The organism is Paenibacillus sp. PastM-3 (assembly GCF_029893965.1).
Taxonomy (GTDB): domain Bacteria; phylum Bacillota; class Bacilli; order Paenibacillales; family Paenibacillaceae; genus Paenibacillus_AQ.
In genome coordinates, this window is sequence record NZ_JARXXP010000005.1 from 1 (window position 1) to 57671 (window position 57671).

At 50.1% G+C, this 57671-nt stretch carries 58 protein-coding genes (1 of these 58 running past the window's edge); 16 read left to right on the forward strand and 42 right to left on the reverse strand.

Translation table 11 applies throughout. The features are described 5' to 3' along the window. Positions 1–217: 217 nt before the first annotated feature. The 5 genes from csaA to M2108_RS10295 all read right to left on the reverse strand — a co-directional run bounded on the left by csaA (position 218) and on the right by M2108_RS10295 (position 3781). On the reverse strand, positions 218–550 hold the full coding sequence (gene csaA / locus M2108_RS10275; RefSeq protein WP_277469272.1) for a chaperone CsaA: 333 nt from the start codon (positions 548–550) through the stop codon (positions 218–220). A gap of 138 nt (positions 551–688) precedes the next feature. Then, positions 689–970: a putative quinol monooxygenase gene (locus M2108_RS10280; RefSeq protein ID WP_277469273.1), complete on the reverse strand. Its 282-nt coding sequence runs from the start codon at positions 968–970 to the stop codon at positions 689–691. A 63-nt stretch (positions 971–1033) separates the two neighbouring features. Next, a complete protein-coding gene (locus tag M2108_RS10285) occupies positions 1034–2125 on the reverse strand; it encodes an FAD-dependent monooxygenase (RefSeq protein WP_277469274.1) in 1092 nt (363 codons plus the stop codon). Between the two features lie 53 nt (positions 2126–2178). Further along, positions 2179–3030: an SDR family NAD(P)-dependent oxidoreductase gene (locus tag M2108_RS10290; protein ID WP_277469275.1), complete on the reverse strand. Its 852-nt coding sequence runs from the start codon at positions 3028–3030 to the stop codon at positions 2179–2181. 175 nt (positions 3031–3205) lie between these two features. Continuing rightward, the gene (locus M2108_RS10295; RefSeq protein ID WP_277469277.1) at positions 3206–3781 is read right to left on the reverse strand and encodes a TetR/AcrR family transcriptional regulator; all 576 of its coding nucleotides are present in this window, start codon (positions 3779–3781) and stop codon (positions 3206–3208) included. A 174-nt stretch (positions 3782–3955) separates the two neighbouring features. Here M2108_RS10295 and M2108_RS10300 point away from each other — a divergent pair, with 174 nt between their 5' ends. Together M2108_RS10300 and M2108_RS10305 are read left to right on the forward strand one after the other, a co-directional pair. Beyond that, complete coding sequence (locus M2108_RS10300) at positions 3956–4300, forward strand: hypothetical protein (protein WP_277469278.1); 345 nt, start codon at positions 3956–3958, stop codon at positions 4298–4300. Continuing rightward, on the forward strand, positions 4297–5244 hold the full coding sequence (locus tag M2108_RS10305) for an LLM class flavin-dependent oxidoreductase (protein ID WP_277469279.1): 948 nt from the start codon (positions 4297–4299) through the stop codon (positions 5242–5244). The genes M2108_RS10300 and M2108_RS10305 overlap by 4 nt, the downstream gene beginning before the upstream one ends. Positions 5245–5361: 117 nt before the next feature. On the opposite strand, the gene M2108_RS10310 is transcribed toward M2108_RS10305, so the two are convergent. Further along, positions 5362–5880: a DJ-1/PfpI family protein gene (locus M2108_RS10310; RefSeq protein WP_277469280.1), complete on the reverse strand. Its 519-nt coding sequence runs from the start codon at positions 5878–5880 to the stop codon at positions 5362–5364. A gap of 147 nt (positions 5881–6027) precedes the next feature. Here M2108_RS10310 and M2108_RS10315 point away from each other — a divergent pair, with 147 nt between their 5' ends. After that, positions 6028–6417, forward strand: a complete 390-nt coding sequence (locus tag M2108_RS10315; RefSeq protein ID WP_277469281.1) for a winged helix-turn-helix transcriptional regulator — start codon at positions 6028–6030, stop codon at positions 6415–6417. Between the two features lie 285 nt (positions 6418–6702). On the opposite strand, the gene M2108_RS10320 is transcribed toward M2108_RS10315, so the two are convergent. Continuing rightward, positions 6703–8775: a beta-galactosidase gene (locus M2108_RS10320; RefSeq protein WP_277469282.1), complete on the reverse strand. Its 2073-nt coding sequence runs from the start codon at positions 8773–8775 to the stop codon at positions 6703–6705. Between the two features lie 189 nt (positions 8776–8964). On the opposite strand from M2108_RS10320, the gene M2108_RS10325 reads away from it, so the two are divergent. Then, positions 8965–9834, forward strand: coding sequence for an AraC family transcriptional regulator (locus tag M2108_RS10325; RefSeq protein ID WP_277469283.1), 870 nt, complete (start codon positions 8965–8967; stop codon positions 9832–9834). Positions 9835–9894: 60 nt separating this feature from the next. After that, entirely contained in the window at positions 9895–10701 is an 807-nt protein-coding gene (locus M2108_RS10330) for an aminoglycoside phosphotransferase family protein (protein WP_277469284.1), read from the forward strand. Positions 10702–10916: 215 nt separating this feature from the next. On the opposite strand, the gene M2108_RS10335 is transcribed toward M2108_RS10330, so the two are convergent. The 5 genes from M2108_RS10335 to M2108_RS10355 all read right to left on the reverse strand — a co-directional run bounded on the left by M2108_RS10335 (position 10917) and on the right by M2108_RS10355 (position 14426). Beyond that, positions 10917–11270 (reverse strand): hypothetical protein, encoded by a 354-nt coding sequence (locus M2108_RS10335; protein ID WP_277469285.1) that lies wholly within the window; start codon positions 11268–11270, stop codon positions 10917–10919. Between the two features lie 331 nt (positions 11271–11601). After that, complete coding sequence (locus M2108_RS10340) at positions 11602–12057, reverse strand: NUDIX hydrolase (protein ID WP_277469286.1); 456 nt, start codon at positions 12055–12057, stop codon at positions 11602–11604. 126 nt (positions 12058–12183) lie between these two features. Next, on the reverse strand, positions 12184–12471 hold the full coding sequence (locus M2108_RS10345; RefSeq protein WP_277469287.1) for a Dabb family protein: 288 nt from the start codon (positions 12469–12471) through the stop codon (positions 12184–12186). Positions 12472–12648: 177 nt separating this feature from the next. Beyond that, a complete protein-coding gene (locus tag M2108_RS10350; RefSeq protein WP_277469288.1) occupies positions 12649–13422 on the reverse strand; it encodes an SDR family oxidoreductase in 774 nt (257 codons plus the stop codon). A gap of 71 nt (positions 13423–13493) precedes the next feature. Continuing rightward, positions 13494–14426 (reverse strand): helix-turn-helix transcriptional regulator, encoded by a 933-nt coding sequence (locus M2108_RS10355; protein ID WP_277469289.1) that lies wholly within the window; start codon positions 14424–14426, stop codon positions 13494–13496. Positions 14427–14565: 139 nt separating this feature from the next. Here M2108_RS10355 and M2108_RS10360 point away from each other — a divergent pair, with 139 nt between their 5' ends. The 6 genes from M2108_RS10360 to M2108_RS10390 all read left to right on the forward strand — a co-directional run bounded on the left by M2108_RS10360 (position 14566) and on the right by M2108_RS10390 (position 21230). Beyond that, the gene (locus tag M2108_RS10360; RefSeq protein WP_277469290.1) at positions 14566–15036 is read left to right on the forward strand and encodes a pyridoxamine 5'-phosphate oxidase family protein; all 471 of its coding nucleotides are present in this window, start codon (positions 14566–14568) and stop codon (positions 15034–15036) included. A 207-nt stretch (positions 15037–15243) separates the two neighbouring features. Then, positions 15244–15951: a DUF421 domain-containing protein gene (locus M2108_RS10365; protein WP_277469291.1), complete on the forward strand. Its 708-nt coding sequence runs from the start codon at positions 15244–15246 to the stop codon at positions 15949–15951. A gap of 102 nt (positions 15952–16053) precedes the next feature. Next, positions 16054–17760, forward strand: a complete 1707-nt coding sequence (locus tag M2108_RS10370) for an ABC1 kinase family protein (protein WP_277469292.1) — start codon at positions 16054–16056, stop codon at positions 17758–17760. Positions 17761–18332: 572 nt separating this feature from the next. Further along, positions 18333–19658 (forward strand): MFS transporter, encoded by a 1326-nt coding sequence (locus tag M2108_RS10380; RefSeq protein WP_277469293.1) that lies wholly within the window; start codon positions 18333–18335, stop codon positions 19656–19658. 34 nt (positions 19659–19692) lie between these two features. Continuing rightward, positions 19693–20682, forward strand: coding sequence for a D-cysteine desulfhydrase family protein (locus tag M2108_RS10385; RefSeq protein ID WP_277469502.1), 990 nt, complete (start codon positions 19693–19695; stop codon positions 20680–20682). Positions 20683–20699: 17 nt separating this feature from the next. Further along, a complete protein-coding gene (locus M2108_RS10390; protein ID WP_277469294.1) occupies positions 20700–21230 on the forward strand; it encodes a DinB family protein in 531 nt (176 codons plus the stop codon). A 63-nt stretch (positions 21231–21293) separates the two neighbouring features. Here M2108_RS10390 and M2108_RS10395 read toward each other — a convergent pair whose 3' ends face one another. Together M2108_RS10395 and M2108_RS10400 are read right to left on the reverse strand one after the other, a co-directional pair. After that, positions 21294–21890: a CGNR zinc finger domain-containing protein gene (locus M2108_RS10395; RefSeq protein ID WP_277469295.1), complete on the reverse strand. Its 597-nt coding sequence runs from the start codon at positions 21888–21890 to the stop codon at positions 21294–21296. A 349-nt stretch (positions 21891–22239) separates the two neighbouring features. Next, positions 22240–22890 (reverse strand): hypothetical protein, encoded by a 651-nt coding sequence (locus tag M2108_RS10400; protein WP_277469296.1) that lies wholly within the window; start codon positions 22888–22890, stop codon positions 22240–22242. Between the two features lie 197 nt (positions 22891–23087). Here M2108_RS10400 and M2108_RS10405 point away from each other — a divergent pair, with 197 nt between their 5' ends. Next, positions 23088–24470 (forward strand): WD40 repeat domain-containing protein, encoded by a 1383-nt coding sequence (locus tag M2108_RS10405; RefSeq protein ID WP_277469297.1) that lies wholly within the window; start codon positions 23088–23090, stop codon positions 24468–24470. A gap of 472 nt (positions 24471–24942) precedes the next feature. Beyond that, on the forward strand, positions 24943–25959 hold the full coding sequence (locus tag M2108_RS10410) for a phosphotransferase (RefSeq protein ID WP_277469503.1): 1017 nt from the start codon (positions 24943–24945) through the stop codon (positions 25957–25959). Between the two features lie 102 nt (positions 25960–26061). On the opposite strand, the gene M2108_RS10415 is transcribed toward M2108_RS10410, so the two are convergent. From M2108_RS10415 to M2108_RS10425, 3 genes are read right to left on the reverse strand one after another with little or no spacing between them, the layout of a single operon-like run. After that, positions 26062–26409, reverse strand: coding sequence for a DMT family transporter (locus tag M2108_RS10415; RefSeq protein ID WP_277469298.1), 348 nt, complete (start codon positions 26407–26409; stop codon positions 26062–26064). 37 nt (positions 26410–26446) lie between these two features. Next, the gene (locus M2108_RS10420) at positions 26447–26776 is read right to left on the reverse strand and encodes a DMT family transporter (RefSeq protein WP_277469299.1); all 330 of its coding nucleotides are present in this window, start codon (positions 26774–26776) and stop codon (positions 26447–26449) included. A 13-nt stretch (positions 26777–26789) separates the two neighbouring features. Next, entirely contained in the window at positions 26790–27332 is a 543-nt protein-coding gene (locus M2108_RS10425; protein WP_277469300.1) for a TetR/AcrR family transcriptional regulator, read from the reverse strand. A gap of 135 nt (positions 27333–27467) precedes the next feature. Between M2108_RS10425 and M2108_RS10430 the strand changes: the two genes are divergently transcribed. Then, positions 27468–27992, forward strand: coding sequence for a GNAT family N-acetyltransferase (locus M2108_RS10430; protein ID WP_277469301.1), 525 nt, complete (start codon positions 27468–27470; stop codon positions 27990–27992). Positions 27993–28104: 112 nt separating this feature from the next. Here M2108_RS10430 and M2108_RS10435 read toward each other — a convergent pair whose 3' ends face one another. Together M2108_RS10435 and M2108_RS10440 are read right to left on the reverse strand one after the other, a co-directional pair. Beyond that, on the reverse strand, positions 28105–29844 hold the full coding sequence (locus tag M2108_RS10435; RefSeq protein WP_277469302.1) for an ABC transporter ATP-binding protein: 1740 nt from the start codon (positions 29842–29844) through the stop codon (positions 28105–28107). After that, a complete protein-coding gene (locus M2108_RS10440) occupies positions 29841–31580 on the reverse strand; it encodes an ABC transporter ATP-binding protein (RefSeq protein ID WP_277469303.1) in 1740 nt (579 codons plus the stop codon). Before M2108_RS10440 ends, M2108_RS10435 begins: the two co-directional genes overlap by 4 nt. A gap of 154 nt (positions 31581–31734) precedes the next feature. Here M2108_RS10440 and M2108_RS10445 point away from each other — a divergent pair, with 154 nt between their 5' ends. Beyond that, positions 31735–32604, forward strand: a complete 870-nt coding sequence (locus tag M2108_RS10445) for a LysR family transcriptional regulator (RefSeq protein ID WP_277469304.1) — start codon at positions 31735–31737, stop codon at positions 32602–32604. 145 nt (positions 32605–32749) lie between these two features. On the opposite strand, the gene htpG is transcribed toward M2108_RS10445, so the two are convergent. The 3 genes from htpG to M2108_RS10460 all read right to left on the reverse strand — a co-directional run bounded on the left by htpG (position 32750) and on the right by M2108_RS10460 (position 35915). Next, positions 32750–34630, reverse strand: coding sequence for a molecular chaperone HtpG (gene htpG, locus M2108_RS10450; protein ID WP_277469305.1), 1881 nt, complete (start codon positions 34628–34630; stop codon positions 32750–32752). A 149-nt stretch (positions 34631–34779) separates the two neighbouring features. Next, entirely contained in the window at positions 34780–35022 is a 243-nt protein-coding gene (locus M2108_RS10455) for a hypothetical protein (RefSeq protein ID WP_277469306.1), read from the reverse strand. After that, positions 35019–35915 carry a LysR family transcriptional regulator gene (locus M2108_RS10460; protein WP_277469307.1) on the reverse strand — a complete coding sequence of 299 codons (897 nt, stop codon included), beginning with the start codon at positions 35913–35915 and terminating at the stop codon, positions 35019–35021. The genes M2108_RS10455 and M2108_RS10460 overlap by 4 nt, the downstream gene beginning before the upstream one ends. A gap of 183 nt (positions 35916–36098) precedes the next feature. On the opposite strand from M2108_RS10460, the gene dapA reads away from it, so the two are divergent. Further along, positions 36099–36974: a 4-hydroxy-tetrahydrodipicolinate synthase gene (gene dapA, locus M2108_RS10465; protein WP_277469308.1), complete on the forward strand. Its 876-nt coding sequence runs from the start codon at positions 36099–36101 to the stop codon at positions 36972–36974. Between the two features lie 313 nt (positions 36975–37287). On the opposite strand, the gene M2108_RS10470 is transcribed toward dapA, so the two are convergent. The 20 genes from M2108_RS10470 to M2108_RS10565 form a co-directional block, all read right to left on the reverse strand. Further along, the gene (locus M2108_RS10470) at positions 37288–38877 is read right to left on the reverse strand and encodes a DEAD/DEAH box helicase (RefSeq protein ID WP_277469309.1); all 1590 of its coding nucleotides are present in this window, start codon (positions 38875–38877) and stop codon (positions 37288–37290) included. A gap of 218 nt (positions 38878–39095) precedes the next feature. After that, entirely contained in the window at positions 39096–39668 is a 573-nt protein-coding gene (gene pduL, locus M2108_RS10475) for a phosphate propanoyltransferase (protein ID WP_090713538.1), read from the reverse strand. A 168-nt stretch (positions 39669–39836) separates the two neighbouring features. Further along, positions 39837–40799, reverse strand: coding sequence for a dipeptidase (locus M2108_RS10480; protein ID WP_277469504.1), 963 nt, complete (start codon positions 40797–40799; stop codon positions 39837–39839). 186 nt (positions 40800–40985) lie between these two features. Beyond that, complete coding sequence (locus M2108_RS10485; RefSeq protein WP_068723905.1) at positions 40986–41246, reverse strand: stage V sporulation protein S; 261 nt, start codon at positions 41244–41246, stop codon at positions 40986–40988. Between the two features lie 200 nt (positions 41247–41446). Then, positions 41447–42241 carry a TIGR00282 family metallophosphoesterase gene (locus M2108_RS10490; RefSeq protein ID WP_277469505.1) on the reverse strand — a complete coding sequence of 265 codons (795 nt, stop codon included), beginning with the start codon at positions 42239–42241 and terminating at the stop codon, positions 41447–41449. A 97-nt stretch (positions 42242–42338) separates the two neighbouring features. Beyond that, on the reverse strand, positions 42339–43880 hold the full coding sequence (gene rny, locus M2108_RS10495) for a ribonuclease Y (RefSeq protein ID WP_277469310.1): 1542 nt from the start codon (positions 43878–43880) through the stop codon (positions 42339–42341). 319 nt (positions 43881–44199) lie between these two features. After that, positions 44200–44934: a regulatory protein RecX gene (locus tag M2108_RS10500; RefSeq protein WP_277469311.1), complete on the reverse strand. Its 735-nt coding sequence runs from the start codon at positions 44932–44934 to the stop codon at positions 44200–44202. A gap of 162 nt (positions 44935–45096) precedes the next feature. After that, positions 45097–46161, reverse strand: coding sequence for a recombinase RecA (gene recA / locus M2108_RS10505; RefSeq protein ID WP_277469312.1), 1065 nt, complete (start codon positions 46159–46161; stop codon positions 45097–45099). A 285-nt stretch (positions 46162–46446) separates the two neighbouring features. Beyond that, positions 46447–47736, reverse strand: a complete 1290-nt coding sequence (locus M2108_RS10510; RefSeq protein WP_277469313.1) for a competence/damage-inducible protein A — start codon at positions 47734–47736, stop codon at positions 46447–46449. Between the two features lie 51 nt (positions 47737–47787). Continuing rightward, the gene (gene pgsA / locus M2108_RS10515; protein ID WP_068723915.1) at positions 47788–48375 is read right to left on the reverse strand and encodes a CDP-diacylglycerol--glycerol-3-phosphate 3-phosphatidyltransferase; all 588 of its coding nucleotides are present in this window, start codon (positions 48373–48375) and stop codon (positions 47788–47790) included. Between the two features lie 92 nt (positions 48376–48467). Then, positions 48468–48959 carry a YajQ family cyclic di-GMP-binding protein gene (locus M2108_RS10520; RefSeq protein ID WP_068723917.1) on the reverse strand — a complete coding sequence of 164 codons (492 nt, stop codon included), beginning with the start codon at positions 48957–48959 and terminating at the stop codon, positions 48468–48470. A gap of 199 nt (positions 48960–49158) precedes the next feature. Beyond that, positions 49159–49320 (reverse strand): hypothetical protein, encoded by a 162-nt coding sequence (locus M2108_RS10525; protein ID WP_167347618.1) that lies wholly within the window; start codon positions 49318–49320, stop codon positions 49159–49161. A 119-nt stretch (positions 49321–49439) separates the two neighbouring features. Further along, positions 49440–50366, reverse strand: a complete 927-nt coding sequence (locus M2108_RS10530; protein WP_277469314.1) for a helix-turn-helix domain-containing protein — start codon at positions 50364–50366, stop codon at positions 49440–49442. Between the two features lie 148 nt (positions 50367–50514). Next, positions 50515–51297: a DUF3388 domain-containing protein gene (locus M2108_RS10535; RefSeq protein WP_068723918.1), complete on the reverse strand. Its 783-nt coding sequence runs from the start codon at positions 51295–51297 to the stop codon at positions 50515–50517. Positions 51298–51462: 165 nt separating this feature from the next. Continuing rightward, complete coding sequence (locus M2108_RS10540) at positions 51463–51723, reverse strand: DUF3243 domain-containing protein (RefSeq protein ID WP_042177468.1); 261 nt, start codon at positions 51721–51723, stop codon at positions 51463–51465. A 149-nt stretch (positions 51724–51872) separates the two neighbouring features. Then, on the reverse strand, positions 51873–52640 hold the full coding sequence (gene ymfI, locus M2108_RS10545) for an elongation factor P 5-aminopentanone reductase (RefSeq protein ID WP_277469315.1): 768 nt from the start codon (positions 52638–52640) through the stop codon (positions 51873–51875). After that, a complete protein-coding gene (gene yfmH / locus M2108_RS10550) occupies positions 52640–53920 on the reverse strand; it encodes an EF-P 5-aminopentanol modification-associated protein YfmH (RefSeq protein ID WP_277469316.1) in 1281 nt (426 codons plus the stop codon). Before yfmH ends, ymfI begins: the two co-directional genes overlap by 1 nt. A gap of 3 nt (positions 53921–53923) precedes the next feature. Beyond that, entirely contained in the window at positions 53924–55201 is a 1278-nt protein-coding gene (yfmF, locus tag M2108_RS10555; RefSeq protein WP_481856890.1) for an EF-P 5-aminopentanol modification-associated protein YfmF, read from the reverse strand. Between the two features lie 134 nt (positions 55202–55335). Further along, positions 55336–56205 carry a spore cortex-lytic enzyme gene (gene sleB, locus M2108_RS10560; RefSeq protein WP_277469317.1) on the reverse strand — a complete coding sequence of 290 codons (870 nt, stop codon included), beginning with the start codon at positions 56203–56205 and terminating at the stop codon, positions 55336–55338. Positions 56206–56383: 178 nt separating this feature from the next. After that, on the reverse strand, positions 56384–57671 hold the 3' end of the coding sequence (locus tag M2108_RS10565) for an FtsK/SpoIIIE family DNA translocase (RefSeq protein WP_277469319.1). Its footprint extends 1367 nt past the window's final position; 1288 of the gene's 2655 nt are visible here — the last part of the coding sequence; its start codon lies beyond the right edge, outside the window; its stop codon occupies positions 56384–56386.

A 57671-nucleotide genomic window follows, 5' to 3' on the forward strand; every position in this document is an offset into this window, starting at 1 on the left:
GTTCGCGGAGCGTCCACCCAAGTGAATACGTACATCCTACTCCAAACCAAGGGCCGTCCCAAGTAGCCATTTCATGGCTTTTGGGACAGCCCCTTTTTAATGGCCCTGCCGATGAATGGATCATCTTGCGGAGCCAATTGATGTGGAAGATGATACGTTTTGATGATGTCTGCAACGATTTGATAGGAATGCAGACGCGCCTAATAGCGTCTTATTTTTACGCAACAGGAGTACCATTAGGTATTTCAGTATCCGGCTTTAATAGAATTACATCTCCTTTTTCCGGGACTCCTCCCAAAACTAATACTTCCGATTTGAATCCCGCAATGCGCCGAGGAGGGAAATTGACGATTCCTATAATTTGCTTTCCTACCATTTCATCAACCTTGTAACGCTTAGTTATTTGTGCACTTGAGGATTTCATTCCGATCTCCGGTCCAAAATCAATCTTAAGCTTTATCGCAGGGATCTTTGCTTCTTCAAAAAGCTCCGCTTCCTTAATTGTTCCGACACGAATATCTAGTGCTGCAAAATCATCGATCGTTGCCAACGTTTTGCCTCCTCCACTATAGTCTTTAACCGCTCACGGAAATATCTCTCACGCTTTCCAGACAGAAATTAATGAGTTCCGCTCAGTGTTGCATTTTACTTCGCTGGCCGGAACGGCTGCAGGAGTCGAATCCCTTCCTCAATGGATCCCTCCATCAGTTCTAAAAGCTGGGGCACCAGTTCCTGCATCCGGGGGGGCGCTCAGGTGCTGATCGAGGGCATCCCTGTTTTCCCAGCGTTCGTAGATGATGAATGTGCCAGGCTGGCCTTCTACCTCGTGAGCCTCGTAGTCAATGTTGCCCAGGTCGTTGCGCGACGGGGTGACAGCAGCAGTCATGAATGCCTTCATCTCGGCTTCTCTCCCTGCCTTAGTTCTCGCCTCCCAGAGTACAGTAACGTAACGGTTGTTTGTATCGTTCATGCTAATTCCACCTAATTATTATGCTTGAAATTCCAATCTATTAATAGCTTAAGTTTAATGCTGTTATAATCGTCCAAAAGAACGATTAAAGCCTTGGCCCCCAAGAACATCTTGACGAACCACATCTAAACGACGTGTTTGGTATTCACCCAAAGCTTTTGTTATCGAATTCGGATACTGTTTAATGGAGTCTATAATGGCAACCGTATCATCAAGGGAGTCATTAAAGCCTGCGCCAGTCATTGGTGACATGGTATGAGCTGCATCGCCAATCATGGCTATTCTTCCTTTTGACAATATATTAGGGATGTATTCATTAACGGGTGCCCCGATTAAACTGCGGTCCTTAATCGCGATTTGCAAAATTGCATTATCTTCTTTATTCCAATTTGCTTGGCTGGTATGTGATAGTTCTTCTAGTAGCGAATCGGGAATAGCTTCACCGTATAAGGAATGCTGGGCAATCCCGTCCTTTAATACACCTAATTCAGACAGCACATGATTATGCGAATGATCAAACCAGCAAAAACCAATCCATCGCTGGCCAGGGTTGGTTCCCCCTTCTATACCCGGCATCACCGCAGTTGTCAATGTACCGGCAGCGCTATTGTTGAAATAAGCACTCGAAAGCTGCCGTTTTTTCCAGTCTTTCTTTGGCAGCAGTTCTTCGTCCACCTTCCCTACCCAAACCAGATAGCCAGCATAATCTGCAAATGGTCTGTCAGGGTTTAAATAGCGGCGGACAATACTGCGATATCCATCTGCGCCAATCAAAAAGTCACCTTTAAACGTCTGCTCCTCATCACTGGTAGCCCAAGCAGATGATTCATTTTGCCCAACACTAACAATTCGTGTATTGTGCTGAAGGGTAATACCTGGTTCTTTTGCAACTGCATTGCGCAAACGTCCTTGAATGGCTGACCAGGCTTCAACATTGTTGTTACCACTCGATGCCAAGTGTCTTAATTCTCGTTCAATTTCACTATTACTATAAGGCTTTGTTTGTAAACGAATAAAAGCACCATTTCTTAATGATGAATCTGCACGTTCAAGAATGGTAACTGTATAACCAGAACGCGATAACGCAAGCCCCATCATTAGACCACCTAAAGATCCACCTACAATAATGGCATGTTCAAACTTATTTTGCGGCATTTGTCATTCCCCCATTCTAGCCTTCTGTCGAAGAGGATTTGTTAAAATGCCCATTACTGCAGTTTCATCTGGCTGCGGAGCATCCGGTCGAGCAGTTTGTCTGGGAGAATACGGACCAGCCGGGTCAGCAGTGCCGAATCGCGGCCGGCCGTATAGCGGGTGCGCGGCTTACTTGCGTGGATTGCACGTGAAACCACTGCCGCCACTTTCTCAGGGCGGATACCGTCCGTTGCCCACGATTCAGCCTGAGCCTTCACGGCGTCAAAAAGACGATCATGACGCCTGTGCTGATCGGGCGTCATCAACTTGGACAGCCGATCGGCTGTCGTAACCCCTTTCTCCGACAGGCTGGTGCTGACACCGCCCGGAGTAATCATGATGACCTTGAGTCCGAACGAGGACATCTCCCTGCGGAGACTGTCATTGATCGCTTCCATCGCGTACTTTGCAGCCGAATAAATTCCGAAACCGGGCATTGAAATTTTGCCGCCAACGGATCCGATATTGACCACGCGTCCGCCGCAGCTCAGCAAGGCCGGAGTAAGCGCCTGAATAACCGCAACCTGACCGATTACACTGACTTCAATCTGGCGGCGTAATTCATCGAGCGGAACCATCTCGAGAGGCGCATTAACGGCGATGCCTGCATTGTTAACTACTGCCCGCAAAGGGCGACCAAGCGGATCTTTCTCCACCCGTTCGGCCAGCGCCTTTAGTGTGTCGATATTGGTAATATCGACGATCACCGGCTCGATATTGTGGCGTTTGATTTTGTCGGCGTCTTCCTGACGACGCACCCCCGCCAATACGTAAAATCCGTCAGCGGCGAGCTTCTCCGCGGTAGCCCTGCCGATGCCGCTGGACGTACCTGTCACGACAACCAGTTCTTGAGTTTGGATTGACATAGTAACCCTCCTAAGTTGGATATGATATGGATCATGGTATAGCACTGCTATACGAACATTATAGCGCTGCTATACAAAATTGTCTATAGCGGTGCTATATCTTTTCTCCAAACATAAAAAAGATCGCCATCCTCCTGGTGGTCCAGGTTGGATAGGCGATCGATCTTTCTTATCCTCATTTTGATTCGGCGTCCGGCCTTTGGATCAAAATGATCTGCATTACACTTTCCCGAATGAGATCAACGACGTCAGGTTGGGGTGGGGGTGCCTTACGAATCTGGGCCGTCACATACAGCCAAGAGGCCGTATTGGCGGAAGCCCAGACCAGATCTGCCGCAACCTGGGCTGACACGGCCAGGTTGCCTTCGTCGGCGACTTTCTGAATATTTTGCACTAGTGCTTGGTACGAATGATCTGCCGCCTCGATATGGGCGCCCTCGAGCAACCGCCCCATCATCGCCGCATAAATCCGAGGACGGGTTGCCGCGAAGCGGACATAGTCATCCCATCCTTGACGAAGAGCCATCTCTGGAATGGTGGACTCCACTGCGGCAATCTTGCTTTCAAATAACTGTTTGAACGCTTCCACTATAGCTGCACTCAGGAGTCCATCGGCATTGCCGAAATGGTGGTAGAGCGTAGGGGCCGTAACCTGCGCGATTGCAGTTACGGCTCGCGTCGAAAATTGGGCTCCGCCCTCCTCTTCGAGTACCTTAAGAGCTGCTGCCAATATTTTGTCATATGTGTTCATATGTCCATTATAGCAGTGCTATATGCGTATGTCCACGACGAAGGTTGGATGATCTCAATGCTTACCGATTATTTTTATGTAGGAACGGAATTATACGTATATGTATCAATTGAACTGGAATAATAAACAAGATATAGTGTTATTGCATAGGAGTTATGAAGGGAGTCAATTACTTTGAATGTTGAATTGTTGAAGGATCTTATTAAGGATGATCGGGGCAATTATTACGCAGCAGTCCACAAGGAAGGTAATGAGCTGACTTTGGTTAATGCGATGCTTGAGCGGTCTTACGAAGATTTATTAGAGTTTAATGAGGAATTCAAACACAAGTATGCAGAGTACGAGCACCAGTTCATTGGCAAAATTATCATGGATAAGGTGCGGCACGACGTCGTATTCGCTTCCAAAGAGGACGGTCATGGCCGAATGCATGATTTGGGTAAGGTAATGAGCGAATACAGAGTTACGTTTATCGATATGATTGAATTTTACCGAAATCCTCGGACAGGACGCCTATGACAGCGAAACCGATTAAACTTAGTGTTTTGGATTTGGTCCCCGTTTTTGATGAGGTCGATGCAACCTTCGCACTGGGACAAGCTGTAGAGCTGGCTCAAGCAGCCGAAAGACTGGGATATTTCCGTTATTGGGTGGCGGAACATCATGATATGCCAGGGCTGGCATGCACCTCGACGGATGTGCTACTATCGCATATCGGCGCAAAAACACATAACATCCGTATCGGATCCGGGGCATTGCTGTTGCCGCATTATAAGCCTCTTAAAGTTGCAGAATCCTTTCATTTACTCGCTAGCTTGTACCCGGGACGCGTTGATCTTGGGTTAGGAAGGGCGCCCGGTGGTTCCGCCGAAGTCAGTCTTGCTCTCAGTGACAACTTTCTTGAAAATGTCTGGAAAATGCCAGAATTGCTCCGGGGAGTTTCCGATTTTTTGCAGGGGAGCTATGAATATGAAGGACGTCGGATTACCGCCCGCCCAACTCCACCCGTATCGCCAGAACTGTGGCTGCTAGGGACAAATAAGAAAAGCGCAGCTTATGCAGCCGAGTTTGGAACAGGTTATGTTTTTGGTCAGTTTATGAGCGAAGTAACCGGGGAGGAAGTATTAAGAGCTTACCGCGAAGCGTTTACTCCGTCAGCTCTTTCCCCTGTACCGCGAGCGATCGTTGCCGTTGGTGTCGTTTGCGCGGAAACAGAGGAGGAGGCAGAGAGGCTGGCATCCTCGGGTACAGCTTTGTTTCAACAAGAAGCTTCCGCAGGGGAAAGGGCTCCCCTTTCGGAGCGTAAGCTGCTGATAGGCACGCCTGAGAGCTTAAAGAAAAAGCTCGAACAGTTATCTCACTTGTATGGCGTTGATGAATTCATTGTCGTTACAATGATTCCCGACTATCGGAAACGGTTGCGTTCTTTTGAGCTGCTTGCACGTACATGCTTAATGGCTTAATTCGTTTAATTATTACAGCAGGGAGAATGTAAAACGGGGCTGCCCTGAAGTCATCTTAATGACTTTTGGGACAGCCTCGTTCATTTATATGAAAATTCAGTGTAGAGATTGTAGAATTTAGCTTAATGCTTTTACTAAAGCTTCCCCAAATTCTTTGGCACCATCTGGACCATCACCAGTGATAATATCATCATGAGCAACAACATGTTTTTCAACATATATTACTTCATTCGCTTTTAATTGGTCTTTTTGTACATCCACTGGATAGCAAGTTGCTTCTCTTCCAGTAAGTAAGCCCGTTTTAGCTACAGTAACCGCACCTGCACAAATTCCTGTTACAAGAACTTTATTCGTGTATGCTTGTTTCAAGTAGTCTTGTAATTCTTGATTTCCCCATAGATAATCGTTCGTACCAGATCCACCAATAACAGATACAACATCATAGTCAGAAGCAACAACGTCTGAGAAAATGACCTCAGCAGTTGCTTTACCTTCATAATCCCCTATGATTTCACCTGTTTTTGTACTTGCAATTGTCACATCAATTCCGTTGCTTTCCAATTCCGCTTTGGGTTGAAATAATTCGTCTTCATTGAAACGTTCTGGTGGTATAATCAAAAGTGCTTTTTTACTCATTTGTAGTTCCTCCTCATTAATAAAAAGATTCGCCCGTAAGACGACCATTTCATTCTACTGCTTGTTTTCTTCACTGTGAAGAATGCACTTTTTTGTAAGGAGGTTACCGCCAGGTTACAATGGATACAAATAAGGAGGTAAGAATTTATGCCAGATACCTTTAGAGATGAAATTAAAGAAAAGATTATAAATGGTGATTATAATTGCGAAAAAGAACTGACCTTATCAATTATAAGTGGTAAATGGAAAATCGTTATTTTATGGCATTTGGGGGTAGAAGGACCACATCGATTCAGTGATCTCCAAAGGCTTTTTCCAAAAATATCTCATAAAATATTAACGAATCAATTAAGAGAACTGATGGAAGATGGAATCGTTCATCGCGAGGTTTATCCAGAAGTTCCACCGAAAGTGGAATATTCCATGACTGAATTGGGGATGACTTTACTTCCTATCGTTGAAATGATGTATGAATGGGGAAAAAATCGGATGGCAGAAATCATAAAAGAAATGGACATCTCGGAATTAAACAATTAAGCATAAGCTTACATTTACAATGTTGCTTTACAAAACCTTTTACGAATAAATGAACAAAGTCCACCTCACTAAATACATAACGCCCATATAGTTATAATGTGGAATATAGGCATATTACAGTTGAACAGCGAAGTTATCCTCTTCTGGCGCGTATGTAGCAGGCACTCTAAACATTTATTTATCTACAGGAAAAAGTTTACTGAATGTGTTATCTAAAATAATAGTAAAAACAAAATAAAAGAACCCGCACAGCCATCCACCGGCTGTGCGGGCCCCCCTCCTATATTAATTCGCTTTACGCTTCAGCATTGCCAATCCGTTCACCGGCAGCGCAAGCTCTGCAGGAGCTTCAGCGCCTGTTTCCAGATCGGTATAACCGCGTCCGTCCAGCTTCACGGTCTGCGCTTCGCCGCTGAAGTTCTGCACGAATACATACTCGTTATCGCCGTCCGTACGCAGCTGTGCAGTCACGCCTACCGGTAGATCCGACTCCAGCGTGCGGGTGATTCCTGCCTTGGCAGTAATCGCAGCATACAGCTCCACGTAGAACGCCAGGTCTTTAACGCGGGTTGCCAGATGGTAAGCTTCACCTGCTCCAAGCTTGTTGACGGTCAGTGCCGGGCGTCCGGCATAGAAGTCGCTGCGGTAGTGGCCGAGCGCTTCTGCGCCTTCCAGATGGATCAGCTCAGCGATTTCATGAGCATCGTAGTCGCCAGACAAGCCCAGAGCGTTGCCGCTCTCCAGCACCAGCCCGTTCAGATCACGGCTATGCAATCCTTCCGTTTCTTCCGCCCAGATGCCCAGCGTCTTGCGCAGCGGGCCAGGGAAGCCTCCCAGATGGCAAAGATCCGTCTCGCCTACAACCCCTGACCAGTAAGTTGCCAGGAAAGTACCGCCCTGCTCTACATACTGCTCAATGTTCTTCCCGTTCTCTTCGCTGATCAGGTACAGCATTGGCGCGATTACCAGCTTATAGCGGGACAGGTCGTCGCTGGAGCCGACGATATCTACCGGAATGCCCTGCTCCCACAGCGCACGGTAGTGCTGCAGTACAGTCTCTTCGAACTTCAGACCGGAATTGCGGATACCTTGAGCATCTTTGATCGCCCAGCGGTTGTCCCAGTCATACAGAATCGCTGTTTCAGCCGGAGTCGAGGTACCAACCACATCCGTCAGACCAGCCAGAATCTGGCCCACTTCAGCTACATCCTTGAATACACGGGTCTCGCCATGTCCGCTGTGGTCCAGCACGGCACCGTGGAACTTCTCACTGGAGCCGCGGCTCTTGCGCCACTGGAAGTACTGCACAGAATCTGATCCGTGCGCTACAGCCTGCAGAGAAGACAGCTTGTGCATGCCCGGACGCTTCAGCTTGCTGACCGACTGCCAGTTCGTGAGCGAAGGCGTGCTCTCCATCAGCAGGAACGGCTTGTGCTTGAAGGTGCGGAACATATCATGGTGCATCGCCGTCCAGGCGGCCAGACGGGCATCATCGTTATCTTCGGTGTAGCCCCAGTCCGGATATGCATCCCAGGAAACAACATCGAGAATTTTGGCCATCTCGCGATAGTCGATACCGTCGATATTATGCATATTGGTCGTAATCGGCAATTCCGGATTATAGTCACGCACCGCAGACATTTCATGGCTGCAGAAATTAATGGTCTGCTCACTGACAAACCGGCGCCAGTCCAGATTCAGGCCGTGAACCTGGGTCTCACCGTGCGGAGCCGGGGATTCAATCTGCTCCCATGCCGTATACGTATGACTCCAGAAGGTGGCCCACCAGGCATGGTTAACCTCTTCCAGGCTGCCGTTATATTTCACTTTCAGCCAATCTCTAAAAGCATTCTGGCAGTAATCACAGTGGCATTCGCCGCCGAACTCATTGGAGATGTGCCAGCCGATGACTGCCGGATGGTGAGCGTAACGCTCGGCCAGCTTGGAGTTGATCAGCGCTGTTTTTTCCCGGTAGACCGGAGAAGTGAAGCAGTGATTGTGGCGGACGCCGTGCAGATTACGTACGCGGTTGCGCTCTACACGCAGGACCTCCGGATATTTAGCGGACATCCAAGCCGGACGTGCGCCGCTCGGGGTCGCCAGAAACGCGTAAATCCCGTTCTCGGCAAAGGTATCCAATACATGGTCCAGCCATTCAAACGTAAAGACGCCCTCTTCCGGCTCCAGGGACACCCAGGAGAAAATGCCGACAGACATCACGTTACAGCCTGCCAGCTTCATCAGGCGGATATCCTCTTTAAAAATTTCAGGGTATTTCAGCCATTGCTCGGGATTATAATCGGCTCCATGCAGCATAACCGGGGCTTTGCTGCTGATTGCAGGGGATTTAAGACTCATAGCAGTAGATTCATCCTCTCATTATCTTTCCCGTGTCAGGATGGGACTTTTCTCTGATTACATTCACTCAGTATCCTTGTCCAAATCACGGATAATCATTTATACTGTTTATAATATAGGATAAACGCTATCAGACAGTAGGAATAAACTCGCGACTGAATAGTACAAAATGAATATGAGGTGTACACTTTGCTTCCATTTTCTTTGGTCGAGCTGCCCCGCCAGCCTGATGAATTTCCGCTCTATCCCTACTCTGTAGGCCATCATATCCAGTACCATCATGTCCGCCCCTCCGGCTTCCCTGTGCATCAGGTGTTCCTGATCCGCAGCGGCAGCGGGCTGTTCCGCGATCTTGAGGACGGCACAGAAACAGTGCTAAGTCCGGGTATGGTTTTTGCCTTCCCTCCTGACCGGGGGCATGAATATTATCCGCTGTCCCATGAGCCGTGGCATCTGGCTTTTATCGGCTTTGACGGCAGCCAGTCTGCTCCGGTACTGGAAGGGCTGCGCCTGCTGCCTTCAGTGCCTGTAATGGCCGAACGGTTCGAGGAGTGCTGGGACGCCATCGCCGGAATCTGGCATACTGTGGACCGGCATAATGCTGCCCGGCTGGATGAACAGACAATGCAGGAGCTGTCCGTTACCCTGTACAGGCTGCTGCTGATGCTGCGCCGGGGCGATTCCTCCCTTAGCCAGACTGAACGCCTGGAGACCGAAACCGTCCGCAACGAGGCGCTGCAAAAAGCGGTCAGCCTGATTAACGAGCACTTTACCGAACCTCTGCTGATCGCCAATCTGGCTTCTGCGGTCGGCTATTCGGTGCAGCATTTCCAGCGCCTGTTCCTGCAGGAGTATGGTGTCACGCCGCATAAATACCTGCAGAACCTGCGGCTGCAGCGCGCACTGCAGATGATTACTGAAAACCCCGAGCGGCCGGTGCAGGATCTGGCGCTGAATGTTGGAATGGAGACGAATTATTTTATCCGGGTATTCCGCAAGACTTACGGGTGTACGCCGGGTGTCATGCGCAGCCGTCTTGCGGGGGAGCGGGATCATTGAGCGTAATCGTTCTGGTTGAGCCTTTAAAACAAATTAACAAAATAAGAGGGGTAAGGCATAATGACTCAGGACGAAGTATTACAGGGCGGTAATGTTAATCTCATTGTCCGTAAAGAGAATACTGTTCTCCGCCCCACGGGTTATTGGAGTCCGTCTGTTCACCAGCTACTTAAACATTTAGACAAGCAAGGCTTCGAGGGAGCACCAAGATTTCTGGGAATGGATGAATCTAATCGGGAAATATTAACCTACATTTCAGGGGAAGTTCCAGGAAACGATTATCCCGACCTTGAACCTTACATGTGGTCGGATGAAACACTTGTAGGTTTAGCACGCCTTTTATGCCGTTTCCATGATGCGACGGAAGGCTCTTCTCTCATGACGCAGGGAAAATGGCAGCTTAGTTATAGTGATGATCATGATTACGATGTAATATGTCATAATGACGCTGCGTTGTACAATGTGGTCTTTCAAAAGGGGACTCCTGTGGCGTTGATTGATTTTGACATGGCTGGACCAGGTCCACGTATGTGGGACATTGCGTACTCCCTTTATACATCGGTTCCGCTTGCAAGCTTCTCACCTGACTATTCCTCGGGAAAAACGGTAGTGTACCAAGCGGATCTGCACGCTTTGGAGCGCAGCCGGCGAATTCAATTATTTTTTGAATCATATGGAACTACCGTCCCTAATGACCTGCTTGGGTGGATTATTAAGCGATTGACAACAATGTGTGATACATTAAGAAATGGTGCCGCTGAAGGAAATCTTGCTTTTCAAAAAATGGTTGATGAGGGACACTTGGCTCACTATGAGAGCGAGATTCGATTTTTAACAGCTCAATTCAAGGACTGGATAGAGAATTAAGTGCATCGCTAACGCGAAATGTGATTACAGCAGGTTTCTTAATAGTTATCCTGTTTTCCGTCGTGCAACTAAAGTTGAAACTAAAGAAATTCTTTAGTTAAAAGGAGATAAGTGGAGGTTTTAAGACGCATTTGATGCATACTGCGCACTAAGGGAGGAGAGGTAGTACAGCTTATCTCGTCAGCTTGTTCAAAGAACAGTTCATCAACAAATTATCACGTTATTCTTTCGGAAATATTTTTACTTATTTCTTCAGGATTTTTAATACCAATGATCAACTTTGATATTTTGAACTTACCAACTTTAAAGCTATTCAAATCTAAATGAAGAGTTTCAAGCTCATTTTCAAAAAAGTGTAATTGATAACCACCATTTGCTCTAAATAACCCATTTCTCATCCCTCTGAATAAAGCACCATATAGTTTAAAAGCATCTGGTATCGGTCTACCTGTTGTTATTCCCTTGATTGAAGAGTATGGAATTTGCAACCCGTTATCTAATTTTAAAAAGGGTGAGTTTCCAAGGTCGATATTTACGTAAGTTTCCATTAGTTGAATTTTACGTTCCATATTTTGATTCCCCCATTTTCCAATAATCGATTTATTTCACAACCCATAATTACATATTATACCACAAATACCTCTTATACTGCCGTTTAGCTTAATGAAGCTTTATTATCGAGAGCCACAGTGAGTGTTGCACAGTAAAGACGAAATTTCGCAACAAAATAAAGCGTACATGTCCAACTAACGGGAGACGTTAATTTAACAACAATAGTGCTGAGGGAGACAAAGACTTTATTTATCAAGTCTTTGTCTTTCTCTCAACAGCGAAATATGGTTTACCGGTTCTTCTTGCAGATTCTCAGGTAGCTTAGGCTTAGCCAAAAGGAAAAGCGCATCAGGCCCGCCCTCTCCCCTTCAGCTCATTTACAACAGGCATTACAGGAGGGCTGATCTCAACAGGAATATCGTCAATATCAAAATAACGGTATTCTCTGCTTTCATTATCTACAGAGATTTCTCCGTAAACATTATTGCTCGAGTACACTACATCAACGATGTATACTTCATCTCCGTTCGGATAGACATAATGCAGATCTTTACCTGAGAACACACCAAAAAGACTAACCTCACCAATACTTAAGCCGGTCTCCTCAAGCAGTTCTCTGCGTGCTGTTTCTTCAGTATCTTCACCGAGATCAACGGCTCCACCCGGAAAACACCAGCATCCGTTATCGTTTCTTTTTAGCATTAGAACCTGATCAAGCTCATTAAATATAATAATACTGGCACCGCAAAGCAGTAATGGTTTATTACCGATTAATCTTCTCATGGTCTTAACGTATTCCGTCATAAGCAGTAATCCCTCCCGGATCATTCACTTCAAACTTCTTGTATAATATACAAAAATAGCACCATACTCTTCAATTACGAAGAACATGGTGCAGTTCATATTTTGCAATTAGGCAGTTACCTTCTATCAGATGGTACAGCAGACAGAAGCCTGCGTCTCCAGAGCCTGACCAATCAGCCGGGCGACCTCCAGATGGGCCGGGTGTATAAGGTATTCCTCCATGTCTGCTAAAGAAGCAAACCTGGTGATCAGGATCAAATCATATGCTGAAGGGCCGGGGCGGATGTTAGCATCAGCCTGAATATCGAGAAGAACCTCTATTTTTCCTCTCATGCCCAGCAGAACGGTCCGAATGTACTCAATATGCTCAGGGCTCCGGTCCTTCAGCTTTAAAAGCAGATGATTCACTATCATTGTTGCTCCCTCCTCGTGTCTTATCTGATTAGCGTTTATGCTTGTTCCAAGCCATCGAATACAAGGGCATCTTCTGAAAAACAACCGGCATATGCCTTTGGATCAGGTTTATTGGCAGCAGTTATAAAATCCTGTATGCAGATTAGGCTTCATAAGATCAGCTCCTATATAATTTCGTTACACGGTGCGGATCGTTCCGCCGTCTATGACATACTCACAGCCGGTAATATAAGCGGCTCTATCTGACGCAAGGAAAGCTGCAAGCTCGGCAACCTCTTCAGGCTTGGCCGGCCTTCCGAGAGGAATGCCGCCAAGCTCGTCCATTAGCTGCTGGCGGGCAGCGGTATAGTCTGTGCCGGCTTGTTCAGCCATTCTCCCGATTAAGCGTTCCGCCGCTTCCGTTTCGGTAAATCCCGGAGCAAGTGCGTTGATTCTTATCCCTTTGGGGCCGAACTGGGTCGCCAGGTTCTTACTATAATTTACGAGTGCAGCTTTGGCAGCCGAATAAGGCATGGTCATAATACCGGGAAGCTTACGTTGAATCGAAGAGATATGGACAATCACTCCGCTTTGCTGTTCGGCCATGTACGGTAGAAACCCGCGGTCGAGCCGGACCGAAGAAAACAGGTTGGCATTGAATGTCGTTTGCCAATCTTCATCCGTTAAAGCTAACGCTCCTGCTGTACTTGTAGAGGAACCGCCCACATTGTTAATTAAAATATCCAGACCCCCGAGCTGCTCTATCGTCTGCTGAACGATATGATCCACGCCTTCCGGAAGGCTCACATCCGTCTGAACGAATCCTACGCCCTCCGGTAATGCCTCTGGTATGGATCTTGCCGTAGCTATAACTTCAGCTCCCGCTGCATGCAGACGCTTTAAGATTGCGAGACCGATTCCCCGGGTGCCGCCGGTCACCAGTGCTCTTTTACCTGCAAATTCTTTACTCATTTGAAGCCTCCTTGGTATGTTTTAAATACAAGGCTAGTGTAAACAACAGAACCTGACAGGTGCGTGTCCAGTTATCCTGAATATTTTTGGGCCATTTTGGCTGTGCGGGTTTTCATCTCCAGCCTGAGAGATTCCGGCTCCATAACCTCCAGTAAATCTCCATAGGAAAGAAGATATTGAACAAGCCATTCTCCGGAGGGCATGTCTGAAATGAGCTGGAAAGACCCGTCTTCCTGTTTCAAAATCTCCTCTTCCTTAAACTCATCCACGATGCGATAGGCTCCTGCCGGTTCTATTTTTAATGCTAAACGGATTCTCGGGCTTTCATTAACCTTAATCTCTTCATCGGAAGTCCCTGCAGAAGCTGTCCGCACCTGTTTGAACTCTAAGAGCCCGGTCCCCTCCCCTTCTAAAAGCTGTACATTCGACATCCTGGTAATCTTGAAGGTTCTTGGAGCACCTCTTTCAAAGCTGTAGGCTTCAACGTACCAGGCTCTATCCTTGAACAGTAGCTTCACTGGAACAGCTCTCCGGCTGTTGTGTTCACCGACCGCGCTCAAGTAGGTAAACGAAATGACCCTCTGCTCCAAAATAGCCTGCTTCAGCAAGGTGTACAGCTCTTTTTGCTTATTCCCGCTTCCCCATGGCGAGAAATCGACTTCAATCCAGCTGGTGCTATTTTTCCTGAACAGGCTGCTCAGCTTTGAGAATACCTCGCCCAAATCCGGCAACCGGGCTGCGGACAAGCTCTGCAGGGCAAACAGGATCTCATCCTGCTCCTTATCGCTAAGCAAAGATTTGTTCAGGACAAATCTGTCCGAAAGGGAAATGCCTCCGCCTTTTCCTTGGCTCGTATAGACCGGAATTCCCGCCTGGCTCAAGGCTTCAACATCTCGGTAGACCGTTCTGACTGACACCTCGAACCGCTCAGCCAGCTCCGGTGCCGTAACCGTCCCCTTTTCCAGTAAAATATATGTCATTTGAAGCAGTCTGCTGATCTGCATACGCTCACCTCTTGGTTGTTAGTATAAATAAAAAAACTTGACAGGATTATGTCAAGTTATATTATTTTTCACATGCACCAGAATTTTACAATGATAAGCTTATTAATGTATGCCTAACGACACTTGAGGAGGTAGTATAATGAGCAAGTACAACGAAGCCATGAAGCTGCTGGAAAAACAGGTAGGTAACAAGGACGGCCTTATCACTCTGTCTACTATCGCACTGGAACCGGGGCCCAATGGCAAAAGCCGTCCCGCCTCCCGCATTGTAGACGCCTATTATGAGGACGGCGCGTTCTACACCGTCACATACGCGACATCAAACAAGATGCTGCAGATCGCCCAAAATCCCGAAGTCGCCGTTTGTGTCATCGTCGAGAACTTTACGGCCGACGGGGTGGGTGAAAACCTGGGCTGGGTATGTGATGAGAAAAACGCGGAGATGATGACGAAGCTGCGTACAATATTTGCCGGGTGGTATAACGAAGCCAATAATGATGAAGACCCTAATACCTGCCTGCTGCGCATTCGCCTGACAAAGGGGCTGTGGAATGACGCCCATAAAGGGATCCGGAATGAGATTGATTTTGTGAATAAGACGGCAAATTAAGCCGTCTGCGCCGATTCCATATTTTACATATAGAAATATCTGACAACATACAATTTTAGCTCAAAGGGAGTGTTCGCTAACTCCCTTTTTTTCGGCGTTACTTGTGGTACGTTTCACGGTGCTGTCTACAAAGGCACGTTTAAGGCCATTCTTATATTAGGATTTTTTCTTTGCCCCCTCCAGAAATCAGAACAAGGAGTCCGCCCAATGCAAACATACGTAGAAGTTATTTTACGAACGATCGCCGCATTCGTCCTTCTCATGATCACGTCGAGAATGCTCGGCAAGCAGACGATATCCAATATGACCTTCCATGACTTCGTGAGCGGCATTACGATGGGTTCAATTGCAGCGAATTTGGCTTTTAACGATAAACTCAGCCATTGGCTCATCGCCGTATCGCTGCTCATTTTCTTCGGCATCTCATTCCTCGTATCCAAGGCTGCGCTCGAAAATCGGGCATGGAACCGGCTGGTATCCGGTACTCCGACCATTGTCATAGAGAATGGCAAAATTCTCGATGACAACATGCGAAAAATCCGGTACACGTTAGACTCTCTCGCCCAGTCTTTGCGTGAAAAAGATATTTTCAACCTGGAAGAGGTTGAGTATGCTTGTCTTGAGGATCATGGAAAGCTGTCTGTCAAGAAGAAAAGCGAGTATGAGTGGGTGACGCGCAAAGATCTGAAGTTACACACTGCCGCTGTTCAGACGTTCCCTGTGGAACTAATTATGGACGGCCAAATCATGGAACACAATCTCGCCCATAACGGGCTGACCACCCAGTGGCTGGAGCAGGTGCTGCGGCAAAGGGGCAAGTCCGTTTCAGATGTATTCTATGCCGTAAAAGGTACGCAGAATCAGCTGTATTTCGACTACTATCAGGACCACATTGACAATCCCATCGATAAATAACCGCTTGCAGACATTATTTATTACTGTCATTGAAAATTTGATTAGTATAAAATATCATACATGTGCAGGTTGTCTATCAAGGGGAGAGGCAGATGAAAAGGAATGAGCGAATTCTTTAGATTGATGAAGGATCTACGGTTCAGAAGAACCATGCAAATGCTTTTCAAATTCGTTTGGGCTTTCTGGTGGCTTGGTAAACAAAAATATTTTATACCGAGACGGCGCTGGGAAGCCAAAACCAAAGCCCTATATCGAAAGCAGGCATCCTATTTTACAGAGACCGCAATGGACATGGGCGGATTAATTATCAAGCTTGGGCAGCATGTTAGTGCGCAAGTTGATTTTTTGCCGAAGGAAATTCTTGATGAATTGTCCAAGCTGCAGGACTCCGTAGCTCCGGTGGATTTTTCCGAGATCAAACGTAAGGTTGAGAGCGAACTCCACGCGCCCGTTAACGAGCTTTTTGCCGATTTCAATACAACTCCTATTGCAGCGGCTTCTTTAGGCCAGGTACATCGGGCGACATTACGGACAGGTGAACAAGTCGCAGTGAAGGTTATGCGTCCAGGGGTCGAGGATATTATTGAAATTGATTCGAAATCTATACAAGTTGCTGTCGGGTTATTAAAACGCCAGTCCCGGATTGCAGCCCTGATGGATCTTGATGCGGTGTATGAGGAATTTTACGATACCGTTATGGACGAGCTGGATTATCAAAAAGAGGGACGAAACGCCGAAGAATTTCAGCAGCAGCTTAAGCATCGGAAGGATATCGTTGTTCCAGGCATTTACTGGTCCTATACAACCTCAAAGGTGCTGACCATGGCGTTTATGGAAGGTGTAAAAATCAACAATTTTGCCCAGCTTGATGCCTGGGGTGTAGACCGGATGAAATTAGCGAAGGCTTTGCTGGAGATTTTCGTAGAACAGATTCTCGTAAACGGGTTCTTTCACGCGGATCCCCATCCGGGCAATGTTCTCGTGCAGCCTGACAGCACCATAGCCCTAATCGATTTTGGAATGGTCGGACGGATTGCAAAAGATATGAAGACACAGATGGTAGCCCTTCTAATGGCCGTATATTTAAAAGATGCTAACGGCGCAATTGATGCCCTGAACCGTTTGAGATTTTTAAGACGGAATACAGATTTAGAGGTGTTCTCAAGGAATCTTACGTTATTATTTGAACAAATCAACGGGGATACGTTTGACCTGGGTTTTGTGACATCCGGTGATAATGTGGAGGAGCTACGTGACTTTCTCTATTCCCAGCCCTTTCAGTTACCGGCAAATACAACATTTTTAGGCAAGGCAATGATTACGGTGTACGGACTCTGTCTTGGACTGGACCCTGAGCTTGATTTGATCGGGACCGCTAGGCCTTACATCCAAAAGGTTGTGCTTAAAGATCTGCGTGGAAGTGTCTTTTCCACCGTTGTAGATGAAGGCACGAGTCTACTCAAAGGAATCCTTCCGACGACCAAGAAGTTCATTTCTGCAGTAGACAGAATCGATAGCGGAAATTTACGGGTGAAGCTATCGAGTTCCTTTGAGAAAAAATTGATAGAGACGCAAAATAAAAATACAAGGCGGATTATTGTAACGATCATAGGAGCGGTATTTCTTCTGACTGCTTCCAACATGTGGAATGAAGTAAATCATATTGTTTCTTATGTACTTGGCACCTTGGGGCTGCTCATTATGCTGAGCCAGCTGATAACAAGAGGAAACCGGCGTGAAGAAAGACATGTCCGCCAGATGAATGCCATGCGTGAACGCAGCAGATTGGAACGGCCGAAGCTCAAATAGAATGAATAATAGCCAGATGATAAAGGACCGATATTTAATCGGGCCTTTTTTTATATTTCAGGGACAACTAATGATTCCATTTGCATACTTCAATCCCAATGAAGTCCGGCAGGTAATTGGGAGTACAGCCCCTTGATACCATGTCACCATTATAAAGCCCCGTTACCTCACCCGCGCTCTTCTGTTCTGCCGCATAAACCGCAAGGCACCCGAAAGGGTGCCTTACGTGCTGCCCTGTGACAGCTTAGCCGTGTAAGCCATGCGGCTTGCTCAGCTATGTCCGCTATAAGGCCGCTCGGCCGTATACGCCATACCGCTGCATAGCTATATCCTGCCACGCGGCTACTCAGCTCCGTGGCCGGGCACTCCTCGATAAATGTTATCTTTCGTAACATCCATGCCCCAAAAACCAGAGAAGCATAAGCCGAAGGAGGAGAAATACAAGTTTTTATAACTAACCCTTCAAAATCATATTGACGGTTAGTTAATCTGATGTTAAATTAAATTACACGAAGGGGTTGAGCGCTCACTTCATCGGATACAACCAATAATTGGCAGGAGAGTGGTTCAGCATGGAGAACAACCAAGCCGGAGCGAAGCTACAGGCTACTAGTACAGCTATTGTAATGAAACCCAAGAGAATGGGCCTGCGCTGGGGAATGGCCGTCATCTTCTTCGTCATCGGCCTCATCGCTTATATGGACCGTTCCAACATTTCCATCGTTGCCAAGCCCATGATGGAGGATCTGAATATCGACAAGGTGCAGTTCGGTTTTTTAACCTCCCTCTTCTTCCTGGGATACTGCCTCGCCCAGATTCCCGGCGGCATCCTTGCCGAACGGTATGGTGCCCGCAAAATCATCGCCATCGCGATTACCTTCTGGTCCGTGTTCACCGCATTCACAGCCGCAGCCACCTCTTACGTGATGATGTGCATTGTCCGGTTCTTCTTCGGTGTTGGCGAAGGGCCGATGTATCCGGGCAACGCCTCCTTCAACTCCTATTGGTTCCAGAAGCATGAGAAGGGCCGTGCTGCGAGCGCGCTGCTGTCAGGCTCCTTCTTCGGTCCGGTGATTGCCCCGACACTGGGGGTTGCCATTATGACCGCTTTTGGCTGGCAGGCAGTATTCTACGTGTTCGCCGGGGCCGGTGTTCTCATTGCCATCGTATGGTTCATCATTGGCCGCGACAGACCCGAGCAGCATCCCTGGATTTCGGAAGCAGAGCAACGGCTAATTTTGGCGAACCGGAGCGCGAACAGCTCAACCGCTAAGGCGCCCTGGGGACAATATCTGCGGAATCCCCGGTTCTGGGCCATCGGAGGCCAATATCTGGTCGTTCTGTATATGAACACGTTCTTCCTTACCTGGCTACCTACGTATCTGATGGAGGCGCGCGGGTTCTCCCTTCAATCTATGGGCATTGCCGCAAGCTTCCCTTGGCTGGCGCTGTGTATCGTTACCATCGCCGGCGGAGCCTTCTCCGACATGCTCCTGCGGATCACACGCTCGCTAATGAAATCCAGAGGTTATGTCGCAATTGCCGGTTTTCTGGTCTTCATCCTGGGCTTATACATGGCGGCTTATGCCAGCACACCTGCGCTGAATGTTCTCTGGCTTACCGTGGGACTGGGCGCACTGGGACTGCCATTTGTCGTATCCTGGGCGCTCGCCAATGATCTGGGCAAGGAATTTGCCGGTTCTGTCAGCGGATGGATGAACGTATGGGGCAGCACAGGCGGCGTTATTGCGCCGATTGTCTGTGGCTGGATGGCTCAGACCTTCGGCTGGGAAAAGACCATTCTGCTGAATATCCTTCCGGTACTCGGCTCCATCGTCTTATGGCTTTTGATCCGCCCCGACCAGCCACTGCTGAAAGAAACCCCTGAAAGGAGGTGAGAACTTGAACAGAATTAACTCATTGCCGCGGGTCATGCTGGGAACTTGGCCCACACCCTTGCAGCCAGCAGAACAACTATCCAGGCAACTGGGATGTCCACTGTATATTAAGAGAGAGGATATGACTGGGCTTGGAGGAGGCGGTAACAAAGCCAGAAAACTTGAATTCCAGCTTGGCAAAGCTGTACAAGACGGCGCAACCCATGTCATCACGACGGGAGCCATCCAATCCAATCATGCCCACCTTACCGCCGCCGCTGCCCGCAGACTTGGGCTCCAGCCCCATCTCGTGCTGAGTGGTACCCCCAGCGAAAAACAACACGGCAACCTGTATCTGGATCATCTGATGCATGCGGGGGTTACCTTTGCGGCGCCTCCTGCTGACCGTCCTCCGCTGGAGGTGGTCAATGAAATCATGAGTCAGGTGGCCGGCACGATCCGGGCGGAAGGCGGCATTCCTTGCATTATTCCCGAAGGCGGTACAGATGCTCTGGGAACGGTCGGCTATATTCTCGCCATGGAAGAGCTGATTCAGCAGCTTGAGCCGCTCGGATTGGAGCGGAAGCGTCTGCTGCTCGTTGTTGCCACAGGCACCTGCGGAACCCAGGCGGGGCTAGTGGCGGGAGCAAGCATATTATCCTCTTCAATGGACATTATGGGTGTCAGCGTGAGCGGCAAAACGCCGATCAAGCTGGAGAAGACCGCCCGAGTAGCTACGGAGACCTTGCGTCTTGCTGGATACGATAAAGGTGTGAGCCAAGCAGACATCTGGATTGAGGATCGTTATATCGGTGAAGGGTACGGCGCGGTTACCGAAGAATGCAGACAGGCTATTTATACCGCTGCGACAGCAGAGGGCCTCTTCCTTGATCCGGTCTACACCGGCAAGGCGATGGCGGCACTGCTCCACTTGGGACGGTCGGGACAGTTGACTTCGTATGATGCGGTGGTATTCGTACATACCGGGGGTCTGCCACTGTTGTTCCACTATGATTCAGTCATTACCGAATTCCACACGAAATGAAGGAGAGATGAGAAGATATGTCAGTACATGAACAACACACGGCCGTAGCCGCAGAGATCGGCCAAGATTTGAAGGTCATTGGGGAAGGTCTGCTGGAGGATGTCTTCCGCATCATTCGGAATCTTCCGCCCGAAGCCCTGAATTGGAAGCCGGAGCATATGAGCAATAGTCCGTATGTTCTCGCCTATCACCTGCTTGGCTCCGCAGGGTATTGGATTGGCGAGGTAGTGGGCGGCATACCAACAGACCGCATCCGGGCCAATGAATTTGGCGTATGCGGGAACCATGAACAGTTGGAAATTCTGCTCGCCGACACCAGAGCGCGGCTGATCAAGACATTCGATCAGTTGCAGGACAGCCAGTTGCAGCCAAGCCCTATTGATTTGAGCCGCGGTGTATTATGCTGGGGAGAGGTTCCTGCCGAAGGCCGTACCGCGATATGGGTACTCGTGCATGACCTGTGCCATATTGCTTATACTCTGGGCCAGCTTGACCGGATCAACACGCTGTGGAAATCCGCTAACAACGGTCATAACACACCTTCGTAATAGAGGTGCACAGAATAAGGGCAGGCCTCCTTGCTTACCGTGGAGGCCTGCCCTATTGCGCATTTACAGAGAGGTTAGCTCCTCTTGCTGTCCTTCGGACTTCACCTTGAACCGGGAAGCCTTCATCCGGTTTCCGCACAGCTTCATTGAGCACCACTTCCGCTTGCCGGTGTAATCCAGATAGAGCCAGATGCATCTGGGGTTGCCGCAACGGTGAAGCCCCTGAAGCTTGCCGCTTGTGCAGATCTCCAGAGCATCCAGCGCGATTAAGGAGAGCAGTGAGGCCTGCAAGGAGCCCAGAGGTATAGGAATCAGGCGATCCGCCTTATATTGGTATGACAATGGCGCATTCCTGAGGAGAAGCTCCAGGTATCCAATGCATTCCGGCGGCGGTGTTCCTCCCTCGGCACTCTGCTCAAACAGCTCGCGGAGCTTGGCTCTGAGCACCTTCACCTCGGACAGCACAGCCTCATCCACCTTCTCCGCGGAACCACCGAACTGCTCCTGTACGAAGGCACCCATGGAGATCAAGGTCTGCACCCAGAGCGCGAGGTCCTCCGGCCCGGAGAGCGAATCAACCCGCTTACCTCTTTTCATTTCTTCGGTATTGATCAAGTCCAGGGAGGGATTGCCGGAATAGAAATGGAATGTAGTAGTCATAAGGTCTCCTTAAGCAGCTGAGTCGTAGTTTATACTTATTTTATCACACGCGGATCCTCCGACCAAGCCATATTAACCCCATAATAGTGTAATATAGGTTAATATTCTGTAGGTATACCTTGTCCAGGCCACCTTCCTCGGCACCCTATCACCCGTCCGCCCAGACTTAGAGGCTCACCGGCCCATTAACCAATCCCAGCGCCCGCGAAGTGGAAGTATGGAGTTCCCGCAATAGCTCCGGAGACTTCAGCAGTGGCAGTCCGTAAGCGGGAAGCAGCGATGAAGCACCTCAAGCATGAGGGAGACGATCCTAGAATGTTTAGAATTTTAAACCTGCTGAAATTCAGACTCACGATACCCGCCCAACCGCCTGCGGTAACGTCCTCTCATACTCCTTATGTAACACATAACGTTGCACGCCTCCCGATGCGTCTATTGCTTCCTTCGCATACTTGACGGCGGCTTCGCTGTTGCCTGCTTTGCGTTCCACTTCTGCGAGCAGCGCTGATCTCATCCACTGTTTCTTGATAGACTCCAGATGTTCCCGCGCCTCAGCACTTTTCCCCTCCTCCACCAGCAGCGCCGTTTCGTAATAAGCACGGTAATCAGAATAGCGGATATGCGGCACGGCATCATGAACAGCAGCCATATCTTTAAGGTAAAGCCCGTAGGCCGCCTTGAACGGTGCCTGTGCCGTTACCCGCTTATTTTTGCTCATCAGCTGCTCCATAACCGTATTCATTTCGTCCTCAAGTCTATTGGCAAGCACATACTGAATATACAAGGCCGGATTCTTTTTCTGGCTGCGTAAAAAGGATTCAACCCGGTCCACTCGCTTATCCAGAACTGCCGGATAATAAAACTGGGTCGTAAAAGCAATAAGGAAGGCCACGAAAGTAGCTCCTACGATCCAAATTGGCGAATATTCATTAAGTGTCATGTATAAGACAACTACGAACAGCACGGAATAGATCAAAACGTTCCACTTCAGGCGTTTCATTATAAATCCCCTTTAACATTATACTTAAAAACACATTTGGAAAAATTATACGTTGCTGCTTCCTGACTAGTCAATGCATTCACGATTATCTTGTCAGAGCAGCTCTGCCAAATGGTCAGCCTAAGCAACTTATCCGCATAAACAACGTCCATATTCATATGGAAAACTCTTACTATTGGCAACAGGGAGGTTTATACATGCGTTATTTGACAGTTATCATACTGGCGGCTGCCATGCTCGCAGGATGTAAGCAGACGGATACAGCAGAACAAGCGGACACTTCACCTTCCCCTCCTCCGGCAACGATCCAGTCAGCTACAGCTACGCCGGCCACACCTTCATTCGCGGCCCCCTTAAACCCGGAGGAGCCATTTCTCTATATTGAGCAGATGAAGATTCTGGGCGGAAACGGTCAAGTTGTGCAGGTGAAGTCCAATACCGATATGGACAAAGCTTCACTGGAAGCCGCACTCGAAAAAAGTCTGCAGACCAGCAATCCGCAGGCAGAGTTCAGCTATACGCTGGAATGGGAGTCGCCGCGGTTTGTGCAGATCCGTCTGCACATGGATGAGGAGAACGCTTGGTCCGGGACATTTAATCTGGATGAAACCGCCACAGCAGATGGACGAAGCTTCGCGAGCACAGAGCAGCCGTACCGCAATACTGTCGTTGTCAGATCCCTGACCGATCAAGGCAGTATTCATTTAAAAGGGATCGTATCCGGTACTCAGCGGATGATTCCGGTCTGGAATACGGGCTGGGTCAAAACCGTCGATCACCAGCAACTCACCGGACCCTCCTTTCTGTTCTATGGAGACGAAAAGCATCATCTGGTTCAGGCTATGACAGGCCAGGAGCTTACGATCCCTGCTTTTCCCCTTGAGGAGGGCGCTTATGGCAATGACTATGGTTACCATGAGATGTATTCCGACCGCTTTTACCCCGGCTACACTTATATGGTATCAGGCAACAAAACGCTGTACCGGGTAGATCTGAAGGATTTCACACGCAGGAAGCTTCATGTTTTTGACAAGCCGGTTTATGGGATGTCCTCATCACCGGACGGCACCCGTATCGCTGTATTATACGCCCATGATGATTACATCGGCCCCGGAGCGGATTTGCTGATTTTGGATCAGAAGGGAAATACGCTGCTATCACGGGAAAATGCAGCTTTCCTCTCACACAGTGACGGGTTTCTGTTTGTGTATCCGTTGGCCTGGGAGGATGACTCGATTCTGATACTCCCCGCAGACTACGATGAGAGTAACCCGCATGGCAAAATCCGTTTTAACACCGGCAGCGGGGCTTCCGGAGTCTTGCTGGATGAGCGGATTACGGAGCAGGTTAAAGAGGATATTTGGGAGCATGAGCGGCAGCAGGATTACTACCTTCTGTCTACGCTCCAATGGTCGCAGGACGGCAGGTTCGCGGCTTACACATCCGGTGCAGGTACAATCCGGCTATATGACAAAAAAGAACGGACCATAACATTCGTGGCAGCAGGCGTTCTGCTTGGATGGATGCCGGATGGGACGTTAGCCTGGGCAGATGTTGGAGGTCATGCTTATACTTTTTGAGCAAATGGGAATGCATGTGCACTTTAATTATAATCATTTATTACATTGAACATTTTTCCATATTAGGATATTTTAAAGAAAGCTTAGCGATAAGCAAGCTCCGTACACGAAAGGGGATGTGATTTTAATGGCAACTACTTATATGGTGGTTCGTTCATAGAATCGAATAGCAGGCATACACGAAAAACGCGGGATGTTGCCCGTATTCTTTGTGATGCCGTCCAAAGTAACCTTTCGTGAAAATTGCTGTTTGCAGAATACGATGAGGATCGTATCTTTTGGTGCGTTCTGATGCCGTGCATTAGCAGTTTCTTAAGAGGCTGCTGGTCCGCGGCATTTTTGCGTCCAAAAAACAACATTATGAGCACTAATATGTTCAGGATAAATCAGGCTACCTGATTGACAAGCGGGCCCGAAAGAAAACATTAGCCATGCAGAGCAAGCAAACCAAGAAAATCGGGGGATGGAAAAAATGAAGATTACAATCGAAACATTAACATATGTCTTAAGCCGGCAGTTCAAGAAGGAGATCATCTCAGCAGACTTCACTACTAAGTCTCTGCAGGGCGGTACTGTAGGAAATGTACAACTGGTAACTGGAACCGCTGAAACCTCTGACGGCGAGCAATTATCATACCGTGTCGTGCTGAAAATCCAGAATAAATGGGAGCGCTACAGTGATCCTGGTTCATGGAGGCGGGAGTATGATCTCTATGCCTCTGATTTAGGGGCAACATTCACGGATCAATTCCGCTGGCCGGAATGTTATCACGCTGAAATGAATGCCGGGCAGAATGAATATCAGCTGTGGCTGGAATTCGTTGAAGGTGTATCCGGTTTAAACTTGACTGGGGACATGTACGAACAAGCTGCACTGGAGCTTGGCCGTTATCAGGGCAAGCTGTACGCGGAGCAGCCTGCTGTGCTGGAGCGTCTGACCAATTTGAGCCGGGCGGATCTCATGAAGAATACGTATCTGCATTACCGGTCATGGCCGCTCGTCTACGATTATATCCGTTCGGAGGATTGTGAATTTCCGCAGCATGTGCGGCAAATGCTTATTGCTATCGACGAGCATTCAGAGGAGATTTTCGCCCGCATTGAACAATTGCCTCTGATTCTGTGCCACCGGGATTTCTGGATCACCAACATCCTCTATGACGGAGGAACAATCGCGCTCATCGACTGGGATACCTCCGGATGGGGCTACCTGGGCGAGGACATCGCCAGCCTGCTTGCCGACGAAGTGGATCTTGATCACATGATCGAATACTACCAGCGGTGCGTCCCTGCGTATTATAGAGGTTTTGCAGAGCATGCGGATGCTCCCCCTGTGGCAGATCATTGCGTCTGCGAGCTGATCCTGATCATATTCGGGTACAGGCTTGTGGAAGGGTATCTGCATGCAAAGGACGAGGACGGGAAGGCGCTTAATCTCCAGACGCTTCAAAAAATCTATGAAATGAAGAGCACCCCTGTCCTGAGCTGACTCTTTAAGCTATAAAAAAACTCCGGATACCCGCGAATGCTGTGGGTTTCGGAGTTTCTTTTTCGCGAATAATAAAATAACTTCAAGAAAACAAACGTATGTTCACAGCTGCCCCTGCGTTGCCTTTTCCGGATGATTGGAAGAGTTCAGCAGTACCACACCGCCGATAATAGCCGCAATACCGATGAAAGACACGAAAGTGAACGGATCGCCCCACACCACCACACCAAGCAGGGCTGTAATAGCCGTACCGACGCCCGACCAGACCGCGTAAGCAAAGCTTAACGGAATGACCCGCAGACTCATGGATAAGCTGTAAAAAGATAACCCCATCCCTACAACTACCCCGAGGCCAGGCAGCAGATTCGTGAACCCGTCTGATAACTTAAGCATCGTTGTCCCGAATATTTCAAAGCAGATGGCCATAGCCAGGTATATGTAGCTTTTCAATTGAATCCCCTTCCTCTTCTTTTCCCGTAAAAATAAATCAATGTGTTCCGCCCGCAGCAAGCTTCAGTGTAATAACACCGCCGATAATCAGCAGCAGACCCAGTATTTTTTTACGATTAAGCCGTTCTTTATAAAAGAATACTCCAACCATAGCCGTTAACGCCGTACCCGCCCCGGACCAGATCGCATAAGCCGTACCGAGTGAGATCGACTGCAGCGCCAGAGACAGAAAGTAAAAGGCCGAGCCGAGTCCAGCTACCACCCCGAGAGATGGATATAGCCGTCTGAAGCCGTTGGATAATTTGAGCAGCGAGCTGCCGCAGACCTCTGACACAATGGCAACAGCCAATAAAATAAAGGGGTTCACAATCCTCTTCCTCCTACACCGTCATTTTAAGCAGTTCCCGTATGACCTGTTCGCGCAGCTCCGCATCCAGTTTCCCTAAACTGAACATTTCAGAGAACCACAGGCCGTCGGCAGCGAGCCGTACAATGGTTGACCGCACGGGGTCGATCCCGTCGTTTTCAATGTCTTTTTGCCAAAGCGCATACTGCTCCTGCAGCTTCCCCAGCAGCTCCGGTTTGCTGAAAAGCGCCGCGGTCAGCGCCGTGCTGATCCCGTTCCCATCCTTGATATCACACGCCACAGATTCCGTGTATGCCCTGCTCCACTTGCCTTCATTAACAGCTGAAACCGCGGCCCGTTCCTGGACATCGGTTACGAACCCGTCCGTCAGCTCATCGACCAGCCCCTGAATCAAGGCATTTTTATTCGGAAAATGGTGCAGCAGCCCGCCCTTGCTGACGCCGGCCTCTCTGGCTACCGCTTCGAGCGTAAGCTTCTCCACCCCCTGGCTCCTGATGATTGAGGATGCGGCGTTCAATATGACTCCGCGTTTAGAATTAACGTTCAATGGATTCACCTCTGAATTTACTATACCGTCTGGACGGTTTAGGCGTCAAATAAAAAAGCATGTATCATTTGCCGCTGAAACGCTGCAGAATAATGGCGGATAATTGAGATCATAGTGTTGTACAGCCTGGAACGGAGGGATATGATGAAGGATTTCCAAGTGGAGCTTTGGCTCAGAGAAGCACGAATGGAGGACAGCGTACTCGTCACTAAATTAATCAGAGAGTCGTTTCAAGCCCAGGCGCAGCAGCTCGGTCTGACTGAAGCTGAATATCCGCATTATGTGGCTTTTGAGCGGGAAAAAGACTCGAGAGAGCGGATTATCGACACCACTGTTGTTGTGTTATACCATTTGTCTAATGTACCCATTGGAACTATCGGATATTATGCAGAAGGGAATAACGGGATCATAGAACGCCTGGCAATCCTGCCCGCCTATCGAGGACGTTCCTACGGTAAAGAGCTGCTGCAAAGCGCAGAGAATGATTTATTTGCTGTACACGATTGCCAGACTGTCTCGATTTCGATTGCCGCCTGCTTCGAAAAGCTCCAGCGTTATTATGAATCCATGAAGTATGTGGCTATTGAGAAAAAGAAGTACCCTTCACTGCCGTTTGAAGTCCTCCATATGCAAAAAACCTTGGATTCGTGGCGCAGATTCTACGAATAAACAGCGGCTGCCCGCCGGGCTCTTGTCTGTCAAAGTCAAGTCCCGGCGGGCAGCCGCCTGTATTTATTTAATGAAATTTGTAATCCTGCAGGGTTCGGCCCCCCTGACCACGTTATACCGCCGCAAACTGGCTGTTATACAGCTTCGCATAATGTCCGCCGCTGGCCAGCAGCCCCTCATGAGTGCCGCTCTCGACAATATCCCCGTCCTTCATGTAGAGGATAATATCCGACTCGCGGATCGTTGACAGCCGGTGGGCGATGACGAAGCTGGTCCGGCCGGAGATCATCTTCAGAAAAGCCTTCTGGATGCGTATCTCAGTCAGCGTATCAATGCTGCTGGTCGCTTCATCAAGAATCAGCATCGGCGGATCAGCCAGCATGACGCGGGCGATCGTCAACAGTTGCTTCTGCCCTTGGGACAGATTGTCCCCGGAGCCGCTTATCTTTGTCGCGTAGCCCTCGGGCAGCCGCTTGATGAAGCTGTGGGCGCTCGCTGCTTTGGCCGCAGCCATAACCTCATCATCACTCGCCCCCGGTTTGCCGTAGGCGATATTGTCGCGGATCGAGCCGCCGAACAGCCACGTATCCTGGAGAACCATCCCGAAGTTCTGCCGGAGGCTGTCACGGGTGATGTGATTGATATCCATACCGTCAATACGGATGCTGCCGCTGTCCACATCATAGAAGCGCATCAGCAGATTAACGAGCGTCGTCTTCCCTGCTCCTGTCTGGCCGACTATGGCTACGCGGGTACCCGGCTTCACTTCCAGGCTGAAATTACGGATCAGCGGCCGTTCCGGCGTATAAGCAAAGCTTACCCTGTCAAAAGTGATTGTCCCCTGGCTTGCGCCCAGCACATGAGCGTCCGGCGCATCCGGCGTTTCAGGCACCATATCAAGAATCTGGAAGACCCGCTGGGCAGAAGCTGTCGCTGACTGCAGCTGGGTGATGACACCGGTGATTTCATTAAACGGCTTGGCGAACAGATTGGAGTAGATCAGGAAGCTCGACAGGTCCCCCACCGAGAAATGCCCCCCGATAACCAGCGCACTGCCGATCATAGCAATGACCGAAAAAGTAATATTATTGACCAGCCGGGTTGTCGGATTGGCCAGGGAGCCGTAGAACTGTGATTTAACCCCGGTCTGATACAGCTCATTGTTGCGTTCAGAAAAGTGGGCAAAGGAGCGGTCCTCGTAATGGTAGGCCTGCACGACCTTTTGCCCGCCGACAATCTCCTCCACATAGCCGTTCAGCCCGCCGAGAATTTTGGCCTGCTCGCGGAACAGCTTCTGAGAGCGGGTGGTAATGAATCTGGCGACAAAATATGTCACAGGTGCCGACAGGAGCACTACTACAGTCATAACAGGGCTGATATAGAGCATCAGGCCGATTGCACCGGCAATAGTGACAATACCGGTCAGCAGTGTCGAGAAGCCCTGCAGCAGTCCGTCAGAGACGGCATCCATATCATTGACAAACCGGCTGATGCTGTCGCCCTGCGGATGATTGTCATGGAATTTGAGCGGCAGCGTATCCAGCTTATCGAATAAGTCACGGCGCAGATCATAGACCGTTCTGTAGGCGATTTTGTTGGTGTAATAGGTCAGGAGCCAGCCGAAAAAGCTGCCGGCAGCATACACGGCGCCGAGAATCAGCAGCAGCCGGAGAATTTCCGGAAAATCGACATTGTCCGGCCCGATCATCCGGTCGATTGTCCGCCCGATCAGGAGCGGGCCAATCAGACTGGCGGCCACGCTCAGGATGGCGCAGATCACGGCACTGGCAGACATGCTCCGGTATTGTCTCGTATAGTTCAGCAGCCTCTTCCATGTCTCGTTGGTATTCATTGCGCCACCTCCTGGCTGGACAGCTGTGATTCGCAGATTTCCCGGTAGACCCCGCAGGATGCAAGCAGCTGCTCATGGGTGCCGGTTCCGGCGATCCGTCCCTCGTCAAAGACGATAATCTGATCCGCCTGCTGCACCGTGCTGACACGCTGAGATACGAGCAGCACCGTCATATCCCGCCCGTACTCCTTAAGCGCCTTGCGGAGTGCGGCATCTGTTGCAAAATCCAGCGCACTGGAGGAATCGTCCAAAATCAGAATAGGCGGACGGCCGACCACGGCCCGGGCGATCGTCAGACGCTGCTTCTGGCCGCCTGACAGATTCAGACCGCCCCGGGCTACCGGCGTTTCCAGCCCTTCCGGCAGCCTGCTGATGAACTCCTCCGCCTGGGCCACCGCAGCAGCCTGCAGCAGCTCATCACGGGTGGCATCCTGCTTGCCCCAGCGGATATTATCGGCGATCGTACCGGTGAACAGCAGCGCTTTTTGCGGTACGATGCCGATCAGGCTCCGCAGCTGCTCCAGCGGGTAATCCTTGACGTTCACCCCTCTGACCCGGATATTCCCTTGAACGGTATCATAGAAGCGCGGAATCAGGTTAACGAACGTCGACTTGCCGGAGCCTGTACTGCCGATCAGCCCGACTGTCTGGCCTTGGCTTATCTTTACCGTAATGTCCTCAAGCGCAAGCTCACCGGTACGGTTATAGCCGAAGGAGACATGCTCGAAGGAGATAACCGGAACGTCAGAGGGTGCTGCAGCAGAAATCGCCTTGTTCCCTTCATCCGGAACCGAGGTGGCTGCGGCCAAAACTTCGTTAACCCGGTTAGCGGAGGATGAGGCCTTAGTAAACAGAATTACCAGATTCGATACGACGATCAGGGCCAGCAGGATCTGGGTGACATAGTTGATAAAAGCGATGATCTCCCCCTGCGAGAGGCGTCCGGCGTCGATGTGCCAGCCGCCTGCCCAAAGGATGGCGATAATCGCCGCATTGACGACCAGTGTCGTCATCGGTCCGAGCCAGGCGGCTATGCGGGAGACCCGGATCGCTGTCTCCGTCAGGTCATCTGACGCCGCTGCAAAACGCTCCTTCTCGCGGCGCGACTTCGCAAACGCACGGATAACGCGGATACCGGACAGATTTTCGCTCAGCACCAGCGCCAGATGATCCAGCTTCTGCTGGTATTTGCGGTAGAGCGGGCTGCTGCGGGTGATAATAAAGTACAGGATCACCCCGAACACCGGTGTTGCCGCCAGCAGAATCAGCGACAGCCGGAAATCAAGAATCATCGCCATGATGATCGCCCCGATGCAGATGAACGGCGCACGGACTACCAGCCGGATCAGCATCGCTACGGCCAGCTGCAGCTGGTTCACGTCATTGGTGATCCGGTTGATCAAGGACGGTGTTCCCAGCTTATCCAGCTCTGCGTAGGAGAGCGAGGATACATGCTTGAACATCTTATTGCGCAGCGATGTGCCGAAGCCCTGTGAAGCACGGGCGGCATAATACTGGCAGACCATGGAGCAGCCGAAGCCCAGCAAGGTCATGAGAAGCATCAGTCCGCCCATCCGGTATACATAGGCGCTATCCTGGTTGCCGATGCCGTTGTTGACAATCAGTGCAACAACAGTCGGCAGCAGCAGCTCCAGTATCGCTTCGAGCAGCTTGAAGATTGGACCGATGATCACCTCTTTTTTGTACGGTTTCAGAAAAACAGCAATTTTAAACATAAGTACTCACCAGCCTATACAGTATGTAACCTCTATGCAACTTCTAGAAGACCCGTTATGATTATGTCATATCTGCTACCATATTAATAATATTGGTTTCATATCTCTGAGATACGTATTTCGTATGTCAGAATAATTTTGCAGGAGGTTAATGATGGATATCCGTCAACTGAAATATTTTCTGGCCATTGCCGAGGAAGGACAGATTACGTCTGCCGCCAGGCGGCTGCAGATGGCCCAGCCGCCGCTCAGCCAGCAGCTGAAGCTGCTGGAGGAGGAGCTTGGGGTAAAGCTCGTGAAACGCGGCCCGCGCAGCGTGCAGCTTACCGAAGCCGGGATGATCCTGCGCGGCCGGGCACAGCAGATTCTGGAGCTGGCTGATTCGACGACACGTGAGCTGAAGGATTATGTGAAGGGCGTGTCCGGCACACTCTCCATCGGCACCGTCTCCTCCTCTGCCGCCACCCTGCTGCAGGAACGGCTGCTGGATTTCCATCAGCTCTATTCCGGCGTGAAGTTTGAAATTCATGAAGGCAATACGTTCCGGGTTCTCGATCTGCTCAGCAAAGGCATCGTCGAGGTTGGAATCGTCCGCACCCCGTTCAGCAGCATCGGGCTGGAATGTATATATACGGCATCAGAACCTATGATTGCCGTGATGTCACCCGATTATGACTGGAGTGAAGAAAGAACCGCCATCGAAATTGGCGAGCTGCAGCACCAGCCGCTCATTGTGTACCGCAGGTTTGAGCAGCTGATCCGCGAGACCTGTCTGGAGCACGGCTTTGATCCGCAGTTTTTCTGCATGAATGATGATGCCCGTACGACCCTGCTGTGGGCCAACGCCGGGCTTGGCATCGGGATTATTCCCAGATCTGCTTACAGCCTTGCCGCCAACGGCAATCTGGTTCTCAAGGAGATCCGCAGCGACTCCCTCAATACACGGGTTGCGGCCGTCTGGATGAAGGATAAATACCTGTCCGCACTGGCCGTGAAGTTTATTGAGAATTTCCGGGAGGGGTAAACATGGGGCTTGGGGACTGCCGTATGCATTTACTATTGCGGAACTATGCCAGGACGAAACATACAAAAACCCGCCCCGGCAGCGCCGGAAGCGGGTTTTATCTTTTACAGCCACTCTACAGCAGCAGAAAGCTGCCGCTTAAGCATTACACCATAATCTTGCAGATATCGTTGGTGAACTGCACCGGATCGTTAACCTGCAGGCCTTCGATCAGCAGCGCCTGGTTGTACAGCAGATTTGTGTACAGGCTCAGCTTCTCCTTGTCACTGTCAGCCGCAGCCTTGAGTGATTTGAAGACGTCATGGTTCACGTTGATTTCCAGCACCTTGTCCGCCTGCACCTCTTGGCCGTTTGGCATGGCCTTGAGGATTTTTTCCATCTCGATGGTCAGCTCGCCTTCAGTGGACAGGCAGACCGGATGGGACTTCAGCCGCTTGGAGGCTTTGACTGCCTTCACTTTGCCGGCCAGAATACCCTGCATCGCTTCGAACAGGTCCTTATTCTCGTTCTGTTCCTCTTCCGACTGCTTGTCTGCAGCATCCTCTTCAATGCCGAGATCGCCGCTGGAGACGTTTTTGAATTCTTTTTCCTTATAGGACATGATCATCTTGATCGCGAATTCATCGATATCGTCAGTGAAATAGAGGATTTCATAGCCCTTGTCGAGCACCAGCTCAGTCTGCGGCAGCTTCTCGATCCGCTCTACCGACTCACCGGAAGCATAGTAGATATACTTCTGTTCTTCCGGCATTCTTTCCACATATTCAGCCAGCGTAACCTGTTTCTTCTCCTTGGAGGAGTAGAACATCAGCAGGTCCTGGAGGGTTTCTTTTTCCATACCGTAATCATTATACACACCGAACTTCAGCTGTCTGCCAAAAGATTTGTAGAACGTCTCATATTTCTCTCTCTCGTCCTTCAGCAGGCTGAGGAGCTGGCTCTTGATCTTGTTCTTGATATTCTTCGCAATCAGCGTCAGCTGGCGGTCATGCTGCAGCAGCTCGCGGGAGATGTTAAGTGACAGATTCTCGGAATCCACCATCCCTTTGACGAAGCTGAAGTAGTCCGGCAGCAGATCCGCACATTTATTCATGATCAGCACGCCGTTAGAGTAGAGCTCCAGACCTTTTTCGTACTCCTTGGTGTAGTAGTCAAAAGGGGTGTTCTCCGGGATGAACAGAATCGCGTTGTATACCACCGCACCGTCGGCGCTGATATGAATGTGCTTGAGCGGTTTGTCGAAGCCGTAGCGCTTCTCGTTGTAGAAGTTGGTGTAGTCCTCTTCGGTCAGCTCGCTTTTGTTCTTGCGCCAGATCGGCACCATGCTGTTGACGGTTTGCTCTTCCTTCGTTTCCTCGAACTCTCCTTCACTGCCTTCTTTAGGCTTGCTGCCGGTGATGTCCATCTTGATCGGAAAACGGATGAAGTCGGAGTACTTTTTAATGATGGATTTCAGGCGGTACTCTTCCAGGAACTCGTCGTAATTCTCTTCTTCAGTGTTGGCTTTGATCTTGAGTGTAATCTCAGTACCTACACTATCTTTCTCCGCCGGCTCGATTGTGTAACCGTCCGCCCCCTGCGATTCCCACTTGTAAGCCTGGTCGCTGCCCAGCGCCTTACTGATGACCGTAACATCCTCTGCCACCATAAAAGCGGAATAGAATCCGACCCCGAACTGCCCGATAATGTTATGGCCGTCCTTGGCTTCGTTATCCTTCTTGAATGCAAAAGAGCCGCTGTTCGCGATAATCCCCAGGTTGTTCTCCAGCTCCTCCTGCGTCATCCCGATCCCTGTATCGGAGATGGTCAGTGTGCGGCTATCCTTATCTGCGGTAACTTTAATGAAGTAATCCTCTTTATTGAACACCAGGCTGTCGTCGGCCAGTGCTTTGTAATAGATTTTGTCGATGGCATCGCTTGCATTGGAGATCAGCTCCCGCAGGAAAATTTCCCGCTGCGTATAGATGGAGTTAATCATCATTTCCAGTAGTCGTTTGGATTCGGCTTTGAACTCTTTTTTAGACATGAATATAGAATCTCCTTTCAAAAATAGCCTGCTGATTGCTTCCGGACGGTTAGCACTCCATAAGGGTGAGTGCTAACACTTCCTTTTATATACCATATTGTCGTTTTTGATGTCAATATCTTGCTGCATATCAGTGCTAAATGAGCCTCTTATATATGTAACGTTCCGCCATCATAGCAGTAATAATGCTTCGCCGCGAGATTCTTCAGCAGCTCCAGGAATTTCTCCGCCTGCGGCAGGTCGAGGCAGTACTGTGGATTAGCTACCAGCAGCTCTGTGCCATTGTCAGATACAATCATGCTGGGATAAATGTAATATTGCTGTCCTTCATACATAACTTCAACAGGAAGCTCGATAATGTTCATTGTGTCCTCCAACCGTACCCGCTTCATACCGCAGCCTTCTTATCCTCAGCATCGGTCAGCAGCATCTGAATCAGTGATTGCAGCGGCAGCGATTTCCACTTCTTCGGATGGATGAGCAGCTGCAGGTCAAAATGAATCTCCGGATGGACGAACGGCAGCTCGGCCAGATTCCCCCGCTCAATCTCTTCCTCAGCGACAATTCTTGGCAGCAGGGCGATGCCCAGGCCGTTGCGCACGCAGCGTTTGATCGCCTCCAGATTGGACAGCTCAAAGCCGATCCGGAACACGATGCCATGCTCGCGGAGCAGATTCTCAAACATGCTGCGGTAAATGCAGCTTTCCTCGGAGACAATCAGCTCACAGTTATTCAAATCCTGCAGCGTTACCTGAGTGAGCTTGGCCAGCGGATGTCCGGCAGGAGCGACAAGCACCAGCGGCTCATCCCGGATGATCGTCCGCTCCAGTGTGGAATCGGCTGTACAGCGGTCCAGCATCAGCCCGAGGTCCACCTCGCCGTCCCTGATTTTGGACACGAGATTCGCTTCCTGCTCGGTCTGCAGATGAATATTCAGTCCGGGAAACGTTGTCCGCAGCTGCTGCAGAAAAGGCGGAAGATAGAATGCGGCCAGCGAGTCTATCGTCCCGATGGTCAGCGTTCCCCCGATTTGCTGGGCAATGGTTTCTTTCGACCTGTCATACAGGTCAAGAATCTCCACGAACAGCTTCAGCAGCTCTTCTCCAGGCGGGGTCAGACGCAAAATCCGGCCGTGGCGCTCCATCAGAGTTACTCCGTATTCTTTTTCAATCTTCTGAATCTGCATCGTTACGCTTGACTGGGCATATCCCAGCTCCTCTGCCGCTCTGGTAAAGCTCTGGCGCTTCGCCACTTCGCGGAAGGTTCTCATATATGTTAAATCCACACTATCTCCCTTCACAACGTGAACAGGAGTGTATCAGCAGATCAGACCCGCTGCCCTGCTCAAGTTCAGCAAATATAACATCAATATTATTGATGCCCCATATCATTTATTATAGCTAACACCGATGAATTATTCCATGCTACAGTATAATAAACGGTTATACAAATTTGGAGGACGATATTCATGTTAACTGAAGAGCAGATTTATGGAATCTATGTTCCCGTGGTAACACCGTTCGATGCAGCCGGCGAGATTGATCTGGCTTCGTATCAGCGGTATGTGCAAGGCATTATCAAGAACAACATTCATGGTCTGGTCGTAAATGGAACCACTGGAGAATCGCCGACAGTCAGTATACAAGAATTACAATTGTTAATTGATGCCTCTAAACAGCTGCTGCAAGGCAGTGATATTCCGCTCGTAATCGGTACGGGCACCAATGACACGATGTCTACAGTCAAACGTACGGAGCTAGCCGCCAATGCCGGTGTTGATGCTGCACTCGTTGTTGTTCCCTATTACAGCCGCCCCTCCCAACAGGGGATCATCGCACACTTCCGCAAAGCAGCTGAGGTTGGTATTCCGATCATCGCCTATGATATCCCCGGCCGTGCCGGAGTCGGAATGACGGTAGATACCGCCCGCACGATTCTGGAGATGGACAACGTTGTCGGCCTTAAGGACTGCTCCGGCTCACCGCTGCTCGTATCCGAGCTGTCGCGTCACGGCTCGAAGCCTGTTCTCTGCGGCGACGACCTTTCCTTCTTCGACATGCTGGGCTACGGTGCCGCCGGTGGCATGCTTGCTTCCGCCAATGTGCATACGGCTAGATTCTTGGATATCTACGAACAGTACAGAGCCGGGCAGGTAGAAGCTGCCAGAGCCGAGTATGACCGGCTGGTACCGCTGATGAAGCTGCTGTTCAAGGAATCCAATCCTGCACCGATCAAGTGGCTGCTCAGCGCCAAAGGCGAGATTTCCTCGGATACCCTCCGCCTGCCGATGACTTCAATCAGCGACGCACTCCGTGAGGAGCTGGGCGCACATCTCGCCGGCTAGCCCTTGCCCGGATTATACCGGATGGACGCGGTAGACGCAAAAACCCGTATTGTACTCTCTGCCGGGAGTGTGCAATACGGGTTTTTGTGTTTGTTCTTTTGCTGGCTTCGTCGATTTAGTCAGCCCGCATTCATTTGCAGCGGCTTGCGCTGACTACAGCAGACCAACACTGCAACGTATGTTTGCTGCCGACGGTTCTTTATAATACCATTTCCGGGCAGCTTCCGGAAAGAAGATCTTCGCATTAACCCCGCTCAATCTCCCTCCCAGGACGCCGCTTTTTTTAAACTATGCTCGTTCCTGACGCCCCCTATTAGCCTCGCGCAGCTCCTGAACTATTCCGTCCATTTCCGCCAGGCCGGTTACCAGCAGATCTGCCCGCTCCGTTAGCCTGTGCTCTATCAGCTACAGGAGTCCTTGCTCCGCCAGCCTGCGCCTTGCCAGCCCCCGCAGCACGTGCTCCGCCAGCCTGCCCTTTGCCGGCACTACCAGTCCGCGCTCCGTTAGCCTGCTCTCTACCAGCTCCGCCAGTCCGTGTTTCGCCTGCATTGTCCTTAACGCTGCCTCCAGATCTGCCATCCTTGCGGTCAGGCCACTCTACCCTGCCGCCTTCAGAGCCTTTGCGCGGGCGGTTGCCCTGAGTGAACCATTCTTCCTTCGGCTTGCGTGCCGGATTGGCTTTGGCTTTTGGCTGGTTGCCTGCTTTGGCTGAAGCAACAGTCTTACTTGCATTAGCTACCTCCGCCGCCAGCGCCGGATTGATCTTGATCATCGGATACGGATGATCCTTTACTTCCGGGATGGTCTTGCCGATCAGCTTCTGGATATCCTTCAGGTACGGAAGCTCATCTGCTTCGCACAGGGAAATGGCGATGCCGCTCATCCCGGCACGGCCAGTGCGGCCAATCCGGTGCACATACGTTTCCGGAATATTCGGCAGGTTGAAGTTGATGACATGCGACAGCTCGTCGATATCAATACCGCGGGCAGCAATATCAGTAGCTACGAGTACCCGGGTTACTCCGGTTTTGAAATTACGCAGCGCATTTTGCCGTTCATTCTGCGATTTGTTGCCGTGAATCGCCTGGGCAGCAATATTGACTTTGCCCAAATCGCGCGCAACCCGGTCCGCCCCGCGTTTCGTACGGGTAAACACAAGCGCAGATACAATTGACTTATCCTCCAGCAGACGGTTCAGCTGCTTCTGCTTACAGCCATTTTCCAGCAGGTAGACGGATTGCTGAATTCTGTCCACTGTCGAAGAAACCGGGGTAATTTCAATCTTGACCGGATTCACCAGCAGCGTCTTGATCAGCTGTGAAATCTCCTGCGGCATCGTTGCGGAGAAGAACAGGGTCTGTTTTTTAGCCGGCATCTTGGCAATAATCCGCTTCACATCATGAATGAAGCCCATATCCAGCATCCGGTCTGCTTCATCCAGGACGAGCAGCTGCACCTGTTGCAGGTCAGCATGCTTCTGGGCAATCAGGTCGATCAAGCGGCCTGGAGTAGCAATCAGGATATCCGCACCCAGAGCCAGAGCACGCTCCTGCGATCTTTGTGAGACACCGCCGACAACCGCAGTAGAACGGATACCAGTGAACTTGCTGTAGACCTGAATATTCTCATAAATCTGCAGCGCCAGCTCACGGGTAGGGGTAAGAATCAGAGAACGGATCGGGCGTTTGCCGCTCCGGTTCGCATTCTGCTTGCTAAGCAGCTGAATAATAGGCAGCGAAAAAGCTGCCGTCTTCCCCGTACCGGTCTGCGCACAGCCCAGCACATCTCTCCCGGTCAATGCTGCGGGGATTGCTTCTCTCTGAATAGGTGTAGGTGATGTATAGTTTGCAAGGTCCAGCGCCTTTAGAATTGCCGGGCTCAGACCCAAATCATTAAAAGTCATAGTTGTCTCCTTATTTTCAAAACATGTATTGTCAATTTACCCGGACTGGCGGGATTACGCTTACCCGTACGTTTCCACAGTTCGCAGAGCTAAGTCATAACACATAATGATACCATAAATCTTCATATAAAATAACCCCGTAATCTAAAACATGCCTTCATTACACAAAAAAGAGCGGAGGAACATTCCCCCGCCCTTCTCTGCTATAAAAAATAAAACTAATCTACGATTTCAGCAGTGTCGCCATTGTTGGCACCTGCAGCATTCGCTTCGTCGGTATCGATGTGCATATCGAGCTTAAAGCTGTCGGATACACGTGCAATCACGTTTTCCAGTACCAGGCCGCGTTCACCGCCAAGGCGAACTTTGAGCAATTGCTTGTCAGCAATCCCCCAAGCTTCCGCTTCGGAAGTGTGGAAGTGAATGTGACGGGCTGCAATGATTACGCCAGTCTCCAGTTCAACCTCACCGGCTGGTCCTTTAAGAGTAATGCCTGGTGTTCCCTCAATATGTCCGGATTCGCGGACAGGGGCTTTCACACCGAGGCTGAAAGAGTCGGTGCGGGAAATTTCGAGCTGTGATGCCGGACGGGCAGGTCCGAGAATTCTAACTTTGTCGAATTTGCCTTTGCTGCCGATAACGGCTACTTGCTCGTTTGCTGCGAATTGTCCTGGTTGGGAGAGCGGTTTGAACTCAGTCAATTGATAACCTGGGCCAAACAATGCTTCCACGTGCTCCTGCGTAAGGTGAATATGCCGGGCCGACACACCTACGGGTACAGTCTTGCTCATTGTAAGTCACTCCTTGTATTTTCTCTAGTATCTGTACAAGCCACTGAACATTATACAACTTCTTACCCAAAAATAAAAAGGTCAGGCTCACATTAAGCATGGATTTTTCGACATTTCTCCGACAATTCATCTCATTTCCTCCGTCATGGTCACCTTTTCGCCATTTTATTAATAAACCCGTGAAGGCAGATGTGTGTTCAAAAAACGCATGGCATTGCCATGCAGCCAGCCTTTCACCTCATCCTCGGGATAATGCTTCAGCAGCAGATCGGCCAGATCCGTATATTTTCCGGGATGCTCCAGTCCTTCAATCCAGGCATCAATACCGTCGAAATCCGACCCGAACATCAGTTGCCGCGATCCGCCCAGACTGCAGACATGCTCGATATGCTTCAGAAGATCATCTGCCTTGGCCCCGCCCCCATTACGGACAAACCAGGGAACAAAGGTCAGCCCGATCCGTCCATCCATGGCTGCCAGCGCTTTAATCTGTTCGTCACTCAAATTGCGGGGATGGTTACACACAGTAGCCGCATTGGAATGGGACGCAATAAAGGGGCGTGTACTGCGCTCAGCCAGCTCCCAGAACCCGGCCGGAGAGAGATGGGACACATCCAGCAGCATTCCGCTGGTATTGCACCATTCGATGAGCTGCCTGCCTTTTTCCGTAAATCCGCCGTTTCTTGACTCCAGTACCCCATCCGCCGCCCAATTCGCATAATTCCAGGTGATCCCAAGAAATCGCACACCAAGCTCAAACAGCAGCTCTGCATAAAATAAATTCCCTTCCAGGCCGTCGGCACCCTCAAGCGAAAGCATCGCCCAGGCCTGTTCCGGGGCAGGCGTTATAACCGCCTCTTCTTTCCAGCGAAGCCACCGCAGGCCCTCCCCGGTGATAACCCGTTTGCGGAACAGCTCAAGCTGACCGAGTATCCTTTCAAACCCGGGTTTTCCCAGAGTCCCGGACAAATAGACCGCAAAAACCTGCAGTCCCACATTACCCGCCGCCAGCCGCTCCGCTGTCACATCCAGCCGATGATCGTTATTAAAATGTATGTCCGGTTCCGCCTGCAGCTTGCTCAGTGCATCACAATGAAAATCCGCAACCTTAAATTTTGCCGCTGTCCCCATGTCATCCCCGCTTTCTCTGCTATACACATTAGACCGCCGTTCACATGCTGCAGGTTTCCCAGCCTTTACAATTACAGCCTTCAGCCGCCTATATAATCAGCATATGCCTTCAACCCTCCCCTTTTCCCGGAACAGCAAAAAACCTGTTTACCTAAGTAAACAGGTCCATCAGAAAAAGTTCATAAATTATCTGGGTTCCACAATGAGTTTAATCGCCGTCCGGTCCTCCCCGTCAATTACGATATCCGTAAAAGCTGGAATGCAGACCAGATCAACACCGCTTGGCGCGACAAATCCCCGGGCGATGGCAACTGCTTTGACTGCCTGGTTCAGTGCTCCTGCTCCAATAGCTTGCAGCTCGGCCGATCCACGTTCACGAAGAACACCTGCTAATGCACCGGCAACGGAATTCGGATTGGATTTAGCTGATACTTTTAATACATCCATAGTAAGTACCTCCCCTGGGAAAATGATGGTGTTCTTCCACTACTGTAGATGTTATTCGCGGGAGAAGAAATAATTCCTTCTTTTTGCGGACTACGCTGGAGAAAATGGTACAAAAGATACTCTTTTTCGATATAAAAAAGATCATACTTTATCCAAAAACGGTGATTTTTCCCGAATGTCCTACTACATGATATCCAGGCCTAGCTCATAACCCACTCATCTTCACGCAAACGAATCTTCTCCAGACGTGTCGCTTTACCTGTAGCCTCGTCAATCTCCGCGAATAACCCGTTCAACTGCCATTTACCTTCGTCTACCACAAACCTCGACGGGAGCTGGGTAGTGAATTTATAAAGGACCGCATCCTTTTCCATACCCAAAATCCCTTCCCTTGAACCAACCATGCCCGCATCGGTCAGATAAGCGGTTCCGCCTGGAAGAATGACATCATCGTTGCTTTGCACATGCGTGTGGGTGCCGACTACAATAGATGCCATGCCGTCCATAAAATAACCCATGGCAATCTTCTCCGAAGTCGCTTCGGCATGAAAATCAACGAGAATGCATTTGTGGGTACGGCGCAGCTCTTCCACAATTTCTTCCCCTACCCGGAACGGGTCATCAATCGCCGGCAAAAAGGTGCGTCCCTGCAGATTGACAATCGCCAGCTGTTTGCCGTTGCCTTTAACCACCGTATACCCTCTGCCCGGGGTTCCCGGCGGAAAGTTGGCCGGTCGGATCATCCGCGCCTCATCGTCTATAAATTCAAAAATATCCTTATTGTCCCAAGTATGATTACCCAATGTAATACCGTGTACACCCCAATTAAAAAATTCATTGGCTATTGCTGAGGTAATTCCTCTGCCAGCGGCTGCATTTTCACCGTTAACGATGATAATATGCGGCTGGTATTTGCTCTTTAATGTCGGCAGCATTTCCCGCAGAGCCTTTCTGCCGGTATTGCCTACAATATCTCCTATAAATAAAACTTTGATGTCATTCTCCTCCTAACATTAACTGCTCTGACTAACCTTTTTTTCTTTGTTTCGCGGGAAAGAAAAAAGGCCCCGCAGGGGGGGCCAATTTCCTTGCTTATTTTGCGTATTCCACAGCCCGTGTCTCGCGGATAACGGTAACCTTGATATGACCCGGATAATCCAGCTCACTCTCGATCATCTTCGTAATGTCGCGTGCCAGACGGAAGCTTTCCGCATCGTCGATCTTCTCAGGCTGCACCATCACGCGAACCTCGCGGCCCGCTTGAATTGCATAAGACTTCTCGACGCCTTCGAAGCTCTCGGAGATCTCTTCCAGCTTCTCCAGACGTTTGATGTAGGTCTCCAGTGTCTCACGGCGTGCGCCAGGACGTGCTGCTGACAAGGCGTCAGCTGCTCCGACCAGCATAGCAATAACCGAAGTAGCTTCGCAGTCTCCGTGGTGGGACGCGATACTATTGATAACCACCGGATGTTCCTTATATTTCTTCGCAAGCTCAACGCCAATTTCAACGTGCGAGCCTTCCACTTCATGATCCAGCGCTTTGCCGATATCATGGAGCAGCCCTGCACGTTTAGCAAGCACGATGTCTTCCCCAAGCTCACCGGCCATAAGTCCAGTCAAATAAGCAACCTCCATGGAGTGCTTGAGTACATTCTGACCATAGCTCGTACGGAATTTCAGACGACCCAGGATCTTGATCAGATCCGGATGCAGACCATGAACGCCAACCTCGAAGGTGGCCTGTTCACCGTACTCGCGGATCCGCTCATCCACTTCTTTGCGGGATTTCTCAACCATTTCCTCAATCCGTGCCGGATGGATACGTCCATCGGCAACCAGCTTCTCAAGTGCCGTACGGGCCACTTCGCGGCGGATCGGATCAAACCCCGACAGAATAACAGCTTCCGGCGTATCATCGATAATGAGATCAATACCTGTAAGAGTTTCCAATGCCCGGATATTACGGCCTTCACGGCCGATAATCCGGCCCTTCATCTCTTCATTCGGCAGAGTTACCACAGATACCGTTGTCTCGGCAACGTGATCAGCTGCACAGCGCTGGATAGCCAGTGTAATGATTTCGCGGGCTTTCTTGTCCGCTTCCTCTTTGGCCTGCTGTTCAATTTCCTTGATCATCTGCGCGGTTTCATGGCGAACTTCCTGCTCCACATTGCTCAGAATGATACTTCTGGCATCATCGATGCTCAGGTTGGAGATACGCTCCAGCTCGGTAACCTGATTCTTGTAAATAACATCAATTTGCTGTTGTGTTTCGTCAATTCGTTTCTCTTTGTTAGCTACTTGTTCTTCTTTTCGTTCAAGCGATTCCATTTTTTTATCCAGTGATTCTTCCTTTTGCAGCAAACGTCTCTCTTGCCGTTGGATTTCATTCCGGCGTTCACGAGTTTCTTTCTCAGCTTCAGTACGGATTCTGTGTACTTCATCCTTAGCTTCGAGTACCGTTTCCTTCTTCAGCGCCTCAGCGTCTTTCTTCGCGTTCTCCACGATGACGAGTGCTTCTTTCTCTGCGCTTTGAATCTTAGCTTCTGCAAGGGATTTACGAATAAAATAACCGAATCCAAAGAATATTGCAGCTACAACGAGAACGATTATGACCCAGATTGCAGGATGCATCTGTTCACCTCCTCGTTGGTTCCTCCAAGGAACTTGCCTTGGGAATTGTGCAGTTGTTAAACTATCCGTTCATCACCATACAAAAAACCGGTAATACACCGATTGCCATACTGCACATGCTGCACATGCACACTGCCCGCCTTATCCGGCGATTACATTTCATATGAGTTGTACGCGAACCGGCTACCTAAGAGTCTGCTTTTTGGGAAGGAAAAAGGATTCTTAGTTTATGCCGATTCATGTTATATTTTATTATTTATAAAAAGACATTGTCAAGAGAGTCGATAACGCCATTAAAGTCAAGAGAATGTCAAGCGGTTCACTCAAACTCGTAAAACTCGTCATCATAGCCTTCCGTGTTCTCTTCCTCACGCAGAGTATTCAATACCTGCCGGACCACTTCACCCGGGTAACCGCGCCGCATCAGGAAGGCACCGGTCTTTCTGCGCTTGTCGTTCATATCCCCGCGGATCATGTTCCACTTCTTGCGCCCGGTCTGCAGTGCGCTCTCCAGTTCTTCTTCAGGCGAAATATTGTCCAGCGCTTCCGCGATCAGCGATTTGTCGATTCCCTTCTCCCGCAGCTCCTGGCGGATCCACAGCTTGCCCTTACGCTGGTTCGTTATCCGCTGTTCTGCCCACTGCTTCGCATACAGGGGATCATCAATGAAACGTTCCTGCTGCAGACGCTGCAGCACTTCTGCAATTATAGTCTCTCCTATTTCTTTCTCCCTTAAACGGCGGGCCATTTCCTGGGCCGTCCGCGGCTTGCGCTCCAGGTATCTCAATCCCTCGACATAGGCCCGCTGGCGCTCATCTGCCACTACGATCTCCTCAAGGTCTTCCTTGATGAATGAATTCCCGGAGATCATCCGGTATTTAATCATGACATCCTCATGCACAGTCATGTTATAGGCACCGAAATGTATAATATAGCGGTGGTCCGACTTCTTCTGACGCTCTACCTTAGTTATTTCCAGCAGTTCACCGTCCGGAAAATCCGCCAGTGCCTGCACCTCCTGATCTTCCGGCTCAGGATTAAGTTGAATTACCATAGGTTCGTTCACCTCTCACTCTAACGATATAAAATGTGATCCTCCCACAAAGCGCGGCTTATACATGGATGCTGACTCAGGTACTTTGCGGAGCACTCAACTATCAATAAATAAGCGCCCTGCTGCAATCTTACACAGGGCGCTCAATATTAATTAAACGTATTATTCAATTTCAAGCAGCAGGTTTTCTTCTTCCTCTTTCTCAGCTGCAGCCTCAGCTTCCGAAGGGGCAGCAACAATGGTGGTCAGGTTGCTTGCTTCACGGATCTTGTTCTCAATCAGCAAGGCAATTTCCGGATGCTCCTTGAGGAACTGCTTGGCATTCTCACGTCCCTGGCCAAGGCGTTCGCCTTCATAGGAATACCAGGCTCCGCTCTTGTTGACAATGTCCATTTCCGTTCCGATATCGACAAGGCTTCCTTCCCTCGAGATGCCTTCACCGTACATGATATCAACATCTGCCTGTTTGAAGGGAGGAGCTACCTTGTTCTTCACGACTTTGATCTTGGTACGGTTACCGACTACATCATTGCCCATCTTGATGCTCTCTACACGGCGTACATCAAGACGTACCGAGGAGTAGAACTTCAATGCCCGGCCGCCCGGAGTCGTTTCGGGATTACCGAACATAACGCCGATCTTCTCACGCAGCTGGTTGATGAAGATGGCGATCGTGTTGGATTTGTTGATCGCACCGGACAGCTTCCGCAGAGCCTGGGACATCAGACGGGCCTGAAGACCAACGTGGGAATCCCCCATATCGCCTTCAATCTCCGCCTTAGGCACCAGTGCCGCCACGGAGTCAACGACAATAATGTCTACCGCACCGCTGCGCACAAGTGCCTCAGCGATCTCCAGCGCCTGTTCTCCTGTATCCGGCTGGGACAGCAGAAGTTCATCAATGTTGACGCCAAGCGCGTTGGCATATTTAGGGTCGAGCGCATGTTCCGCATCGATGAAGGCAGCTTGTCCGCCAAGCTTCTGTACTTCAGCGATAGCATGCAGGGCAACCGTTGTTTTACCGGAAGATTCCGGTCCATATACTTCTATAATACGTCCTTTTGGAAGTCCGCCAATACCCAAGGCAATATCAAGTGCCAAGGCTCCGCTTGGTACAACTTCCACTTTCATGTGATTGGATTCACCCAATTTCATGATCGAACCTTTACCAAATTGTTTTTCTATTTGACGAAGCGCCATATCCAGCGCAGCACGACGATCTGACAATCAGACCACTTCCTTCACTTGTTTATAGTAATATAATACCGTGTTTTAGAGGTCTTGCCAAGCTTTTTTTCGAACATACATTCGTTTTTTTTGACCGCAGGCGAAAGATACCCTTTTATTGTAAGCCCCCTTTCCTGATGAATGTACCATACATAGTCATTAACCAGCCGGTGTAGCAGACTCACAATTACAGGCTAACTGCAGCCACAAAAACAAAAAACCGCAGCAAAAGGTTCACTATGCCACGGTTCTTCCGTATTTACAATTATATACCGCCCTGCGGAACTATTGCAAGGCTGATCCTTCAAGCGGTGTCTCCACCTTGCGTTCCTCCAGCCTGCGCCACAGACGGTACAGCAGCGCTTTGACAGAGCGCAGCCGGATGTTCTCGCGTGTTCCTTTGAGGTTAAGCTCAAAGACCTCTGTCTTGTGACCGCGTTCGGCCAGGCCGACGTATACCAGCCCGACCGGCTTGCGCTCCGAGTATCCCGGTCCTGCTACCCCGGTAACCGATAGTCCGAAGTCGGTGTCTCCCAGCATTCTGACCTGCTCCGCCAGCACCTCAGCAACCTCGCGGCTGACAGCTCCAACGGCATCAGGACCTTCCAGATAAGAGGCAGGCACGTTCAGCAGCTTTTTCTTAATTTCGTTGGAGTAGCAGACAATACCGCCCTTGAACATGGACGCGCTGCCCGGAATGTTCGTGATGCTCTCCATTAACAATCCGCCGGTGCAGCTCTCGGCTGCGCTGAGCGTCAGACCGGCATCCGCCATCCAGTCCACCAGCAGCTGCTCCAGCGGCACATCGATATTGGCATACATATTCTCCGGCAGGATTGCCTTGATCTGCTCCTCCAGCACATCCAGCTTCAGCATCGCTTCCCGTTCAGAAGGCGCTTTGGTGGAAATCCGGACCGTCACCTCACCTTCCTTGGCATAGGGGGCGATGGTAGGATCGGTCTGGTTGCGGATCAGATCTATCAGCTTGTCCTCCAGCAGCGATTCACCGATACCCGCGAACTTGAGCATCTTGGAGTAGATCGGCATTTCTGTAGTGAGGGCATGCTGCAGCAGCCAGGGCTTGACTTTGTCCGTAAACATCGGCTTCATCTCACGCGGAGGTCCGGGAAGCACAATGTAATATTTACTCTCATGGGCAAAAGCAAGGCCGACGGCGAGGCCGATTTCATTCGGAAGCGGTGTAGTTCCCTCAATAATAACGGCCTGCTTGCGGTTATTCTCGGTCATAACTATTTTACGTTCATCGAAGAATCTCTGGACATGATCCATCGCAAGCTGGTCTATATGAAGTGAACGTCCAAGCGCTGCTGCCAGCGCATCCTTGGTAAGATCATCTTCCGTCGGACCGATGCCGCCGGTGAACAGAATAATATCCGCCCGGCTCCGGGCAATTTCAATCGCCTCCTGGATCCGGCTCTTATTGTCCCCGACTACAGTCTGAAAATAAACATCAATCCCCATCGCGGCCAGCTCAACTGATAAAAACTGGCCGTTGCTGTTAACGATTTGCCCAAGCAATAGCTCTGTGCCGACGGCAATAATTTCTGCTTTCATAGCTGGCGTTCTCCTCCTGATGATAATGTGGTGACTTGTTAAGGATTAGGGTTAGGCATTATGAAGCTCCAGCAGTTCCTTGTTCTTCACAAAATAATCGATCCCAGAGTAAATGGTGATCAGAGCCGCCGCCCAGATTGCAATGTCATCCAGCGGAATGCTCACGAACTGGAACGGGAAATTGTTAAGCAGCAGCAGTGAGATGGCTACAATCTGCGTCACTGTTTTTATTTTACCCCATTTGCTGGCAGCCACCACTTTCCCTTCCAGAAGCGCAACCTGGCGCAGTCCGGTAACCGCAAACTCGCGGCTGATGATAACGATGGCAATCCAGGAATCACATCTGCCCAGCTCTACCAGCGAGATCAGCACTGCGGATACCAGCAGCTTGTCCGCAAGGGGATCAAGCAGCTTGCCGAGATTGGTAACCATGTTATATTTCCGGGCAATGTACCCATCTATCCCGTCTGTACTGGCGGCTAGCAGGAAAATTACGGCTGCGATCAGATGATTAATGGAAAGCTGGAATGATCCCCAATGAATCGGCTCGGGATAGAACTTAAAATCGACCAGCAAAAAAAACATCATAATCGGGATAAGACAAATACGTGCAAGTGTAATACGGTTGGGCAAATTCACTGAAGTTCCTCCCCTGATCCATCCTGATTCCAAAATATGTAGATAAAAGACCCCGCTGCGGCAGTTACGCAAACACTGCGGGGTGCATGAGCTTACTTTAAATTGTTAAACTGCAGATCCAGCGGCAAATCAGCTTTGCGCAGCATTTGGATAATTTGCTGCAGATCATCACGGCTTTTACCGGTTACACGGATGGTATCTCCCTGAATCTGGCTTTTCACCTTCAGCTTGGAGTCGCGGATGAGGATATTGATCTTTTTGGCGTTTTCCTGATCAATGCCCTGCTTAAGGCCCAGACGCTGACGGACTGTGCCCAGTGCAGCCGGCTCGATTTTGCCGAAATCCAGATTTTTGAGTGTGATTCCGCGTTTGACCATTTTGGATTGCAAAATATCAATGACGGCATTCAGCTTATATTCATCCTCGGAGGCAATGATAAGCGCGTCCTTCTCCAGCTTCAGACTGCTTTTGCTGTTTTTGAAGTCAAAGCGGTTATCAATTTCCTTCTCCGTCTGGTGAACCGCGTTGGTTAATTCCTGCATATCCATTTTGGATACGATGTCAAATGAACTTTCCGAACTCATTCTTCCACGTCCTTTGCTTACAATTATTCTTTTCTATTATATGAGAAAGGGCACATGAAGTCTAATTATGGAAGGAAGCTGCCGGGCATGCAAGAAGAAACGGCTGCGCCGCCTGTAAGGCGGCACCCGTTTCTGTGTATAGCATAAGATTATTCCCGTCCCCCGGCATATCCGTTCCCGGGAGACTTCTTCACTGACCTTATCTGCTGCGTGCGGGAGCCCGGAACATATCCAGAATTCCCAGCACAATATGTGCCAGTCCAAAACCCAGAATTCCATAGCCCCAGGCGCTCGGTGTCAAATAATACCCGAGAAGGCTGACAATAATGCCAAGCCCGGTAACAATCCAGCTGACAGTCATGAGATACACCTCACTTTGGCGTAAGAACTGTAAATCATTCTTATGTTCTCCAAATTACCAAAGTCTATGCAGGGCAGGCTTTACTCGCCTGTATTCTCATTTCCCGCAGTGCCTTCCGTTCACTCAGTACCGCCGGAAGCAGCGCTGTCCAATTCCAGAAGGAGACGGGAAGAGGTTTTGCCATCCGTAATCTCCTGTCCGTTCACGGTAATGGTGGTCGCCGGAGAGTATCCGGATTTGATGTACATGCCTTCCGCACCCAGCGTAAAGCTCAGGGAATCACCAGCTGCTGTATTCCCGAAGCTGAGCTTCTCGCCCTGGGAATTCTTGCCGTTGTAAACCTCAAGCCAGCTTGTACCAGTAGCAGCAATCTTAACCTCCACAGGAGTCCCGGAGGATGCAGTTACTTTAAAGATTGTGGTCTTGCCTGATTTGCGGTCCTCAGTAACCGTCACCGGGCCTGCTGTCGGCGAAGGTACAGGTGTAGCAGTCGGCGCAATCGTAGGCGAAGCTGTTGCAGTTGCCGCGCTGTCTCCGCCCGCTGGCGGAGAATTGCTGACGATTCCGCCGCCGACGGCAGTCGGCGAAGGCTGGATCTTGGACGGATCCTGCTGCTCATTCGTTACATTGGACGAATCTACCGTTTCGGGATCGGATTGGTTCATATTTGAGGAAGCATACCAGTAAATCACCGCGATAATCAGGACCGGAAACGTCCACATCAGGACTGTCGGAAGCCATTTGGCATTCCTTTCCGTCTCCGTCCTGCGGCTGCGCTTCTGGATCACCGTTTCCATCGTAGTATCTACAGGAGCCGCCGGAACATTGCCGTGCTCTTCCATCAGCTCGTCCGGATTAACTCCGACAGCTTCGGCATAGGTTTTGATAAAGGCCCGGACATAAAAGCTTCCGGGAAGCACTTTGTAATCCCCCGCTTCGATGGCTTCTAAATATTTTTTGCGAATCTTGGTTACTTCCTGGACATCGTCAAGACTCATCCCCTTTTGCAGACGCGCCTCTTTCAAATGCCGGCCCAGTTCCGACATACCATCACCTCCTAAAAGTTTTGTGAGCAATACTTCAATGATTTTTAGCTTCGTACAAAACTCGCTTCGAAAGCATACGCATAGTTTTGTGAGCAATACTTCCACGGCTTAGCTTCGTACAAAACTCGCTTCGGAAGCATACGCTTATTTATAGATCATCACTGTAGCTTGTCGTAAACGACTCGTACAATATTTCTTCTGCAGGGTTGTTGCGCAGCTCGATAATGATATCGAAATCATCGAAGGTATACTCGGATTCCCGCACAAAAATATCCGGGTGCTCAATCACCTTCGTGCTCGGCATGCTCATGACCTGCTGCAGCAAATTGTAATGCTTCTCGTTGGAGCGGATTGTACTGACAATGCCGTCAATAATGAAGACATTATTCGGATTCATCTCATCCTCTGCCAGCTGGCTGCGCACTGTCTGTCTAAGCAGTGTAGAAGAGACAAAAGTCCAGCGCTTCTGCGCACAGACGCTCCCCGCAATGATCGACTCTGTTTTGCCGACACGCGGCATACCTCTAAGTCCTATAACCTGATTGCCTTCCCTTTTAAACAATTCGCCGAGAAAGTCGACAAGCAGCCCAAGCTCATCCCGCGTGAAGCGGAAAGTCTTGCGGTCATCCGAATCCCGGTCAATATATCGTCCATGACGGACAGCCAGCTTATCCACCAGACGCGGGGAGCGCAGAGCCGTAACCGTAATATTATCCACCTTTTTGAGCATTTCACCCATTAGCATAATTTTCTCGTCGTCGCTGGTTTCCAGCAGCATCCCGCGGGTCTTTCCTTCAACACCATTAATCGTCAGAATGTTGACTTCCAGCATACCAAGCATTGAAGCGATATCACCAAGCAGACCAGGTCTGTTCTTATGTATCTTGTACTCCATGTACCACTGTTTATATTCCACTGATTCGCACCTCATAGATTCCTTTTCCCTGTAAGTTGCCATAACCTCAAAAAAACCGGCTTCGGCATAGCTTCTGAAACACGGGTCATGTTAATGATATATAAAATAAAAATGAAAGGCAAGGACACTGTTGTAATAATTGCAGAAAAGCTCCCGCTATGGGGAGCTCCTTCCGCTTGCCTATGCGTTTTTCTTCGCCAGCTTGACCATGAGGGAAGCAATGGTATGCTTCTCATCGTCCGTACCGACATCCCACAGCTCTTTGATCGCCCGGTTGGAGTAGTTGCCCGGATCGACTTTTTTGTCGAGGAATTCCCCGATTTCAAAAGCCAGCTTGGTGATGGTTTCTTCACTCATCCCCATTTTTTCAGCCTGAATGACCCGTTCACCCAGAAAGCTCTTCCAGGTATCAAAGTTCTTTACTACGGATTCTGTTGACATCTTAAATCCTCCTTCATGGTTACGGTCCGGACGCCCTGTTCAGCCGTCAGCCGTCTTACGTGATGATTTAAAAGCAACAGTATTAATATGTCTCGTACGTGCTGTTCTTATGCTGGAGATTTCTCCAAGCCGCTCGGAAAACAGATACGCTAAGTAATCCAGCCGCCGTTCGGACTGATCACCTGGCCGGTGATATAACCCGATTCGGGCAATGCCAGAAAATAGACAAGGGAAGCCACCTCTTCCGGTGAGGCAAGCCGGCCGGCCGGAATTTCTTCCTCCAGCATGCGCAGATCCTCCTCCTGAAGATTATTAAGCATCGCTGTATTCACGGCCCCCGGCGCCACTGCATTCACCGTCACTCCCGAAGGGGCCAGCTCCTTGGCCAGCGCCTTCGTAAAGGCGTTGACGCCGCCTTTGCTTGCGGAATAAGCCACCTCACAGGAGGCGCCGGAAATGCCCCAGACTGAGGATACATTAATAATCCGTCCAAAGCGCTGCGAGACCATATATGGCATAAAGATCTGGCTGCATAAAAAGGTTCCCTTGAGGTTGACTGCCATCACTTCGTCCCATTCCTCTTCCGTGACATCGGCCAGCATCCCGTAATGGGCCTTTCCGGCATTGTTGACCAGAATATCCGGCAGCATGCCGCTGCTTTCCAGACGTTCAGCCATACGCAAAAGCTGGCTGCGGTCCTTCATGTCCGCAGCCACAGTCATCACCTTTGCCCCCATTGCCAGGCAGCGGCGGGCAACATCATTTGCCGCTTCATGTGAATTCATATAATGAATAACAATGTTCATGCCTACAGAAGCAAAGCGCCCGGCGATGGCGCCGCCGATTCCCCCGCTTCCTCCCGTTATGAGCACGGTCATCTCATTGATTGGTTTGCCGCCCTCTCCCGTTAACGCCATTAAGGGCTCACCACTAGCGATACGCTAAGCTGTTCCCAGTCAACATGGGCACGGAGACGGGCATTGACCTCATCCAGTGTAATCGATTCGTAGACCGGAAGCACTTCAAACAAATCACCGCCGCGGAACTGATAGCGCGTGAATTCATGGGCGATGCTCTCCGGCGAATTCAGCATGCGCAGATAGCCGCCGATTTTCTTTTTGCGGGCCCGTTCAAAATCCTTCTCGGCAAAGCCGGAAGCAAGCACCGCATTTACCTCTTCCTTGATCCGCTTCAGCAGCAGATCCGGGTCCTTCGTATCTCCGCCGACCGCCGAGAAGGCATATTGCGGGGAGCTGTTGAATTCATGGCCGAAGCTGTCCGAAATCAGCTCTTCATCGTACAGCTTCTGATAGAGCGCCGTGCTGCTTCCGAACAGCAGGTCGAGCATCAGCTTCGTTGTCAGGTCACGGCGTACCGCTGCTTCCCCGGTCAGCCCCTCCGATTTCTCCTTGAATCCGAACAGGCATTTCGGCATTGATACAGCAAGCCGGCTTTCTTTATGTTTCTGTGCTACCTGGGCAGGCTCTTCTTCAAAAATACGTGTAATTTCACCCTGCTTGTCATAGGCCTTGGCTGCCTGGTTGCTGCGGACCAGCTCAAATACCTTCTCAGGCTCTACACCGCCGACAACGAACAGCAGCATATTGCTCGGATGATAAAAGGAGTTGTAGCAGGTGTAGAGCGTTTCTTTGGTGATCGTAGCAATGGAATCAATCGTGCCGGCGATATCAATATGCACCGGATGCTTGGAATACATCGCCTCAATTAATCCGAAATAGACGCGCCAGTCCGGATTATCGGCATACATATTGATTTCCTGCCCGATGATGCCCTTTTCCTTCTCTACATTCTCATCCGTAAAGTAAGGACGCTGCACGAAATCAATCAGGGTGCTAAGATTGGTCTCAATATTTTCGGTTGCCGAAAAGAGGTATACCGTCTGGTCAAAGCTGGTGAAAGCATTCGCAGAAGCGCCGTTGGAGGCAAAGGTGGCAAAAATGTCGCCTTCCGGCTCCTCAAACATTTTATGCTCCAGGAAGTGGGCAATCCCGTCAGGTACTGTTGTTTCATCGCCGCCGGCTACTTTGAAATGATTGTCTACAGAGCCGTATTTGGTCGCAAAGGTGGCGTAGGTTTTTTTGAACGCCGGTTTGGGCAGCACATATACCTGCAGCCCGTTATCCATAACCTCGTGATACAGCGTTTCCTGCAGCTTGTCGTAATGAATTTGGTTCATCTGCTATTCCCCCTTCCCTGTCAGGAAATAAATCGTATCCAGCTGGAAGGTGTCGGCAGCCGCCTTCACGTCTTCAGCCCCAATTCCGTCCACTTGTGCAAGCAATTCCTGCGCTGAACGGTCTTTTCCGGACAATTGGCGGTTAAAATCAAACGATATCAGCTCAAATGCAGAGTCCTGTATCTCGGACAACAGGTTGCGGATCATTGCTTTGGTCTGATTCAGCTCCAGATCGCTGATATTTCCGGCCTTCAGCTCATCGAGCTGTTTGCGGATAATGTCTACGGCCTTGCCGTAATTCTGCGTTTCGATCCCTGACTGGATGGTGCCGATACCCTTGTGGCCGTCATAGCGGGAGGATGCATAATAGGCCAGACTTTCCTTTTCACGGACGTTAACAAACAGCTTGGAGTGCGGATACCCGCCGAGAATCCCGTTGTACATCAGCGCTGAAGCATATCTGTCATCTGAGTAGGTTATGGAGGTGCGCAGACCCATGTTGAGCTTGCCCTGGTTGACATCCAGCTTTTCTTCCACTGTGCGGACCTCTGAAACAGCCACCGGCTTAAAGTTGGAGCTGTAGCCGGCCGTTTCCTTGTGGGCACGGCCAAAATGGCGGATAACCAGCTTTTCAACTTCTTCAGGTGTTGTATCGCCAACCACATACAGATCAAGAATGGCGCCGTTCAGCCATGCTGTATAAGATTCATACAGGCTCTTGGGTGTAATGCTGTCCAGGTCGGCTCTCTGGCCAAGCGGATGCAGACGGTAAGGCTCCTGCCGGCACATTTCCTCGATGCAGCGTTCGGCGGCGTAGCGGATTTTATCGTTTACGATTGCCTCCAGCTTCTTGCGCACCGTTTCGCGTTCGGTTGCCACATAGGAGGCACGGAAGCTTCCATCCTCCAGCAAAGGCCGGGTCAGCACCTCACCAAGAAAGGCAAACGACTCGCCCAGCAGACTTTCCTTACTCTGTACAAAAGAATCGTTGATCGTGTCCATCCGGAACTGGACAATCTGATAATCGCCCCGTTTGTAGACGTCAAAGCCGAATCCGGCTCCGTAAAGCTCTTCCAGCCGCTCGCGGAATTGCATGGTCTCCGGGTAAGTGGCTGTGCCTCTGCGGAGGACAAAAGGAGCCAGCGCTGTCGGTGTGACTGTGCTCTCATCCAGAGGCACTCCGGCATAGAGGGAAATGGCGAAGGTTTTAAACGCCTTGGTCGGCAGTACATGGATGCGCATGCCTGCAGCGTTGCCATGTTGAAATCCATTATTTGTCAAGTCCAAAACTCCTTTACGGCGTGGATAGATGCAGTACTATTTAATTTTATGAAGTATTATCCATTCTAAACCATTCCAAAGTAAGGAAGCAACCGGCAGAAGATTTACCGGTTGCTTTAAGTCGTTGTATAGTCTTACATGCAGAAGATATGCTCCCCGATCGTAATGACCTGCGGCCGGGTCCAGATCCATTTGGAGGTCGCTGTTTTCGGGTTAAAATAATACAGGCAGCCCCCGGAAGGGTCCCAGCCGTTAAGCGCCTGCTGAACGGCTTTGCGGGCCTGTTCATTCGGCTCGAGATAGATCTGTCCGTCCGCTACTGCCGTAAAGGCTCCCGGCTGAAAAATAACACCGGACGGCGTATTGGGAAAGCTCGGGGATTTAACCCGGTTCAGGATTACCGCAGCCACCGCCACCTGTCCCTCAAACGGTTCCCCGCGTGCTTCACCGTATACGGCATTGGCCATGATCTTCAGATCATTTTCTGACAAGCCCATGGTGTTGCCGGAGGATAATTCTGCAGTTGTATTTGTTTTGCCGGTATTGCCTGTATTGCCTGTCTCTGCGGCCGTGTTGTTGCCCGTATTCTTTTTGGCTGTTGTGGTTGAAGGTTCTGTCGGCTTCCATGCTTTGGTCGCATTATACAGCTTCAGCTTTGTTTTAGCCCCGACAACGCCATCTGCCTTCATCCCGAATTTCCACTGGAACCAGGTTACCGCATTTTTGGTCTTGGCACCAAACTGACTGTCAATCTTTCCGTCATAGTAACCGAGATACTTCAGTCTGCCCTGCAGCTCATATACATCCTGACCTGATGATCCAACCTTCAGCGGAGTCGTCCCGAAAGCCGGCAGCGCCTCTTCCCCGGAAAGAGGGCTAACGGATTCCGTCTGCTGCTGCGGATTGGCGTAGACATCCTGGTCTTTGAAAAGGACTCCCGCAAACGGTGCGGCTGCCAGTACCAGAGTCATTAAGGCAAATATCCATTGCTTATGTTTTTTCATTGGGGTCGCTCTACCTTTCTATTGTAAGTTCAACATGGATGGCTAAAGTTATTATGACGACTGGCAGGACATCCTATGCATGGTCAGGCTGAACTGTATTATATATCCCGGGGAGACAATGCCGTGCACAGCAAAAAGCACCCTCTCCGCAAAGGAAAGAGTGCTTTATCAATAAAGTTTAAGAGCTGATCCGGTTCTGCTGATACTGCTCCAGCGACATCAGCACTTCACGCGGCTTGCTGCCCTCGTAAGGCCCGATAACCGACCGGGCTTCCATCGCATCAATCAGCCGGGCGGCGCGGGTGTAGCCTACCCGCATACGCCGCTGCAGCAGTGAAACAGATGCCTGCTTCGCTTCCAGGACGATCTGTACAGCCTGATCATACAATTCATCCTGCGGCTCCTGATCTTCTGAAATGACATCATCCACTTCAGGTACCAGCGTCTCATCGTATTCGGCTTCCCCCTGGCTGCTAACGAACTGTACGATCGACTCCACCTCCTGGTCGCTCATGAATGCGCCCTGCACACGTACCGGCTTGGAGGCACCCATAGGGAGAAAGAGCATATCGCCGCGTCCCAGCAGCTTCTCTGCACCCGGCATATCGAGAATGGTCCGCGAATCCACATTCGAGGATACGCCAAAGGCGATCCGTGAAGGGATATTCGCTTTGATCAGGCCGGTAATAACGTCAACGGATGGCCGCTGGGTAGCGATGATGAGGTGAATGCCCGCAGCACGCGCCATTTGCGCCAGACGGCAGATTGCGTCTTCCACATCGTTTGCTGCAACCATCATCAGATCGGCAAGCTCGTCCACGATAACAACAATGTAGGGGAGAATTGCCGCAGGGTTATCCTTCATCAGATTATTGTAGCCTTCCACATTGCGTGTTCCCGATTTGGAGAACAGCTCATAACGCTTCTCCATCTCGACCACAATCTTCTTCAGGGCCAAACTGGCCCGTTTCGGATCGGTAACTACGGGAGCAAGCAGATGCGGGATGCCGTTATAGACATTAAGCTCAACCATCTTGGGGTCGACCATCAGGAACTTAACCTCGTCCGGCTTGGCTTTGTATAAAATACTGGTAATGATCCCGTTGATGCAGACTGACTTCCCTGATCCCGTAGCCCCGGCAACGAGCAGATGGGGCATCTTGGCCAGATTGCCGACAATGGTCTGTCCGGAAATGTCGCGCCCAAAGGCAATGGACAGCCGGGATTCGGCATCCTGAAAAATCTGTGTTTCCATTACTTCACGCATCGTTACAACTGAAACCTCCGGATTAGGCACCTCGATACCGATAGCCGATTTGCCCGGAATCGGAGCTTCCATCCGGATATCCTTGGCTGCAAGGGCCAGCGCAATATCGTCGGTCAGATTAACAATCCGGCTGACCTTAACCCCGATATCCGGCTGGATTTCATACCGGGTTACAGCAGGCCCGCGAACCACCTCAAGC

What these genes read in the sequence shown, in the direction of transcription:
- M2108_RS10280 (WP_277469273.1), bottom strand. Translation starts at nt 970, where the DNA reads ATGAACGATACAAACAACCGTTACGTTACTGTACTCTGGGAGGCGAGA.
- M2108_RS10285 (WP_277469274.1), bottom strand. Translation starts at nt 2,125, where the DNA reads ATGCCGCAAAATAAGTTTGAACATGCCATTATTGTAGGTGGATCTTTA.
- M2108_RS10290 (WP_277469275.1), bottom strand. Translation starts at nt 3,030, where the DNA reads ATGTCAATCCAAACTCAAGAACTGGTTGTCGTGACAGGTACGTCCAGC.
- M2108_RS10295 (WP_277469277.1), bottom strand. Translation starts at nt 3,781, where the DNA reads ATGAACACATATGACAAAATATTGGCAGCAGCTCTTAAGGTACTCGAA.
- M2108_RS10305 (WP_277469279.1), top strand. Translation starts at nt 4,297, where the DNA reads ATGACAGCGAAACCGATTAAACTTAGTGTTTTGGATTTGGTCCCCGTT.
- M2108_RS10310 (WP_277469280.1), bottom strand. Translation starts at nt 5,880, where the DNA reads ATGAGTAAAAAAGCACTTTTGATTATACCACCAGAACGTTTCAATGAA.
- M2108_RS10315 (WP_277469281.1), top strand. Translation starts at nt 6,028, where the DNA reads ATGCCAGATACCTTTAGAGATGAAATTAAAGAAAAGATTATAAATGGT.
- M2108_RS10320 (WP_277469282.1), bottom strand. Translation starts at nt 8,775, where the DNA reads ATGAGTCTTAAATCCCCTGCAATCAGCAGCAAAGCCCCGGTTATGCTG.
- M2108_RS10330 (WP_277469284.1), top strand. Translation starts at nt 9,895, where the DNA reads ATGACTCAGGACGAAGTATTACAGGGCGGTAATGTTAATCTCATTGTC.
- M2108_RS10335 (WP_277469285.1), bottom strand. Translation starts at nt 11,270, where the DNA reads ATGGAACGTAAAATTCAACTAATGGAAACTTACGTAAATATCGACCTT.
- M2108_RS10340 (WP_277469286.1), bottom strand. Translation starts at nt 12,057, where the DNA reads ATGACGGAATACGTTAAGACCATGAGAAGATTAATCGGTAATAAACCA.
- M2108_RS10345 (WP_277469287.1), bottom strand. Translation starts at nt 12,471, where the DNA reads ATGATAGTGAATCATCTGCTTTTAAAGCTGAAGGACCGGAGCCCTGAG.
- M2108_RS10350 (WP_277469288.1), bottom strand. Translation starts at nt 13,422, where the DNA reads ATGAGTAAAGAATTTGCAGGTAAAAGAGCACTGGTGACCGGCGGCACC.
- M2108_RS10355 (WP_277469289.1), bottom strand. Translation starts at nt 14,426, where the DNA reads ATGCAGATCAGCAGACTGCTTCAAATGACATATATTTTACTGGAAAAG.
- M2108_RS10360 (WP_277469290.1), top strand. Translation starts at nt 14,566, where the DNA reads ATGAGCAAGTACAACGAAGCCATGAAGCTGCTGGAAAAACAGGTAGGT.
- M2108_RS10365 (WP_277469291.1), top strand. Translation starts at nt 15,244, where the DNA reads ATGCAAACATACGTAGAAGTTATTTTACGAACGATCGCCGCATTCGTC.
- M2108_RS10370 (WP_277469292.1), top strand. Translation starts at nt 16,054, where the DNA reads ATGAGCGAATTCTTTAGATTGATGAAGGATCTACGGTTCAGAAGAACC.
- M2108_RS10380 (WP_277469293.1), top strand. Translation starts at nt 18,333, where the DNA reads ATGGAGAACAACCAAGCCGGAGCGAAGCTACAGGCTACTAGTACAGCT.
- M2108_RS10385 (WP_277469502.1), top strand. Translation starts at nt 19,693, where the DNA reads ATGCTGGGAACTTGGCCCACACCCTTGCAGCCAGCAGAACAACTATCC.
- M2108_RS10390 (WP_277469294.1), top strand. Translation starts at nt 20,700, where the DNA reads ATGTCAGTACATGAACAACACACGGCCGTAGCCGCAGAGATCGGCCAA.
- M2108_RS10395 (WP_277469295.1), bottom strand. Translation starts at nt 21,890, where the DNA reads ATGACTACTACATTCCATTTCTATTCCGGCAATCCCTCCCTGGACTTG.
- M2108_RS10400 (WP_277469296.1), bottom strand. Translation starts at nt 22,890, where the DNA reads ATGAAACGCCTGAAGTGGAACGTTTTGATCTATTCCGTGCTGTTCGTA.
- M2108_RS10405 (WP_277469297.1), top strand. Translation starts at nt 23,088, where the DNA reads ATGCGTTATTTGACAGTTATCATACTGGCGGCTGCCATGCTCGCAGGA.
- M2108_RS10410 (WP_277469503.1), top strand. Translation starts at nt 24,943, where the DNA reads ATGAAGATTACAATCGAAACATTAACATATGTCTTAAGCCGGCAGTTC.
- M2108_RS10430 (WP_277469301.1), top strand. Translation starts at nt 27,468, where the DNA reads ATGAAGGATTTCCAAGTGGAGCTTTGGCTCAGAGAAGCACGAATGGAG.
- M2108_RS10435 (WP_277469302.1), bottom strand. Translation starts at nt 29,844, where the DNA reads ATGAATACCAACGAGACATGGAAGAGGCTGCTGAACTATACGAGACAA.
- M2108_RS10440 (WP_277469303.1), bottom strand. Translation starts at nt 31,580, where the DNA reads ATGTTTAAAATTGCTGTTTTTCTGAAACCGTACAAAAAAGAGGTGATC.
- M2108_RS10445 (WP_277469304.1), top strand. Translation starts at nt 31,735, where the DNA reads ATGGATATCCGTCAACTGAAATATTTTCTGGCCATTGCCGAGGAAGGA.
- htpG (WP_277469305.1), bottom strand. Translation starts at nt 34,630, where the DNA reads ATGTCTAAAAAAGAGTTCAAAGCCGAATCCAAACGACTACTGGAAATG.
- M2108_RS10455 (WP_277469306.1), bottom strand. Translation starts at nt 35,022, where the DNA reads ATGAAGCGGGTACGGTTGGAGGACACAATGAACATTATCGAGCTTCCT.
- dapA (WP_277469308.1), top strand. Translation starts at nt 36,099, where the DNA reads ATGTTAACTGAAGAGCAGATTTATGGAATCTATGTTCCCGTGGTAACA.
- M2108_RS10470 (WP_277469309.1), bottom strand. Translation starts at nt 38,877, where the DNA reads ATGACTTTTAATGATTTGGGTCTGAGCCCGGCAATTCTAAAGGCGCTG.
- pduL (WP_090713538.1), bottom strand. Translation starts at nt 39,668, where the DNA reads ATGAGCAAGACTGTACCCGTAGGTGTGTCGGCCCGGCATATTCACCTT.
- M2108_RS10480 (WP_277469504.1), bottom strand. Translation starts at nt 40,799, where the DNA reads ATGGGGACAGCGGCAAAATTTAAGGTTGCGGATTTTCATTGTGATGCA.
- M2108_RS10485 (WP_068723905.1), bottom strand. Translation starts at nt 41,246, where the DNA reads ATGGATGTATTAAAAGTATCAGCTAAATCCAATCCGAATTCCGTTGCC.
- rny (WP_277469310.1), bottom strand. Translation starts at nt 43,880, where the DNA reads ATGCATCCTGCAATCTGGGTCATAATCGTTCTCGTTGTAGCTGCAATA.
- M2108_RS10500 (WP_277469311.1), bottom strand. Translation starts at nt 44,934, where the DNA reads ATGGTAATTCAACTTAATCCTGAGCCGGAAGATCAGGAGGTGCAGGCA.
- M2108_RS10510 (WP_277469313.1), bottom strand. Translation starts at nt 47,736, where the DNA reads ATGAAAGCAGAAATTATTGCCGTCGGCACAGAGCTATTGCTTGGGCAA.
- M2108_RS10520 (WP_068723917.1), bottom strand. Translation starts at nt 48,959, where the DNA reads ATGAGTTCGGAAAGTTCATTTGACATCGTATCCAAAATGGATATGCAG.
- M2108_RS10525 (WP_167347618.1), bottom strand. Translation starts at nt 49,320, where the DNA reads ATGACTGTCAGCTGGATTGTTACCGGGCTTGGCATTATTGTCAGCCTT.
- M2108_RS10530 (WP_277469314.1), bottom strand. Translation starts at nt 50,366, where the DNA reads ATGTCGGAACTGGGCCGGCATTTGAAAGAGGCGCGTCTGCAAAAGGGG.
- M2108_RS10535 (WP_068723918.1), bottom strand. Translation starts at nt 51,297, where the DNA reads ATGAGGTGCGAATCAGTGGAATATAAACAGTGGTACATGGAGTACAAG.
- M2108_RS10540 (WP_042177468.1), bottom strand. Translation starts at nt 51,723, where the DNA reads ATGTCAACAGAATCCGTAGTAAAGAACTTTGATACCTGGAAGAGCTTT.
- ymfI (WP_277469315.1), bottom strand. Translation starts at nt 52,640, where the DNA reads ATGGCGTTAACGGGAGAGGGCGGCAAACCAATCAATGAGATGACCGTG.
- yfmH (WP_277469316.1), bottom strand. Translation starts at nt 53,920, where the DNA reads ATGAACCAAATTCATTACGACAAGCTGCAGGAAACGCTGTATCACGAG.
- sleB (WP_277469317.1), bottom strand. Translation starts at nt 56,205, where the DNA reads ATGAAAAAACATAAGCAATGGATATTTGCCTTAATGACTCTGGTACTG.